Origin of the sequence: Methylobacterium currus, assembly GCF_003058325.1 — a bacterium.
GTDB lineage: Bacteria > Pseudomonadota > Alphaproteobacteria > Rhizobiales > Beijerinckiaceae > Methylobacterium > Methylobacterium currus.
In genome coordinates this window covers 826,539-882,276 of record NZ_CP028843.1, presented here as the reverse complement: position 1 = coordinate 882,276, position 55,738 = coordinate 826,539, and the positions used below count along the sequence as shown (strand labels likewise).

At 71.6% G+C, this 55,738-nt stretch carries 53 protein-coding genes and 1 pseudogene (2 of these 54 only partly in view); 27 read left to right on the top strand and 27 right to left on the bottom strand.

All coding sequences use genetic code 11. The features are described from left to right. From DA075_RS04015 to DA075_RS37360, 4 genes and pseudogenes are all read left to right on the top strand, one after another. Window positions 1-260 carry the 3' portion of a TspO/MBR family protein gene (locus tag DA075_RS04015; protein ID WP_099952110.1) on the top strand. Its footprint begins 229 nt before the window's first position, so only the last 260 of its 489 coding nucleotides appear in the window; the start codon falls outside the window, past its left edge; its stop codon occupies window positions 258-260. A gap of 245 nt (window positions 261-505) precedes the next feature. Further along, a complete protein-coding gene (locus DA075_RS04010; RefSeq protein WP_099952109.1) occupies window positions 506-775 on the top strand; it encodes a hypothetical protein in 270 nt (89 codons plus the stop codon). Window positions 776-931: 156 nt separating this feature from the next. After that, window positions 932-1,198, top strand: a pseudogene (locus tag DA075_RS38090) (c-type cytochrome); the annotation flags it as partial. A gap of 387 nt (window positions 1,199-1,585) precedes the next feature. Beyond that, window positions 1,586-2,353, top strand: coding sequence for a c-type cytochrome (locus DA075_RS37360; RefSeq protein WP_338068018.1), 768 nt, complete (start codon window positions 1,586-1,588; stop codon window positions 2,351-2,353). Window positions 2,354-2,628: 275 nt separating this feature from the next. On the opposite strand, the gene DA075_RS36380 is transcribed toward DA075_RS37360, so the two are convergent. The 13 genes from DA075_RS36380 to DA075_RS03945 all read right to left on the bottom strand — a co-directional run bounded on the left by DA075_RS36380 (window position 2,629) and on the right by DA075_RS03945 (window position 14,330). Then, window positions 2,629-2,805, bottom strand: coding sequence for a hypothetical protein (locus tag DA075_RS36380; RefSeq protein WP_164712202.1), 177 nt, complete (start codon window positions 2,803-2,805; stop codon window positions 2,629-2,631). Window positions 2,806-3,082: 277 nt separating this feature from the next. Continuing rightward, window positions 3,083-4,129 (bottom strand): photosynthetic reaction center cytochrome PufC, encoded by a 1,047-nt coding sequence (gene pufC / locus DA075_RS04000; protein WP_099952108.1) that lies wholly within the window; start codon window positions 4,127-4,129, stop codon window positions 3,083-3,085. Next, a complete protein-coding gene (pufM, locus tag DA075_RS03995) occupies window positions 4,126-5,106 on the bottom strand; it encodes a photosynthetic reaction center subunit M (RefSeq protein WP_099952107.1) in 981 nt (326 codons plus the stop codon). Before pufM ends, pufC begins: the two co-directional genes overlap by 4 nt. A 49-nt stretch (window positions 5,107-5,155) precedes the next feature. After that, complete coding sequence (pufL, locus tag DA075_RS03990; protein ID WP_099952106.1) at window positions 5,156-5,980, bottom strand: photosynthetic reaction center subunit L; 825 nt, start codon at window positions 5,978-5,980, stop codon at window positions 5,156-5,158. 103 nt (window positions 5,981-6,083) lie between these two features. Further along, entirely contained in the window at window positions 6,084-6,263 is a 180-nt protein-coding gene (gene pufA, locus DA075_RS03985; RefSeq protein ID WP_099952105.1) for a light-harvesting antenna LH1, alpha subunit, read from the bottom strand. A 16-nt stretch (window positions 6,264-6,279) separates the two neighbouring features. Further along, entirely contained in the window at window positions 6,280-6,510 is a 231-nt protein-coding gene (pufB, locus tag DA075_RS03980; RefSeq protein WP_093569676.1) for a light-harvesting antenna LH1, beta subunit, read from the bottom strand. 189 nt (window positions 6,511-6,699) lie between these two features. Then, window positions 6,700-6,924: a hypothetical protein gene (locus tag DA075_RS03975; RefSeq protein ID WP_232386358.1), complete on the bottom strand. Its 225-nt coding sequence runs from the start codon at window positions 6,922-6,924 to the stop codon at window positions 6,700-6,702. 87 nt (window positions 6,925-7,011) lie between these two features. Continuing rightward, a complete protein-coding gene (bchZ, locus tag DA075_RS03970; RefSeq protein WP_099952104.1) occupies window positions 7,012-8,472 on the bottom strand; it encodes a chlorophyllide a reductase subunit Z in 1,461 nt (486 codons plus the stop codon). Beyond that, entirely contained in the window at window positions 8,472-10,019 is a 1,548-nt protein-coding gene (gene bchY / locus DA075_RS03965) for a chlorophyllide a reductase subunit Y (RefSeq protein ID WP_099952103.1), read from the bottom strand. The genes bchZ and bchY overlap by 1 nt, the downstream gene beginning before the upstream one ends. 2 nt (window positions 10,020-10,021) lie before the next feature. Next, on the bottom strand, window positions 10,022-11,020 hold the full coding sequence (locus tag DA075_RS03960; RefSeq protein WP_099952102.1) for a chlorophyllide a reductase iron protein subunit X: 999 nt from the start codon (window positions 11,018-11,020) through the stop codon (window positions 10,022-10,024). Further along, window positions 11,017-11,952, bottom strand: coding sequence for a chlorophyll synthesis pathway protein BchC (gene bchC / locus DA075_RS03955; protein WP_099952101.1), 936 nt, complete (start codon window positions 11,950-11,952; stop codon window positions 11,017-11,019). The genes DA075_RS03960 and bchC overlap by 4 nt, the downstream gene beginning before the upstream one ends. A 114-nt stretch (window positions 11,953-12,066) precedes the next feature. Next, window positions 12,067-13,221 (bottom strand): methyltransferase, encoded by a 1,155-nt coding sequence (locus DA075_RS03950; RefSeq protein ID WP_099952100.1) that lies wholly within the window; start codon window positions 13,219-13,221, stop codon window positions 12,067-12,069. Between the two features lie 218 nt (window positions 13,222-13,439). Then, window positions 13,440-14,330, bottom strand: coding sequence for a polyprenyl synthetase family protein (locus tag DA075_RS03945; RefSeq protein WP_232386362.1), 891 nt, complete (start codon window positions 14,328-14,330; stop codon window positions 13,440-13,442). An 83-nt stretch (window positions 14,331-14,413) separates the two neighbouring features. Between DA075_RS03945 and crtD the strand changes: the two genes are divergently transcribed. From crtD to DA075_RS03930, 3 genes are all read left to right on the top strand, one after another. Beyond that, complete coding sequence (gene crtD / locus DA075_RS03940; RefSeq protein WP_099956389.1) at window positions 14,414-15,895, top strand: 1-hydroxycarotenoid 3,4-desaturase CrtD; 1,482 nt, start codon at window positions 14,414-14,416, stop codon at window positions 15,893-15,895. After that, window positions 15,892-16,791: a carotenoid 1,2-hydratase gene (locus DA075_RS03935; protein ID WP_099956390.1), complete on the top strand. Its 900-nt coding sequence runs from the start codon at window positions 15,892-15,894 to the stop codon at window positions 16,789-16,791. The genes crtD and DA075_RS03935 overlap by 4 nt, the downstream gene beginning before the upstream one ends. Before the next feature lie 63 nt (window positions 16,792-16,854). After that, window positions 16,855-17,382, top strand: coding sequence for a phosphate-starvation-inducible PsiE family protein (locus DA075_RS03930; RefSeq protein WP_232386364.1), 528 nt, complete (start codon window positions 16,855-16,857; stop codon window positions 17,380-17,382). A gap of 236 nt (window positions 17,383-17,618) precedes the next feature. Here the strand turns inward: DA075_RS03930 and DA075_RS03925 are convergent, their stop codons facing one another. After that, on the bottom strand, window positions 17,619-18,299 hold the full coding sequence (locus DA075_RS03925) for a hypothetical protein (protein WP_099952099.1): 681 nt from the start codon (window positions 18,297-18,299) through the stop codon (window positions 17,619-17,621). A 319-nt stretch (window positions 18,300-18,618) separates the two neighbouring features. Next, the gene (locus tag DA075_RS03920) at window positions 18,619-20,661 is read right to left on the bottom strand and encodes a Hint domain-containing protein (RefSeq protein WP_244936499.1); all 2,043 of its coding nucleotides are present in this window, start codon (window positions 20,659-20,661) and stop codon (window positions 18,619-18,621) included. Window positions 20,662-21,764: 1,103 nt separating this feature from the next. On the opposite strand from DA075_RS03920, the gene DA075_RS03915 reads away from it, so the two are divergent. The 5 genes from DA075_RS03915 to DA075_RS03895 all read left to right on the top strand — a co-directional run bounded on the left by DA075_RS03915 (window position 21,765) and on the right by DA075_RS03895 (window position 24,147). Beyond that, a complete protein-coding gene (locus DA075_RS03915) occupies window positions 21,765-22,451 on the top strand; it encodes a phage tail protein (RefSeq protein ID WP_099952098.1) in 687 nt (228 codons plus the stop codon). Then, window positions 22,448-22,774 (top strand): DUF6916 family protein, encoded by a 327-nt coding sequence (locus DA075_RS03910; protein ID WP_210207015.1) that lies wholly within the window; start codon window positions 22,448-22,450, stop codon window positions 22,772-22,774. The genes DA075_RS03915 and DA075_RS03910 overlap by 4 nt, the downstream gene beginning before the upstream one ends. 77 nt (window positions 22,775-22,851) lie before the next feature. Then, window positions 22,852-23,400 (top strand): GNAT family N-acetyltransferase, encoded by a 549-nt coding sequence (locus DA075_RS03905; RefSeq protein ID WP_099952097.1) that lies wholly within the window; start codon window positions 22,852-22,854, stop codon window positions 23,398-23,400. Window positions 23,401-23,500: 100 nt separating this feature from the next. After that, window positions 23,501-23,833 carry a hypothetical protein gene (locus DA075_RS03900; RefSeq protein ID WP_099952096.1) on the top strand — a complete coding sequence of 111 codons (333 nt, stop codon included), beginning with the start codon at window positions 23,501-23,503 and terminating at the stop codon, window positions 23,831-23,833. Further along, window positions 23,830-24,147 carry a cell wall-binding protein gene (locus DA075_RS03895; RefSeq protein WP_099952095.1) on the top strand — a complete coding sequence of 106 codons (318 nt, stop codon included), beginning with the start codon at window positions 23,830-23,832 and terminating at the stop codon, window positions 24,145-24,147. Before DA075_RS03900 ends, DA075_RS03895 begins: the two co-directional genes overlap by 4 nt. 165 nt (window positions 24,148-24,312) lie before the next feature. Here DA075_RS03895 and tpiA read toward each other — a convergent pair whose 3' ends face one another. Then, the gene (tpiA, locus tag DA075_RS03890; protein WP_099952094.1) at window positions 24,313-25,074 is read right to left on the bottom strand and encodes a triose-phosphate isomerase; all 762 of its coding nucleotides are present in this window, start codon (window positions 25,072-25,074) and stop codon (window positions 24,313-24,315) included. Between the two features lie 205 nt (window positions 25,075-25,279). On the opposite strand from tpiA, the gene DA075_RS03885 reads away from it, so the two are divergent. From DA075_RS03885 to DA075_RS03875, 3 genes are all read left to right on the top strand, one after another. Next, the gene (locus DA075_RS03885; protein WP_099952093.1) at window positions 25,280-27,184 is read left to right on the top strand and encodes a peptidylprolyl isomerase; all 1,905 of its coding nucleotides are present in this window, start codon (window positions 25,280-25,282) and stop codon (window positions 27,182-27,184) included. A 4-nt stretch (window positions 27,185-27,188) separates the two neighbouring features. Beyond that, window positions 27,189-28,703 (top strand): anthranilate synthase component I, encoded by a 1,515-nt coding sequence (trpE, locus tag DA075_RS03880; protein WP_099952092.1) that lies wholly within the window; start codon window positions 27,189-27,191, stop codon window positions 28,701-28,703. 413 nt (window positions 28,704-29,116) lie between these two features. Further along, window positions 29,117-29,785 (top strand): DJ-1/PfpI family protein, encoded by a 669-nt coding sequence (locus DA075_RS03875; protein ID WP_099952091.1) that lies wholly within the window; start codon window positions 29,117-29,119, stop codon window positions 29,783-29,785. Between the two features lie 445 nt (window positions 29,786-30,230). On the opposite strand, the gene DA075_RS03870 is transcribed toward DA075_RS03875, so the two are convergent. Next, window positions 30,231-30,410 carry a hypothetical protein gene (locus DA075_RS03870; protein WP_099901822.1) on the bottom strand — a complete coding sequence of 60 codons (180 nt, stop codon included), beginning with the start codon at window positions 30,408-30,410 and terminating at the stop codon, window positions 30,231-30,233. Window positions 30,411-30,549: 139 nt separating this feature from the next. On the opposite strand from DA075_RS03870, the gene DA075_RS03865 reads away from it, so the two are divergent. The 3 genes from DA075_RS03865 (at window position 30,550) to DA075_RS03855 (ending at window position 35,606) form a co-directional block, all read left to right on the top strand. Continuing rightward, complete coding sequence (locus DA075_RS03865; RefSeq protein ID WP_232386369.1) at window positions 30,550-31,215, top strand: TetR/AcrR family transcriptional regulator; 666 nt, start codon at window positions 30,550-30,552, stop codon at window positions 31,213-31,215. Continuing rightward, a complete protein-coding gene (locus DA075_RS03860) occupies window positions 31,212-32,432 on the top strand; it encodes an efflux RND transporter periplasmic adaptor subunit (RefSeq protein WP_099952089.1) in 1,221 nt (406 codons plus the stop codon). Before DA075_RS03865 ends, DA075_RS03860 begins: the two co-directional genes overlap by 4 nt. 72 nt (window positions 32,433-32,504) lie before the next feature. After that, on the top strand, window positions 32,505-35,606 hold the full coding sequence (locus DA075_RS03855) for an efflux RND transporter permease subunit (protein WP_099952088.1): 3,102 nt from the start codon (window positions 32,505-32,507) through the stop codon (window positions 35,604-35,606). A 264-nt stretch (window positions 35,607-35,870) separates the two neighbouring features. Here DA075_RS03855 and gluQRS read toward each other — a convergent pair whose 3' ends face one another. Then, entirely contained in the window at window positions 35,871-36,713 is an 843-nt protein-coding gene (gluQRS, locus tag DA075_RS03850) for a tRNA glutamyl-Q(34) synthetase GluQRS (RefSeq protein WP_099952087.1), read from the bottom strand. A gap of 6 nt (window positions 36,714-36,719) precedes the next feature. Between gluQRS and DA075_RS03845 the strand changes: the two genes are divergently transcribed. Both DA075_RS03845 and DA075_RS03840 read left to right on the top strand, forming a co-directional pair. Then, a complete protein-coding gene (locus DA075_RS03845) occupies window positions 36,720-37,421 on the top strand; it encodes a DNA-3-methyladenine glycosylase family protein (protein WP_099952086.1) in 702 nt (233 codons plus the stop codon). A 120-nt stretch (window positions 37,422-37,541) separates the two neighbouring features. Next, window positions 37,542-38,222, top strand: a complete 681-nt coding sequence (locus DA075_RS03840; protein WP_099952085.1) for an alpha/beta hydrolase — start codon at window positions 37,542-37,544, stop codon at window positions 38,220-38,222. A 17-nt stretch (window positions 38,223-38,239) separates the two neighbouring features. On the opposite strand, the gene DA075_RS03835 is transcribed toward DA075_RS03840, so the two are convergent. Continuing rightward, window positions 38,240-39,022 (bottom strand): HpcH/HpaI aldolase family protein, encoded by a 783-nt coding sequence (locus DA075_RS03835; protein WP_099956386.1) that lies wholly within the window; start codon window positions 39,020-39,022, stop codon window positions 38,240-38,242. Window positions 39,023-39,392: 370 nt separating this feature from the next. On the opposite strand from DA075_RS03835, the gene purC reads away from it, so the two are divergent. After that, window positions 39,393-40,187: a phosphoribosylaminoimidazolesuccinocarboxamide synthase gene (gene purC / locus DA075_RS03830; protein WP_063928401.1), complete on the top strand. Its 795-nt coding sequence runs from the start codon at window positions 39,393-39,395 to the stop codon at window positions 40,185-40,187. A 119-nt stretch (window positions 40,188-40,306) separates the two neighbouring features. On the opposite strand, the gene DA075_RS03825 is transcribed toward purC, so the two are convergent. From DA075_RS03825 to DA075_RS03810, 4 genes are read right to left on the bottom strand one after another with little or no spacing between them, the layout of a single operon-like run. Continuing rightward, on the bottom strand, window positions 40,307-41,929 hold the full coding sequence (locus tag DA075_RS03825; RefSeq protein ID WP_099952084.1) for a glycosyltransferase family 2 protein: 1,623 nt from the start codon (window positions 41,927-41,929) through the stop codon (window positions 40,307-40,309). Beyond that, window positions 41,926-43,896: a glycosyltransferase family 2 protein gene (locus DA075_RS03820; protein WP_099952083.1), complete on the bottom strand. Its 1,971-nt coding sequence runs from the start codon at window positions 43,894-43,896 to the stop codon at window positions 41,926-41,928. The genes DA075_RS03825 and DA075_RS03820 overlap by 4 nt, the downstream gene beginning before the upstream one ends. 8 nt (window positions 43,897-43,904) lie before the next feature. Then, the gene (locus DA075_RS03815; protein WP_174800053.1) at window positions 43,905-44,549 is read right to left on the bottom strand and encodes a hypothetical protein; all 645 of its coding nucleotides are present in this window, start codon (window positions 44,547-44,549) and stop codon (window positions 43,905-43,907) included. Window positions 44,550-44,569: 20 nt separating this feature from the next. After that, window positions 44,570-45,073, bottom strand: a complete 504-nt coding sequence (locus tag DA075_RS03810) for an invasion associated locus B family protein (protein ID WP_232388646.1) — start codon at window positions 45,071-45,073, stop codon at window positions 44,570-44,572. A gap of 267 nt (window positions 45,074-45,340) precedes the next feature. On the opposite strand from DA075_RS03810, the gene DA075_RS03805 reads away from it, so the two are divergent. Beyond that, window positions 45,341-45,718 carry a hypothetical protein gene (locus DA075_RS03805; protein ID WP_099952081.1) on the top strand — a complete coding sequence of 126 codons (378 nt, stop codon included), beginning with the start codon at window positions 45,341-45,343 and terminating at the stop codon, window positions 45,716-45,718. Between the two features lie 32 nt (window positions 45,719-45,750). On the opposite strand, the gene DA075_RS03800 is transcribed toward DA075_RS03805, so the two are convergent. Then, window positions 45,751-46,494, bottom strand: coding sequence for a M48 family metallopeptidase (locus tag DA075_RS03800; protein ID WP_099952080.1), 744 nt, complete (start codon window positions 46,492-46,494; stop codon window positions 45,751-45,753). 154 nt (window positions 46,495-46,648) lie between these two features. Then, complete coding sequence (locus DA075_RS03795; RefSeq protein ID WP_099952079.1) at window positions 46,649-47,920, bottom strand: polyhydroxyalkanoate depolymerase; 1,272 nt, start codon at window positions 47,918-47,920, stop codon at window positions 46,649-46,651. A 334-nt stretch (window positions 47,921-48,254) separates the two neighbouring features. Between DA075_RS03795 and DA075_RS03790 the strand changes: the two genes are divergently transcribed. The 3 genes from DA075_RS03790 to DA075_RS37075 all read left to right on the top strand — a co-directional run bounded on the left by DA075_RS03790 (window position 48,255) and on the right by DA075_RS37075 (window position 51,265). Next, the gene (locus DA075_RS03790; protein ID WP_099952078.1) at window positions 48,255-49,646 is read left to right on the top strand and encodes an ActS/PrrB/RegB family redox-sensitive histidine kinase; all 1,392 of its coding nucleotides are present in this window, start codon (window positions 48,255-48,257) and stop codon (window positions 49,644-49,646) included. 43 nt (window positions 49,647-49,689) lie between these two features. Beyond that, window positions 49,690-50,289, top strand: a complete 600-nt coding sequence (locus DA075_RS03785; RefSeq protein WP_099952077.1) for an ActR/PrrA/RegA family redox response regulator transcription factor — start codon at window positions 49,690-49,692, stop codon at window positions 50,287-50,289. A gap of 166 nt (window positions 50,290-50,455) precedes the next feature. After that, on the top strand, window positions 50,456-51,265 hold the full coding sequence (locus DA075_RS37075) for a class I SAM-dependent methyltransferase (protein WP_099952076.1): 810 nt from the start codon (window positions 50,456-50,458) through the stop codon (window positions 51,263-51,265). A gap of 1 nt (window position 51,266) precedes the next feature. Here the strand turns inward: DA075_RS37075 and DA075_RS03775 are convergent, their stop codons facing one another. Next, window positions 51,267-52,865, bottom strand: coding sequence for a gamma-glutamyltransferase family protein (locus DA075_RS03775; protein ID WP_099952075.1), 1,599 nt, complete (start codon window positions 52,863-52,865; stop codon window positions 51,267-51,269). A gap of 189 nt (window positions 52,866-53,054) precedes the next feature. On the opposite strand from DA075_RS03775, the gene DA075_RS03770 reads away from it, so the two are divergent. Continuing rightward, the gene (locus tag DA075_RS03770) at window positions 53,055-53,234 is read left to right on the top strand and encodes a hypothetical protein (protein WP_099956385.1); all 180 of its coding nucleotides are present in this window, start codon (window positions 53,055-53,057) and stop codon (window positions 53,232-53,234) included. A gap of 11 nt (window positions 53,235-53,245) precedes the next feature. Then, window positions 53,246-54,805, top strand: a complete 1,560-nt coding sequence (locus tag DA075_RS03765) for an OpgD/OpgG family glucan biosynthesis protein (protein ID WP_099952074.1) — start codon at window positions 53,246-53,248, stop codon at window positions 54,803-54,805. Window positions 54,806-55,078: 273 nt separating this feature from the next. Here DA075_RS03765 and DA075_RS03760 read toward each other — a convergent pair whose 3' ends face one another. Then, window positions 55,079-55,738, bottom strand: partial view of a glycogen/starch/alpha-glucan phosphorylase gene (locus tag DA075_RS03760; protein WP_174800051.1) — the end only. The gene runs 1,875 nt beyond the window's last position; the window shows 660 of its 2,535 coding nt (coding positions 1,876-2,535); the start codon falls outside the window, past its right edge; its stop codon occupies window positions 55,079-55,081.

The window sequence follows — 55,738 nt, the reverse complement described above, 5'->3', positions numbered from 1 at the left end:
CGGAACGATTCTGGCTGCTCGCCGCCTTCGCGGTGAACGGGGTCCTCAACATCGCCTGGAGCGGCGTGTTCTTCCGCCTGCAACGGCCGGACTGGGCGCTGATCGAGGTCGTGGCCCTGTGGCTCTCGGTGGCCTTGCTCATCCTGGCGGTCGGGCGGCATTCCGGTCTCGGAGCGCTGCTTCTCGCGCCGTATCTCGTCTGGGTCGGGACTGCGGCGATGCTCAACTGGTCGATCGTGCGGCTGAACGGGCCGTTCTGACCGGTCTCGCGCAGCATCCGCGGGCCCTGTTCAGGCGGATCACACCTGCTGTGATACTCACGTCTTGCCTCGCGAAAAATCGGATTGCCCGGGACCGGATCGACGCAGATGCGACATCGTGAACCGTGGGGCGATTTTGGCGAACGCCACCCTATGTCCCGAGTTTGCAGAGCTGGACTCTCACGTCTGTTAAGTGATCTCCCCGTTCGACTGTGCATCATCGATGCGATCAGGAGGATTGACGCGTGCCGGACCTCCTCGCCAGCAGCCACATCGTCGACGTCGCGCTGCTGATCGTTGCCGCGGAAGCCGCCCTGCTCGCCCTGTGGCGCCGCCGGGGCGGGCCGGGGCGGGGGCCGCTCCTCGTCAACCTCGCCTCGGGCGCCTGCCTGATGCTGGCCCTGCGAGCCGTGCTCGCGGGCGCGCCCGGATACTGGCTCGCCGCCGCGCTCGCGGGGGCGGGCGCCGCCCATGTCGCCGATCTCTGGCTGCGGCTTCGCTCCGCCGCCCCATAACCTCTTGGAGGAAGCCACATGCGTCGCAAGCCCGTCACCCGAGGACAGATCACGGCCCTGCTCGGCTCCAGCGCGCTCGCCCTCGCGGCCGGCACGGCGCTGGCGCAGCCGGCCACCTCCGACCTCGTCGAATAGGGCCGCTACCTCGCGACGGCCGGCGATTGCGTCGCCTGCCACACGGCGCCCGGCGGCAAGCCCTATGCGGGCGGGCTTTACATCACCTTCCCGGGCGGCATCGGCAAGCTCGCGACGCCGAACATCACTCCCGACAAGGAAACCGGCATCGGCAACTGGAGCGACGACGACTTCAGAAAGGCGATGCACCAGGGCATCACCAAGAACGGCAGCTATCTCTATCCGGCTTTTCCGTTCCCCTGGTACACCCGCCTGACCGACGACGACGTGCGGGCGGTCAAAGCCTACCTGTTCTCGCTCGAACCGGTGAACGCGCCGCGCAAGCCCGCCGACATCGCCTTCCCGTTCAGCATCCGCGACGGGCTGCTCGCCTGGCGCCTCGCCTTCTTCACGGAAGGGCGCTTCAAGCCCGATCCGAAGGCGAGCGAGGAGGTCAATCGCGGCGCCTACCTGGTCGAGGGGCCGGGCCATTGCGGCGCCTGCCACAACGGCAGCAAGCTCGTCGGGGCCTCGCAGTGGAGCGGCTATCTGGAGGGCGGCACCATCGACGGCTGGTACGCCCCGAACCTGTCGGGCGACGACAACCAGGGCCTCGGCAAGTGGAGCGAGGACCAGCTCTTCACCTATCTCAAGACCGGCGCCGCCCCGGGCCGCGCCGGCGTCGTCGCCGGGCCGATGCGCCAGGTGATCGAGGAGAGCCTGAGCAAGATGACCGACGGCGACGTGCGCGCCATCGCCGTCTATCTCAAGACGCTCGCACCCAAGCCGACCTACACGCCCGACGTGACGTCCGACTTCAAACAGGCCTCGACCGCGCCGGGCGCCGATACCTATCTCAACCGCTGCGTCGCCTGCCACCGGCCGGACGGCCAGGGCCAGCCCGGCGCGATCCCGCCCCTCGCCGGCAACGGCGCGGTGCTGGCCAAGGGCCCCGAGACGGTGATCCGGGTGATCCTCGGCGGCCTCGACGCCAAGGGCGAGTACGCCGCCATGCCGGCGGTCGGCGTCGGCATGTCCGATGCGGAGATCGCGGCGGTAACGAACTATGTCCGCCAGACCTTCGGCAACCAGGCCCCGCCGACCGCCGAGCCCGGACAGGTGGCGACGCTCAGGGCCGAGACGCAGACGATGCTCGCCGGCAACGCGCCCTGCGAGACGGTGAAGGACAGCACCTTGGCCGATGCGCTGAAAGCTGCGGATGCGGCGGGCCAGCTCAAGGACCTCAAGGCCGAGCAGATGCTGCCCCGCGTCGCCACCCTGCTCCCGGCCGTGCGCCAGGCCGCCCCGCAGGCCGACTCCGCCTCCCTCGTCAACGGGCTGACCGCCACCTACTGCCAGGCAGCCGACCGCAATGCGGCCGGGCTCGACTGGCCGACGGCGATCGGCACCTTCGCGGGCGTGGTCTATGGGCAGCTGAAAAATCCGAGCCGGGTGGAGAAGTAGGCTCCTACTCGAACCCTCCCCCACGGAACTCGGGCTCGCCCGAGTTCCGCATCTTTTTGCCCAAGTCGGGCAAGCCCGGCTCGGGATGGGGGAAGGTGCCCCACGGAGTGAGGCGGGAGAGGGGCAGCGCGACGCTGCTCCAGCCTGCACCCTTCATGACGCTCGCGATCTCTCCGGAAGCGGCGTCCCCTTTCCCGACCCCTGCCGACGCAGGGGCCACCCTCCCCCGCAGAGGGGGGAGGGCTTATGAGCGTCGATCGTCCATGAAATCACGACTACCGCGGATCCACCCCCTGGTGCGGCCGCGGTGCGCCGCCATGGTTGTCGGTGAAGCTCGAGCGCTCGCCGGTTTCCTTGGCGCGCTGGACGCGCATCCGCTGCCAGATCAGGAACAGGATGACCAGTGCGAAGGTCGTGAAGGCGAGCATGTAGATCAGACCGGAATCGCCCATGGCCGTTGCCTCCGGATTGCGCCCTCTTGGGGCAGGGTTGACGGGCGCACGGGCGGCGGACCGCTGTCGCACGTGTCAGTCCAACTCCCGAACCCCGGAATTCTACCGATGCGGCAAATCGTCGTGAGATGACGACAAGATCACGCCTGCCTCAGGGCGTCATGATTTGTTTTCGATCGCAGGCAATCGATTGGGCGTCATCGATCCTGGAGATGCGAGAAGGCCCCGGCTCCTCTCGGAGCCGGGGCCTTCCGCGTGACACTCCTGGAAGGCCGCCTCAGGGGGCCTTCGGCATCGGCCCTCCGGCGAGCTCGGGGTAGTCCTTGAGCATCTGGGCGCCGTTGAGGGGCTTCGCCAGGCCCTGGTGGCAGGTGGTGCAGTTGGCCTTCGGCGGGTCGCCCTCCGGCCCGAGCCGGGCCTCGGGCAGCACCGGCGTCAGCGGCTCGATGAAGTTGCCGTTGATGTCACGGACCATCCGGATGCCGTGCCAGGCGGTGACGCGTTTCGGGGTGCTCTCCTCCCAGGAGGAGAAGGCGCGGCTGTTGTGGCAGTAGGTGCAGTTGACCCCCAAGCCCTCCGACATGTGGATCATCAGGGCGTAGGTCCGCTCCGCAGTCTGGATCGGCTTCGAGGGGCTCGTCGGCAGGGCGGTACGGGCGGCGACCCGCACGGCGTTCTGGTCGATGTCCTTGTCGCCGAGCAGTTCCTTGTAGGGGTCGTAGTTGAGCGAGGTCAGGCCGGCCTCCGGCGCCGGGTGGTTCTGGCCACCGTCGCGGGCGGCGAAGCCTTGGGCGTGCGGCGGACCGGGATTGTTGTGCCAGACTGCCTGCGGCACCGGGTTGCCGCGGTGGCAGGTGTAGCAGGTCACGCCGGTCTCGCCGACATGGTTCTTCCAATCGGCGTTGATGTGCCGGACCATCCGGAGCATCGAGCGCGCCACCGTCTTCGCATAGACGCTGTCGTCGGCCATGTTCTCGACGTTGTGGCAATAGGCGCAGCCCTGCTCGGGCGCCACCCATTCGGTGATCGAGGCCATCACCCGGTTGAACTGGTCGGTCGAGAGGTCGGTCAGCACCTTGACGTTCTGGTAGGTCTGCGTCGCCGGCTCGCCCCCGGGCGGGGCGGGGTCCTGCGGCGCGGGCGCCGCGTTCTCCTCGAGCTTGGCCGCGAGGGTGCGGGGATTCTGCACCTGCACCATGCCGGTGCCGCGGAACCCCGTCTGCTCGGAGCGGACCGGGGGCCGGGTCCAGCCCGCGGTGCCGAACATCGCGCCGGTGAGCAGCACCGCCACCACGACGCCGAGAATCTGCAGGGCGAGCTTCATGGCGTGCCTCCCGGGTTGGCGAGCGGATCCACCACCGGGCCGTAGATCTGCGGATAATGCGGCGCGACGCCGTGCTTGACCGCCCAGAGGTACCAGTTGTCGACCACGGTGCCGGTCAGCAGGATGCCGATGCCGCCGGTCAGCGTCGTCAGGAACGCGAACCACCACAGCCAGCGATGGACCGATTCCATCGTGGCGTTGAAGCCCATCGTCCAGCGCCAGAACAGGGCGGCGCGCTCGGTCGCGGTGCCGCGATCGACGATCTGCTCGATCTCGCGCTCGCCGCCGTAGCGGCTCACCGCCAGGATGGTGGCGCCGTGCATGGCGAACAGCATCGTCGACCCGTACAGGAAGACGATCGAGAGCATGTGGAACGGGTTGTAGAACAGGTTGCCGTAGCGCAGCGAGAAGGCCGCGGTCCAGTCGAGATGCGGGAAGATGCCGAACGGCACCGCCTCGCTCCAGCTCCCCATCAGGATCGGCCGGATGAAGCCGAGCACCAGATAGAGCCAGATCGCCGAGGCGAAGGCCCAGGGCACGTGGTAGCCGAGTCGGAGCGCCCGGGCGCGGCGGAAGAGGCGGACCCACCACAGGATGATCGACGCGGTGAGGAAGAAGCCGGCGAGCAGCCACCAGCCGCCCTCGGCGAGCGGCGGCAGGATCGTGAGCCCGTATTCGGGTCGGGGCGGCTCGAGGGCGAGCCAGGGCAGCTGGCGGAGGAACTGGACCGGGTCCCAGTTCACCGAGGCCCACATGTTGAGGCCGATGATCTCGATGGCGATGAACCCACATGCCAGCGACATCGTGCCGAGGGTGCCGAGATAGATCGGTCCGATCTGGGCGTTGCCGACGAGGCCGGCCAGGTAGCTGAAGCCGCCCTTGCCGGCCCGGTTCTCGATGTCCGGGACCTCGACGCCGGCCTCCGGGTGGAGCGGGTGGACCTGAACCTGCGTGTAGATGTTCTGGTAATACCCCATGGCGGCGGATGCCTTCTGCAGGGTGACGACTCGCGAACGCGGGTGAGACTCAGCGCCAGACCGGCAGGCTCAGCCACCAGCCCCACCATTCGGGCCAGCCGCGGGTCCAGAATGGGCCGCTGATGACGATGCAGACCGCGCTCCAGAAACCCGCCGAGAGGGCGAGGAACAGGCCCAGGCGATGGATGCCGATCGTGCCGATCGAGTAGCCGATCGTGTCGCGGAAGTAGGTGTCCTCGTGCTCGGGCGTCTTCACCACCTCGCCCTTGCCGGGATTGGTCGAGGACAGGATCAGCGAGCCGTGCAGCGACAGCGCGAAGGTCGTCGTGAAGAAGAACGTCACGGCGAGCATGTGGGCCGGGTTGTAGTGGAAGTGGAGATACTGGTAGCCGACGTTCGAGACCCAGTCGAGGTGGCTGAGGATCCCGTACGGGAAGCCGTGACCCCAGGCCCCCATCAGCATCGGACGGACCACCACCAGGGTGACGTAGGCGAGGATCGCCACCGAGAAGGCGACCGGCACGTGGTAGCCGATGCCGAGCTTGCGGCAGATCTCGACCTCGCGCAGCGCCCAGGAGCCGAAGGACCCGACGGCGCAGAAGGTGATGATCTGCCACAGGCCGCCCTCTCGGAGCGGCGCAAGCGCCAGCCCGTATTTGAGGTCGGGCGGCGCGATGTTGATCTGCCAGACGTTCCAGGTCGGCCCCAGCGCCGCGCCCCAGACGATCAGGCCGGTGCCGAGCAGGGTGAAGAACAGGCCCGTGACCCCGAAGAAGCCGACGTAGAACGGCCCGACCCAGAAGTCGAACAGGTCGCCGCCGAGCAGAGTGCCGCCGCGGACCCGGTATTTGCGCTCAAAGTTCAGCATGGCCATGGCGCGGCCCTCCCCGTCCGCGAAAGCGTGGTGGCCGCGGGCGGGGCCTGATGCCCGTCCGCGGTGCGAGGGCGCCCCCGGAGGGGCGCGGTCCGCCGGCCGGTCAGGTCGGGAGGACGAGGCTGTGCGCGATCTCCGCCTTCTTCGCCGCCGGTCCCTCCAGCCAGTTGAACCGGTTGGTGCTGAGCAGGATGAAGTGGATGATCAGCGCGAGGACGAACAGGAAGGTGAAGAGCGCCACGAGCGTGCGGCGCGGGTCGAAGAGAAGCCAGACCTTGTGCATGGCGGGGAGTCCTTGCCTACGAGATGAAGGGCAGGATGCCGTGGGCGGCGACCTTCACGCCGTCCTCCAGCGCCGAATAGCCGTTCGGCCCCGGCAGCCACGGCCGCCACAGCCAGACGAGGAAGTGCGCGACGACCGCGATCGCCGTGAAGATGATGAAGCTGGTGACGAAGATGCCGTGGAACTCCTTCGCCTCCTCTTCGGTGAGTCCTGACAGTACGCTGGGTTTGTCCATGCCGTTGGCCATTGCCGAACCTCCGGATGCGGATCCGCGCGGGGGCCCCCGCGCGGGGTTGCCCGGCCGTGACGGTCGGGCGGTCTCTCCGCCGCCGGGGACGGCAGCGGAAACTCGGGCCCGAAGGGCCTCTGCCCGGGGAAGTCAGCCCGAGGGGCCTCACCCCGAAGGACTCGACCCAAGCGGCTCACCCCAAGCGGCTCACCCCATGAAGGCGAAGGGGATCGCCGAGAGCGCCATCGCCCGCGCCTCGCCGAAGACCGATCGCCGGGGCCCGAGGGCGGCGGGACCGGGGCGCAGGCGCTGGAGCAATGCGGCGACCAGGAAGACCGGGTAGGTCGCCGCCAGGATGGCCCGGAACTGGACCGCTTCCGAACGGGACCGCGAAACCGTGACGAACGGGCGGGACATGGTCTCGGCTCTCATGATCTCGGCTCTCCTCCCTGCCGCGGGATACCGCGCGGCGTCTCGATGACCGGCGCGGCGGTGGCCGCGCCGGATGGCTCTCGGCCGTCAGGCCGCGGCGAGCGCGGCGCGGGCGCGCTCGACGTCACGCTCGGTCACGCGCTCCGACCCGCCTCTCGTCGCCTCGCGCTCGGCGGCGTCGCGCAGGCGCTTGGCGAAGGAGATCCGCACCAGGACAGGGCTCGCCTCCACCGAGGCGTCGAGGCGCCGACGGGCCTCGTCGTCCCAGGGCAAGTCGCGGTGGGCGCGGGCCGGCGTCGCCTCGACGGCATCGAGGTCGCGCGACAGCGGCAGGATGTGGAAGAGCGCGTCGAACAGCGCGTTGCAGACCTCCTGCACCAGGTAGGTCGCGCCCGAGTAGCCCATGAACGGCGTTCCGGTATGGCGCCGCACCACGGCCCCGGGGAACGAGGCCGGGATGAACACCGCCCTCCCCCCGCTCTCGGCGAGATACAGGCGCTCGTTGTAGGAACCGAACAGGACGAGCGGCGGCGTCTCGCGGATGGCCTGTCGGACGGCCGCGTTGTCGGGCTTGGCGCCGGCCTTGCGCGAGACTGCGAACCGGCAGGGCAGGCCCATCTCGTCCTCGAGGAAGTGGCGCAGGCCCCGCGCATAAGTGTCGGTCGCCACCACCCCGAAGCTCGCCGAGGCGAAGAAGTCCTGCGTCACCGAGCGCCAGAGGTCCCAGAGAGGCTTCAGCGTCGTGTGCTTCTCGCGCTCGATGAACGGCTCGGGATCGAGGCTCAGGATCTCGCCGAGGGTGCGGAGGAACTTGGTCGTGCTGTGCACGCCGATCGGCGCCTGGAGGTAGGGCCGGTCGAGGGCTTCGCAGAGCAGCCGCCCGAACTCGCGGTAGAGACAGATATTGGCGTCGGCCTCGACGAGGCGCGGGATGTCGGCGAGGTGGGTGCCGAGCGGGAAGACCAGGTTCACCTCGGCGCCGATGCCCTCGACGAGGCGCCGGATCTCGGCGAGGTCGGAAGGCATGTTGAAGGTGCCGTAGGCCGGGCCGATCAGGTTGACCCGCGGCTTGACGCCGGGCGCGCGCTCCGGCCGCGGCGGGATCACGCCCTTCTTCGCGGCTCGCTTGGCGCCGTATTCGTGCCAGAGCCAGGACAGGGCGCGGTCGGCGGCCTGCCACTGATCCTCGTCGATGGTGCGAGGCAGGAAGCGCTGGAGGTTGGTGCCCTCGGGCGTGACGCCGCCGCCGATCATCTCGGCGATCGAGCCGGTGACGACGACGCTGGGCTGGGCCGGATCGAGCGTCGCATGGGCGCGGCGCATCGCCCCCTCGGTGCCGTGGCGGCCGAGCTCTTCCTCCGCCAGCCCCGTGACGACGATCGGCAGCTCGTGCGGCGGCAGCGCGTCGGTGTAGTGCAGCACCGAGGTCACCGGCAGGTTCTCGCAGCCCACCGGGCCGTCGATGACGACCTGGAGCCCCTTCACCGCGGTGAAGACGTAGACGGCGCCCCAGTAGCCACCGGCGCGGTCGTGATCGAGGACGAGCATCAGACCGTCTCCCCGATCGGCTTCTCGGGCGCAGGACGCCTCGGAGCGGCGCGCTTCTGCGGCACCTCCTCCCAGATTCCGGCGGCATGGCCGGTGCCGATTCCGGCGAAGAACGACCGCATCGCGTCGAACCGCTCGCGCTGCGCCATGGCGCCGTTCACCACCTGGGCCAGCGAGCCGGCGCCGGCGACGCCCATCAGCGGGCGGGCCGAGATCAGGTTGGTGAAGTAGAGCGCCGGGATCGCCCGCTCCTTGGCCTTCTGCACCACCGGGGTGGTGCCGATGGCGAGGTCCGGCCGGACCTCCTCGACCGCGGCGAGGTCCTGCTCCAGGGAGGCGCGGAACTGCACGTGGCAGCCACGCGCCTGGAGCCAGTCGCGGTCGGCCTCGGAATGCGGCGTGCGCGGGCAGGCGGTGCCGACGTAAGGAACCTCGGCGCCGCTCTCGACGAGGAGGCGGGCCACGAGCAGTTCCGAGCCCTCGTAACCGGTGAGCGTGATCCGCCCGCGGATCGGGTTGGCGTCGAGCGCGCCGCGGATCGCCGGCAGGAACCGGTTCTTGGCCGCCTCGACGGAGGCGCGGGCGACGCCGCAGGTGTCTCCCACCGCATCGAGCCAGGCGGCGGTGCCGTCGTGACCGACCGGTGCGGAACCGATCGCCGGCCGGCCCGCCGCCTCGAACTCGCGTAAGGACGCGGTGTAGAACGGGTGGATCGCCGCCACCGCCGCGCAATCGAGCGCTGCGTAGAGCTCGCGCCATTCCCGCGTCGGCACCACCGGCCCGGCACCGAGGCCGAGCGGTGCGAGGAGCGCGCCGATCTGGACCGGGTCGGCCGGGAACATCTCGCCGAGGAGCGCGACGGTCGGGCGCCCGTCGCGCCCTTGACGAGGCGCCGCGACGGGGCCCTGCTCCGCCTCGGCCCGCGCGACCTTCAGCATCGCGCCGGCGAGCACGTCCTTGGCCTCGGCATGGGTCGGCACGCCGAAGCCCGGAACGTCGATGCCGATGATCCGCACCCCGTCGATCTCCCGCGGCAGGAGCCGGAGCGGCACGCCGGAGGCGGTGGGCACGCAGAGGTTGATGACCACGACCGCATCGTGGAGCGCCGGATCGGCGGTGGCGTGCACCGCGTCGCGGATGTCCTCGAACAGCTTGCCGGTGACCAGGGTCTCGGAATTGAACGGGACGTAGCCGACGGTCCGCCGCGCGCCGTAGAAATGCGAGGTGAAGGTGAGGCCGTAGACGCAGCAGGCCGAGCCCGACAGGATCGTGGCGGTGCGGCGCATCCTGAGGCCCACCCGCAGCGAGCCGAAGGCCGGGCACATGCTCTGCGGCTGGTCGTGCGGGCCGACAGGATAGTCGCGCTTCAACGATTCCAGGGTCTCGCCCAGGCCGGCCGCCGCGGCGGCCTGGCGCATCGTCTCCTTGCCGGAGTGGCAGCCGAGGCCGTCCTGGCGCGTCGCCGCGAGGTTGACCGGCGCGTCGACCGGTTGGATGTCCGGGGGGGTTCTTGCCCGCAGGGCCGCGAGATCGAGGGAGGCGCCCATGGTCAGACCGCCTCGTAGACGACTTCGAGGGAGGGTTTCTGCACGACCGGGCGGCCGCGCATGTCGGCGTCGCTCGCCGGATCGAGCACCACGCCGCGCCCGACCGCCTCGCCCTTGAACAGGCCGAGCAGCGCGTCCTGCGAGAGCGGCGCCGGCCGGTGCGGCAGGGCACCCGCGACGTTCTCGGCGAGCTCGGCGAAGAGCGGGCCCCAGCGCCCGTCCGGCCGGCCGATGATCTCGTAATTCGCGCTCTTCCGGCGGATGTCGTCGTCGGCCGGGATCGAGGCGAGGATCGGGATGCCGGCGGCCTTGGCGAAGGCCTGCGCCTCGCCGGTGCCGTCATCCTTGTTGATGACGAGGCCGCCAACGCCGACATTGCCGCCGAGCTTGCGGAAATACTCCACCGCCGAGCAGACGTTGTTGGCGACGTAGAGCGATTGCAGGTCGTTCGAGCCGACGACGATGACCTTCTGGCACATGTCGCGGGCGATCGGCAGGCCGAAGCCGCCGCAGACCACGTCGCCGAGGAAGTCGAGCAGGACGTAGTCGAAGCCCCATTCGTGGAAGCCGAGCTTTTCCAACAGCTCGAAGCCGTGGATGATGCCGCGTCCGCCGCAGCCGCGGCCGACTTCCGGCCCGCCGAGCTCCATGGCGAAGACGCCGTCGCGCTTGAAGCAGACGTCGCCGATCGCCACCGGCTCGCCGGCGAGCTTGCGCTTGGTCGAGGTCTCGATGATCGTCGGACAGGCCCGGCCGCCGAACAGCAGCGAGGTGGTGTCGCTCTTCGGGTCGCAGCCGATCAGCAGCACCCGCTTGCCCTGCTGCGCCAGCATGTAGGACAGGTTGGCGAGGGTGAAGCTCTTGCCGATGCCGCCCTTGCCGTAGATCGCGATGATCTGCGTCTCGCGGGTCGCGGCGGTGGAAACGGGATCCGGCGGGATCGCGGCTTCGGCGCGCAGGATCGAGGCCTGGAGGGCGGCGCCGGTCAGTGAGGCGTTCATGGCTGGGCTCTCCAGTCGAGGACCATCTTGAGGCAGGCGGGTTCGCCGAAGGCGGTGCGGTAGGCTTGCGCCGCCTCCGCGGCCGGGCGGCGGTGTGTGACGAGGCCGGCGAGGGACAGGACGCCGCTCCCGGCGAGCGCCGCCACCGCGTCGAGGTCGCCGGGCTGCCACTGCGCCGCGACGCGGATCCGCGCCTCGCGCAGGAAGGCGGGCGGGAAGGCGAAGGAGAGCGGCGCCTCGTAGAAGCCCGCCAGCACCACCTCGCCGCCGGGCACGAGCCGGGCGATCAGGGTATCGAGGAGGCCGGCATCGCCGCTCGCGTCGAGGATGCGGGCGTATCGCGTCTCGTCCTGGGCCGGATCGACCACCGGGTAGTCCTCGGCGCCCTGGCGGCGGGCGGGGTCGCGCTCCCACACCACCGGATCGAGGCCGTCGATCCGCGCGAGGCGGGCCAGCAGCCGCCCGAGGGTACCGTGGCCGACGATGAGCTGGCGCCCGGATGCCGTGCTGCCGGCCAGCGCGTGCCGGGCGGTCGCGGCCAGGGCCAGCAGGATGCCCTGCTCACCGAGCGTCTCGGGGATCGGCCGCAGCCGGCTGCCGGCGGCGACGAGGTGCGAGGCCGCGCCGCCGAACAGCCCGCGGACCGGCCCGAAGCAGCGCGCGCCCGGCACGAACACCGTCTCGCCGACGCGGCGGCCGGATTCGGGGCCGGCCTCGACCACCCGGCCGACGGATTCGTAGCCCGGCACCAGCGGGTAGCCCATGCCGGGGAAGTCCGGCATCCGGCCTGACCAGAGCAGGCGCTCGGTGCCGGTGCTGATCCCGCTCCACGCGACCTCCACGGTCGCGTCGGCGGGGCCGGGTGCGTCGAGAGCGAGCCGGGCGAGGCCGAGCCGTTCGGGACGGTCGAGGATCACGGCCTGCGCGTGCATGCGGTACGGCCCCCCGCCTGTTGCGGAAAACTGCCGCTTCGAGCGGCATTCGTCATCTTAATTGGACATCGACGTGTGTCAACTTTGCTTTACACTTTTGACACGGATGATCGTTCACGGCGCGGTGGCGACGAGCAGGCGGACCAGCATCGGGCGACGGGTCCGGTGCTCGCGCACCCGTGCGAAGCCGGCCTCCGTCAGCATCGCGGACAGCTCCGTGGCCGTCCTCGGCCGGCCGCTGCCCATGGCGAGGAGGTAGAAGCCGAAATACGCGTCGCCGATCGGCTCGGCGCCGGGAGTGCCGGCCATCGGTTCGGCGAGCAGCAGCGTGCCGCCGGGGGGCAGGGCCGCGCGGGCCGCCCTCAGGAGGGCGAGGGCGGGACGATCGTCGTGATCGTGCACCACCCGCACCAGCGACACCGCGTCGGCCCCGGGCGGCAGTCCGTCGTGAAAGCTGCCGCCGCTTGCCGTGGCGCGTCCCGCCAACCCTTCCGCGGCGAAGCGGCGCTCGGCGCGGGCCGCCACCGGCGGCAGGTCGAAGAGCGTGACGTGCAAGCGCGGGGCGCTCCGTGCCGCCTCGACCGCGAAGGCGCCCTCGCCGCCGCCGACATCGAGGAGATGGGCGTGGCGGGCGAGCGGATAGGCGTCGAGGATGTCGCGGGCGACCAGCGCCTGCGAGGCGCCCATCAGGGCGCCGTAGGGCGCCACCGCGGCCTCGTCGACGGTGGCCGGATCGGCCGCGCCCGCATAGGCCCAATAGCCCGAGAGCCGTGTCGGCGTGAGCGTGCCGCGCAGGAGCGCCACGGGGTCGCGCAGGTCGTCGTAGAGCATGGCGTGGTGGGCCACCATCGCGGCGACGGAGGGGTTGCCGAGCAACGCCGCGCCGAGATCGCCGAGGGCGAAGCGCCCGTCCGGCAAGGCGGTCAGGAGGCCCAGGGAGGCGGCGGCGCGCAGCAGGCAGAGCGCCCGGTCCGGCGGCAGGTCGAGGCGGCGGGCGAGCTCCTCCGGGGCGAGCGGGCCGTCAGCGAGGATCCGGAACAGGTCGAGCCGCAAGGACGCGGCGAGCACCTGCGCGTAGACGAAGCCGGCGCAGAGATCGAACAAAGCCCGCGCGTTGCGGCGCGCGATGCCGCGGGTGGGCGGGAAGGCGGCGGCGAAGCGCTGGAAGGGCGGGCTGGCGATCAGGCGGTGGCGCCAGGCGAGGAGGCGGTCGCGCCAGGGAGGGGGAGCGACAGGGGTCGCCGGAAGGGCCTGCGGGCCGGGCTTCATGACCCTCCCCCCCCCTGCGGGGGAGGGTGGCCTGCGAAGCAGGCCGGGAGAGGGGACGCCGCGTCCGGAGGGATCGCGCGCGCGATGAAGGGCGCTACCTGGATCAGCGTCGCGCTGCCCCTCTCCCGCCCCGCGCACGAGTGCTTCGCACTCGCCGCGGGGCACCCTCCTCCGCAGAGGGGGGAGGGTTCGGGAGCGAGCCACCCCGGCCATCGCCTTCACGCCACCACCAGGCTCTGCGCCAGCCGCGCCGGCAGGAAGAGCCGGGTCTGGGCCAGGATCTCCTCGCGCAACGCCGCGACGCCGGGGCAGTCGGGGATCACCGCCATCGCCTCGTGGGCGAGGTCGGAGAGGCGGCGCAGGGCCCCGTCCATGCCAAGCAGCGCCGCCGCGTTGGGCCGCCCGAGGGTGACGTCGCGCCCGACCGGCTTGCCGATCTCCTCCTGCCGGCAGGCGACGTCGCGCAGGTCGTCGGCGACCTGGTAGGCCTCGCCGAGATACTCGCCGAGGAGCCGCCAGCCCATCGGCTCGACCCCGGCGGCGGCCGCGCCCGTCACGGTGGCGGCGGCGAAGAGGGCGCCGGTCTTGGCCTGCTGGTAGACCGAGAGCCCGACCTGCGGCTCGGATTCCCAGGCCTGCCCCGCCACGATTCCGGCGGGCGAGCCCACCGCCCGGGCCACCAGCCCGACGAGGGCGGCAAGCCGCGTCGGGGTCCTGGCCGCGCCGCGGGCGAGGGTCTCGAAGGCCAGCACGATCAGGGCGTCTCCGGTCAGGAGCGCCACCGGCTCGCCATAGGCGACGTGGACCGTCGGCTTCTGGCGCCGAAGCGCCGCGTCGTCGAAGCAGGGCAGGTCGTCATGGACCAGCGAGGCGCAGTGCAGCAGCTCGATGGCGGCCGCCGCGGCGTCGGCCGCCGCCGGGTCGTCGTCGCCGCAGGCGCGGGCGACCGCGAGGCAGAGCCGCGGCCGGATCCGGTGGCCGCCCGGGAAGACCGCGTAGCGAATCGCCTCGGCGAGGCGCGGCGGCGCACCCGGCGCCTCCGCGTAGGACACCGCCACGTCCAGCGCCTGCTCGATGCGCCGCCCGTCGTCCCTGGTTCCCACCATCATGACGCCTCTCCCGGATGTCATTTCGTTTGAACATCTCAGACTGTCAATTTAGATTGACACTGTTCAGGCTGGAGATCAACGGCGTGGCGGACGAGCACGTGGTGGTGATCGGGGCGGGAATCGGCGGGCTCGTCGCCACGCTGAAACTCGCCGCCGCCGGCCAGCCGGTGACGCTGGTCGAGAAGGCCGGCGCCCCGGGCGGCAAGATGCGCCGGGTCGCGGCGGGGCCGCTCGCGGTCGAGGCCGGGCCGACGGTCTTCACCATGCGCTGGGTCTTCGAGGAGATTTTTTCCGAGTGCGGCGCCGATCTCGCCTCCCGCGTCGCCCTCACCCCGGCGGCGGTGCTGGCCCGCCACGCCTGGAGCGGAACCGAGCGGCTCGATCTCTTCGCCGATCCCGCCCGGTCCGAGGCCGCCATCGCGGACTTCGCCGGCCCGCGCGAGGCGGAGGGGTTTCGCCGGTTCCGCACCCGGGCGGCGGAGATCTACCGCGCCCTCGAAGGCCCCTTCATCCGCGGCCAGCGGCCGAGCCCCGTCGACCTCGCGGTGCGGGCCGGGCCCTGGGGCTTGGGCGGGCTGATGCGGATCCAGCCCTTCACCACCCTGTGGACCGCGCTCTGCGAGCATTTTCGCGATCCGCGCCTGCGCCAGCTCTTCGGCCGCTACGCCACCTATTGCGGCTCCTCGCCCTTTTCCGCCCCCGCGACGCTGATGCTCGTCGCCCATGTCGAGATGGAGGGGGTCTGGACCGTCGCGGGCGGACTGTCGCGGCTCGCCGCCGCCGTCGCGGAGCTGGCCGCCGAGCACGGCGCTGTCTTACGCTACGGCGTGGCGGCGACGGACATCGTCGTCGCGGGCGGGCGCGTCACCGCCGTCACGCTCGACACCGGCGAGCGGCTGCCGGCGACCCGGGTGGTGGCCAATGCCGATGCGGCGGCCCTCGCCGACGGGCTGTTCGGCAAGGAACCCGCCCGGGCGGTCGATCCGGTGCCGGCGGGCGAGCGCTCGCTCTCGGCCGTCACCTTCGCGGTGGCGGGCCTCCCCAAGGGCTTCGACCTCGTGCGCCACAACGTGTTCTTCTCGCCCGACTCCGCGGCCGAGTTCGCCGACCTGACCCGGGCCGGCCGCCTGCCGCGGGATCCCACCGTCTATGTCTGCGCGCAGGACCGGCACGACGATGGGGTGCCGGCGCAGTCTCCGGAAGCCCTGCTCTGCCTCGTCAACGCGCCCGCCCGCGGCGCCGCCTTCCCCTCCGAGGAGATCGCCCGATGCCACGACACGATGATCCGGCGGCTCTCCGCCTGCGGCCTGACGATCAGCGAGACGGCGCGGAACGTGACGACGCCGGCGGAGTTCGAGGCGCTGTTCCCGGCGACGGGCGGGGCGCTCTACGGCCGGGCCTCGCACGGCTGGATGGCGTCGTTCCGCCGGCCGGGGGCGCGCACGCGGCTGCCGGGCCTCTACCTCGCGGGGGGCAGCGTCCATCCGGGGCCGGGCGTGCCGATGGCGGCGCAATCGGGCCGGCTCGCGGCGGCGAGCGTGCTCCGGGACCTCGGTTCGACCTGACCGTTCCGCCCGGCGGCTATGCCTGGTGGTACGTCGACGGCGTCAGCGACGACGGGCGGCACGGGATCACGGTCATCGCGTTCCTCGGCAGCGTGTTCTCGCCCTACTACGCCTGGAGCGGGCGCAAGGACCCGATCGACCACTCGGCCGTCAACGTGGTGCTCTATGGCCGGCCCAAGGCCTGGGCGATGACCGAGCGCCGCCGCGGCAGCGTCGCCCGCGACGCGACCTCCCTCGCCATCGGGCCGAGCGCGCTGCACTGGGACGGCACCGTGCTGACCATCCGGGTCGACGAGGTGACGAGCCCCCTGCCCTCGCGGCTCTCCGGCACCATCCGGGTGCGGCCGGCCGGGATCACACCCGGCCCCTTCACCCTCGACGCGGAGGGGCGCCACCGCTGGTGGCCGCTCGCGCCCTCCTCGCGGATCGAGGTGGCGCTCGACCGGCCGTCCCTGCGCTGGAACGGCCACGCCTATTTCGACACCAACGACGGCGACGTGCCGCTCGAGGACTCGTTCCGGAGCTGGACCTGGTCGCGCTCGACGCTCTCGCACGGCGCGGCGATCCTCTACGACGTGCTCCGCCGCGACGGCAGCCGCCAGAATTTGTCCCTGCGCTTCGACCCGGACGGCACGCCGCGCGCGATCGAGCCGCCCGGTCCGGCCGCCCTGCCGCCGACGCTCTGGCGCCTGCCCCGGGCCACCCGCAGCGACGACGGTCGAGCCTCGGTGGTGCGCCGGTTCGAGGACGCGCCGTTCTATTCCCGCTCGCTGCTCTCGGCGCGGATCTGCGGCGAGGCGGTGCAGCCGGTCCACGAGGCCCTCGACCTCGACCGGTTCACGAACCCGCTGGTGCGCCTGATGCTGCCGTTCCGCATGCCCAGGACGCTGCGTTGACCTCTCCCTGCGCTGGCCCCCCCGCGCTGACCCCGACCGACCCGCCACGCCCCGGAGACAGCCATGGTCGAGCCCGCGAAACTGGAGAAGGCCGAGGAGGAAGGCGGGCGCCTGACGCGGCTCTCCGCCTTCGTCTTCCTGCACACCGAGCACGCGATCTACGCCGCGCTCGGGGTGCTCCTGGCGCTCACCGCCGTGATGGCGCTGGTCGATGCCGCCGGCATGACGGTCAAGGCGATCTCGTCGGTGGGCGCCGCCGCGCAGCTCCTCGACGTGGTCGACCGGCTGCTGTTCCTGCTGATGCTGGTCGAGATCCTGCACACCGTGCGGGTGTCGATGCGCTCGGGGCGGCTGACCTGCGAGCCGTTCCTCATCGTCGGGCTGATCGCCTCGATCCGGCGCGTCCTCGTCCTCACCCTGCAGACCGCCGAGCAGATGCACGAAGCGGCCTGGACTCCGCAGAAGGAGGCGCTGTTCCGTGCCTCGATGATCGAGCTCGGCGTCCTCGCCGGGCTGATCCTGGTGATGGTGGTGTCGATCTTCCTGCTCCACCGCGCCCGGGACACTGACGAGCCGGCCGGGGCCGAGTAGGCCGCGGTTCTCGTCGCGCACCGGCGTGCAACCCCCGCCGGCCGCGCGGCATTGATGGGGTTGAACGTGGCACACCCGAAAGGAGGCTCGTGATGGGCTTGCTGTTCTTCCTGGTCTTCGTCTGTCCGTGGATCGCGGTGGCGTTCCTCTCCAGCCGCGGCACGCTGGTGAAGCCGAAGCCCTATTGAGGCACGACTGGGCGGGACGCCGGCCGGCTCCCGGCCGGCGTCCCGCAATCAGCCGTTGCGCAGGAGCCGCCGCCACCAGGCGGGCCGTCCCGCGGCCTGACGCTGGGCGTGTTCGTCTTCGGCCTCCCGCTTGAGGCGGTGGATCAGGGGGTTGCACGCCTCCTGGTCGGCGATGAGGGCCGAGGCGGGCGCCGACGGGATCCGGTGCCGCGCCCGATAGGCCCCGGCGTCGAAGTTGGGCGACGCATCCAGGTCCCGCCGCGCGCCGTGGCGGAGGAGATGCGCGAAGGCGTCGCGGTTGGGGCCGATCTCGGCGCCGTAGCGCTCCAGGTAGAACGCGATGTCGAACAGCGCGTTCGGCGCGTAAAGCTGGCTGCGGCGATGGGTGAGGTAGTGCCGCAACGCCGAGGTGCCGGGCGCCAGGCCATAGGTGCGGGCGTACCAGGCCGGATCGAAGGTGCAGGCCGGCCGGAAGCCTGCCCGCTCGCCGATCCGGATGTAGTGGCAGACCGGGTTCACGCCCTCGGGATTCCCGCCGAGATAGAGCGCCGCGTACCAGGCCGGATCGAGGTAGAGATTCGGGCGCCGGCCCTCGCGGGCGCCGAACCGGCAGAAATGCACCAGCGGATCACACCCATCCGCCACGACGTCGGGCGATTCGAGCAGGTAGTAATTGACGTCGAACAGGCCCGAGCCTGCGATGAGCGTGTGGTCGCGGGACTGGGTCATGGCGGGGGCGCGGGGCGGGATCGTCTCTGCCGGAGGGGCTGACGGGTTCGAACGACGGGGGCATCCCCGATGGCGGGCGCAGGGATGTCGGGGAAAGAAGAGGCTCGGGTTCCGCAACGACCCAGAACCGTCGAGCTGCGCAGCTCGCCATCGGTGCTTTATCCTGAGGCCGAGCCACCCTCACCCCTCCCCCTCCCCCACACGGGAGAGGGGATCTCGCGCTTGATTCAAAAAGGAATTTTTCTTTGGACAGACCTGCGCCCGCGGCGCGCCGGGGTGGGGCGCCGCAGGCCGGGTTCGTCGGGGCGGCCGGCGCGGCTCAGGCCCGCCGCAGGAAACGCGCGAGGAGCGAGCGCTCCGGCTTTGCCGCGGCCTGGACCTGGGACTCCGCCGGGGATTTGGCCTCGGCCCGGGACTCGGCCTCCTGCGTGGCGAGCCGCGCCCGGACGCGGTCGAGGACCGGGCCGTGGAGGACGACCGGCGCACAGGCCAGTTCCAGGTTCAGCGCCACCGCCACGAAGTCCGGATGCAGGCTGACCGGGCCGTCATGGTTGGCGAAGGTCGCCCGGTTGCCGCAGTCCAGGTAGCTCTCGGCGGGCAGGCCCTCCGCCACCAGCACGTCGTGCACCGGTAGCTCGACATGGTGGTAGACGATCTCCGGCAGGGCGAGCGGCGCGATCGAGGTGCCGTTGACGAGGGCGCTCGCCGGGATCAGCACGCCGTCCAGAAAGAGGGCGTGGCCGGGCGAGACGACGAGGTCGCGGCGCGGCAGGCCCGGGCCGAAGGCACTGGCGGCGATCCGGACCGGCCGGGCCCGCTCGGGCCGCGGGTGACGGCGCAGGTCCACCGGCCGGTGGCCGACCCAGCGGATGCGCACCGTCTCCCCGGAGGCCGTGAGCACGGCGTCGCCGGGCTGCAGGGTCTCGACCGGGCGTTCTCCTTGCGGCGTCAGGATCAGCGTTCCTGCCGCGAAGCAGTCGATCGTCCCCGTCGCGCCGGTCGGACCGGTCGGGCCCATGGCGCCGGTCGGGCCCATGGCGCCGGTCGGGCCCATGGCGCCGGTCGGGCCCATGGCGCCGGTCGGGCCCGTGGCTCCTCCCGGACCGACCGGGCCCGTCGCGCCTGTTGCGCCGACGGAACCCGTCGCGCCGGCGGGGCCGGTCGCCCCCGTGGAACCGGCAGCTCCGGTCGCCCCCGGAGCGCCGGTCGCACCTGCAGCACCCGTGCCGCCGGCAGCGCCCGTGGCACCAGCAGCGCCGGTCGCACCCGTGGCACCTGCCGCACCCGTCGCGCCGGCGGCCCCGGTTGCGCCCGTGGCACCTGCCGCACCCGTCGCGCCGGCGGCACCCGTCGCCCCGGCGGCGCCGGTGGCACCAGCAGCGCCGGTCGCACCCGTGGCACCTGCCGCACCCGTGGCACCGGCCGCCCCGGTGGCGCCCGTGGCACCGGCCGCCCCGGTGGCGCCCGTGGCACCAGCAGCTCCGGTGGCGCCCGTGGCACCAGCAGCTCCGGTGGCGCCCGTGGCACCAGCAGCTCCGGTGGCGCCCGTCTCGCCAGCGCCGGTCGCACCCGTGGCACCGGTCGCGCCGGCCGCCCCCGTCGCGCCCGTGCCGCCGACAGCACCGGTGGCGCCCGTCGCGCCCGTGGCACCGGCTCCGGTCGCACCCGTAGCACCGGTCGCGCCGACCGCCCCCGTCGCGCCCGTGGCGCCCTCTGCACCGGTGGCACCCGTGGCGCCGGCCCCGGTCGCCCCCGTGGCGCCGGTCGCCCCTGTCGCCCCTGTGGCGCCGGTCGCACCCGTAGCACCTGTCGCGCCGGCGCCGGTCGCGCCTGTCGCGCCGGTGGACCCCGTCGCACCGGTGGCACCTGTCGCACCGGTCGCGCCTGTCGTGCCGGTGGCACCCGTCGCGCCAGCGCCGGTGGCACCTGTCGCGCCGGTGGCACCTGTCGCACCGGTGGCGCCGGTCGCTCCCGTGGCACCCGTCGCGCCGGCCCCGGTCGCACCCGTGGCACCCGTCTCACCTGTTGCGCCGGTCGCGCCTGTCGTGCCGGTGGCACCCGTCGCGCCGGCACCGGTCGCGCCCGTGGCGCCTGTCTCACCGGTCGCGCCGGTGGCGCCCGTGGCACCCGTCGCGCCGGCCCCGGTCGCACCCGTGGCGCCCGTCTCACCGGTCGCGCCGGTGGCGCCCGTGGCACCCGTCGCGCCGGCCCCGGTCGCACCCGTGGCGCCCGTCGCGCCGGTGGCACCCGTGGCGCCGGTGGCGCCCGTCTCACCGGCCCCGGTCGCGCCGGTGGCGCCGGTCGCGCCCGTGGCACCGGTCGGACCGGCGGGACCGGTCGCGCCCATCGGGCCGGTCGTCACGTCCGTAACGTTGGCGTCGAGCGTGTTGGATCCCGTGGTCGTTGCGCCGGATCCGACTGCGTCGGTGAATGTGGTGTTGTTCCCGCCTTCAGCAGCTGTGAAATTGGATGACGTCACCGCGGGATTGTTCTCATCCGCAAGATAATTGAAACTAAACGAATAAGATGGACCGCCTCCAGAAGCCTGTCCATACGTCGTTCCAATATATTTCGTCGAATCTACTGATAATCCATAGTAAAAATCGATGGGATTAGCAGATCCAGTAGTAGATCCTGTCAGTGTCAGAAGTTTCAACGCCATGGCCTTGCCTCGAAATACGAATGGGGCGGACCATCGCCGCTGACGCAGATGGCGTAGCCCAGTCATGCCTATCGGAGGCCAAAATGCCGACAGGGCGCACATTGCGATAGGGGAAAATGTCTTCTCTATCAGGAATAATCCGCAAATTTCCGGAACGGTGTCATTTTTGCACTGCGTTCGTCCTCATGATATAACAATTGTGAGCTGTCTTCTTCAATGCAAATACAATAAAAATGACTTTTATTACTGTTTTTATTTATTTATCTAGGTAATGTACATAATATTTGTCATTTGCGATCGGTATAATTGCGATTATGTCGCGAATTTCAGGATGGCGCCCGAAATCCCCAGACCAACGACTTCCCGAGCGGCCGAGCCATCTCGCCTGGGCGCGGCTGCGAGGGGGCACCGACGAAGCTCGGCGCGAGAGAGATTAACGGGGGCATCCGGACATCCATCCGCGGGGTGTTTTGGTGCCCCCGGGCCTCATCGAAGGCACGGGCCCCGGCGCCGCCCCGTCAGGGATCATCGTATAGGCCGGTCAACCGCGCCGGTTCATCACGATCAAGCGGCGCTCCATGTCCCTGAGTTTTTCGTTAGTTTTTTGTCATATCGTAATCTGACGCATCGCACAGGTTCTAGCGCGAACAGAAATACCGTGAAAATCTCATTTTCAAATTCCACCTTGCATGATCGAGGCACTTCCGACTATTGCTTGAAGCGCCAGACGAATCGATCATCGAGTGATGATCGATATTTTTCGTCATTTATGGCCGTCGTAACCCGTCGAAGGATCCTGCATCATGGAACCAATGCTCGGTATGATCTTCATGATTCCCTTCGAATGGGCGCCTGTAGGCTACATGAAGTGCCAAGGTCAGGTCGTAGAAACCCGCCAATACCAAGCGCTGCTCTCACTCATCGGCAATCTCTACGGCGGCGACCAAAGCCAGGGAACGTTCGGCCTGCCGAACCTGTCCGGCCGCACCGCGATCGGGACCGGCAAATCCACGTTGAGCAGCACCGTCTACAATCTGGCGAGGCAGTACGGGACCGAGAGCACCGTGCTCAACGTGGCCAACCTGCCGCTCCACACCCATACGGCGACGTTCACGGCGACGACGGGGCCCCTGCCGGTCACCATCCCGGGGACGACCGGCGACCTGGCGGTCAAGGTGAACGCCTCGACCGTGGCCGGGACGGCGGGCGCGCCGTCGACGACCACCATGCTGGCCGCGGGAACCGGTGCTGCGGTCAAGAACTACGGCACCGTCCCCCCCGCCGCGAACATCACCGCGCTCGCCACCGAGTCGGTCACGGTGACCGGCACGCCCACGATCCCGCAGAAGGACGTGACCATCAACACGGTGACGGGCGGCAGCGTGACGATCGCCGCGTCGGGCGGCGGCACGGGGTTCCCCAGCTTCCAGCCCTCGCTCGCCCTCACCTTCCTGATCGCCGTGACGGGCATCTACCCGGACCGCCCGTGACCGCGGCCCTCGACACCCTGTCCGCCGCGCTCTTCGCCCCTGTCCAGGGCGAGGCGTTCACGCTGCACGGCGCGGACGGGCCGGTCGTGGCCACGATCCTGGCGCGCTGCGACGAGCATCCCCGCACCACCATGCCGGGAAGCGACCGCACGGCGTTCAGCCTCGTCTTCTCCTGCCCCGCGGAGGCCGTCGGCGCCTTCGCGGGCGGCCACTGCCTGGTCTCGCACCCGGCCCTCGGCACGGTCGGGCCGCTCTATCTCGAGCGCATCCTGCCCACCGGGCTGCCGCCGGGCCACGCCGCCTTCCAGGCGGTGTTCAACTGACGGCGGCGGGCGGCCCGCGCCTCCCCGCAGGCGCGGGCCGCCTTCCTCGCCGCCCGCTTCGACAGGACATCCGCCGCATGGCCGCCCCTTCCGGTTCCCTCCCGCTCTTCGGCGGACTGGGCTTGCGCCCGCCCCGCCCGTCCGACCAGGCCTTCCTGCTCCAGCTCTTCGTGGAATCGCGACCCTGGCTCTCCCTGGCGGGGGACGACCGCGACATGCTCCAGGCGCTCTACGAGCAGCAATACGCGGCTCTGCGGGCGGGGCTGGAGACGGCGTATCCCGAGCATCTCGACTTCATCCTCGAGCGGACCGGGCAGGCGGTCGGCCGCGTCGTCATCGATCTCGGCCGGGCCGATTGGCGCCTCTCCGAGCTTCAGGTCGCGGCCGCGGCCCGCGGCAAGGGCATCGGCACCGATCTCGTCCGCAGCCTGCAGGCGGCGGCCGAACGGGTGCGCCTGCCGATCACCCTGTCCACCCCGATGGTCGGCGCCACGGACGGGCGGGCCCTGTACGAGCGCCTGGGCTTCCGGGTCACGGCGGTGCGCCCGCCGCATTACGCGATGGCGTGGTCCCCGCCGGGCGTGCCCCTGCCGCCCGCCGCCGGGGCGGGCCTCGTCGCCGGGTGAGGCGCCAGGGATTGCGCGGCTGCGCCGGCGCGGGACCTTGACATCGCCCCCGGGCCGCCGATGCTCCCGGGTGCGAGACATCGGGGAGGCGGGACTCAGAATGGACTGGGCAGCGGCGGCCTATCGGGCGCGCCGGCAGATCCGGGTCCGGGCGCGGGTGGTCCCGGAGAATCGCTCCCTCGCGCTGATCGATGCCTTCGCGGCGCAGGGCACGATGAGTCCGGCCGCGCTGCGGGCGCACGGCCCGGCGGATGGTCCCGCGACCATCCTGAGCCTCGTGACGATCGCCGTCCACGGACGAGGCCACCTGCCGGCGGTGAACGGCTGGTACCGGCGGGAGGGGGTGGATTTCGTCGTCCATCCGGGCTTCGCCGTGGCCTGGGCGGCGGCACGGTCCTGCGACGCGCCGCTCGCCGCGGGCGCCGGCGGATGAGCCTGCGCGACCGCTACGAGGCCGCGGTGCGTGGCCTGGCCGAGCGCGCCGCCGCCCTGAGGCGCGAGGGCCTGTCGCCCGAAGCCATCGCCCGGGACGTGCACGCCGAGAGGCGGCGCCTCGCCGTCCATTACAAGAGCCTGACGCCGGAGCCGTACCGCAGCCGCATCGCCGCGCGGACGATCCGGGTCTACGGCAACCCGGACGGCCCCTCGATCGACTTCCTGCGGGCCCGGGGCAAGACCTGGGAGGCGATCATCGCGGGCGCCACCCGCCCGGGTCCCCCGGTCGGCCTGGAGGCGGAGGAGAGCTGACGATCCCGCTCAGGCGCTCCCCGGGGATGTGGCCGGGGGCCTTGTCAGATCGCGACGGGACCGGGCGGCGCCCTCGGCAGGCTTGCCACAACGCAGGCCTGCCGAAGTTCTTGCCTTGTCGCGGACTTGCATCGCGAACCCGGCAACCGCCTTGGCGAAATCGGCTTAGCGATACGCCGCCGCGATGCCGAGGAAATCCTCGGCCTTCAGGCTCGCCCCGCCGACCAGCGCCCCGTCGACATTGGCGACGCCCATCAGCTCGGCGGCGTTCGACGGCTTCACCGAACCGCCATAGAGGATCCGCACCTTGGCCCCCTCGGCACCGAGCCGGCTCGCGAGCTCCTGCCGGATCAGGGCGTGCACCGCGGCGACGTCGTCCACCGTCGGGGTCAGCCCGGTGCCGATCGCCCAGACCGGCTCGTAGGCGATCACCGTGTCGGCCGCGGTGGCGCCGTCGGGCAGCGAGCCGGCGAGCTGGCCGCGCACGACCTCCAGGGTCCGGCCGGCCTCGCGCTCCGCGCGGGTCTCGCCGACGCAGATGATCGCCTTCAGCCCGGCGCGGCGGGCGGCGAGCGCCTTGGCACGGATCTCGGCGTCGCTCTCGTGGTGACGGGCCCGGCGCTCGGAATGGCCGACGATCGTGTAGGTGGCGCCGAGATCGGCCAGCATCTCGGCCGAGACGTCGCCCGTATAGGCGCCGCTGGCCTCGTCATGCACGTCCTGGCCGCCGACCTGCACGGCCGAGCCCTTCAGCGCCGCGGCCGCCGCGCCGACCAGGGTCGCGGGCGGGCAGACCAGCACGTCGATCCGCTGCGCCAACCCCGCATCGAGGCCGTCGCGGACGGCCTCGGCCACCGCCAGCGAGGCCCGGAGGCCGTTCATCTTCCAGTTGCCCGCCACCAGCGGGCGCGGCCGTTCGGTCGTCATGTGTCTCCCCCGATCTTGAACAAGCGATCCCGGACAGGCGATCTCGGACAAGCGTTGCCGGGTAACAGGTCCGCCACCGGGCGGCAAACGGCGGGGGCGCCGCTCTTTGCCTTGCGGCGCTTATGCGGTATCGCGGCCGGATCCGGGCGTCCCCCCGCGGGAGGCGCCCGCAGGATGTCTTAGACGGGTTTCTTCGAGGATCGCGATGCTCCAGGGGTTCCGCGCCGCCAGCCAGAGCTGGCTCGGCAAGATCGTGGTCACGGTGGTGTTCGGCCTCCTGATCGCGGGCCTCGCCATCTTCGGCATTGGCGACATCTTCCGCGGGGGCGGCAGCAACGCGGTCGCGACCGTCGGCAGCACGCAGATCCCGGCCGAAGCCCTGCGCACCGCCTACCAGAACCAGCTCCAGCGCCTGTCGCGCCAGAGCCGCCGGCCGATCACGCCGGACCAGGCCCGGGCGCTCGGCCTCGACCGGCAGGTGCTCGCCCAGCTCATCACCGAGGCCTCCCTCGACCAGAAGACGAAGGACCTCGGGCTTCGCATCCCCGATTCCGCGGTGGTGCGGCTGATCCAGGAGGAGCCGGCCTTCAAGGGCCCGAACGGCGCCTTCGACGTCGCCACCTTCCGCGATACGCTGCGCCAGGCCGGCCTGACCGAGCAGGGCTTCGTGCAGGAGCAGCGCGCGGTGGCCGCCCGCCTCCAGCTCGCCGACGCGATCACCGCCGAATTGCCGGTGCCGCTCGCCGCCCGCGAGGCGATCCACCGCTACACCGCCGAGCGCCGGGCCGCGTCCTACTTCACCCTGCCGGATTCGGCCGCGGGCGAGATCCCGGCCCCGACCGACGAGGAGGTGAACACCTTCTACACCGAGCGCAAGAGCGCGTTCCGGGCCCCCGAATATCGCAGCGTCAACCTGCTCGTCCTCGATCCGGCGACGCTGGCCAAGCCCGACGCCGTGCCGGAAGCCGAGGCCCGCGCCCGCTACGAATCCGAGAGGAGCCGCTTCGGCACGCCCGAGAAGCGGTCGATCCAGCAGATCGTCTTCCCGAACGACGCCGATGCGGCGGCGGCCCTCGCCCGCATCCGCAGCAACGAGGTCACCTTCGACCAGGTCGCCACGGAGCGCGGCCTCGACGCCAAGGCGCTCGATCTCGGCACCTTCGCCAAGTCCGAGCTGTTCGACCCGGCCGTCGCGGAGGCCGCCTTCGCGGCCGAGCCGAACGCGGTGAGCGAGCCGGTCAAGGGCCGGTTCGGCACGGTGCTCCTGCGGGTGACCGCCGTGCAGCCCGGCGCCCGCAAGCCGTTCGAGGAGGTGGCGGGCGAGGTCCGGTCCGAGGTCGCCCTCGACAAGGCCCGGGACGGGCTGGAGAAGGTCCACGACGCGATCGAGGACCAGCGCGCCGGCGCCAAGCCGCTGGCCGACATCGCCCGCGAGCAGGGCCTCGCCCTCGTCACGGTGCCGGCCGTCGACGCGCAGGGCCGCGACCCGCAGGGCAAGCCGGTCGACGCGATCCCCGACAAGGACGCGACCCTCGCGGCGATCGTCCGCAGCGACATGGGCGCCGACAACGAGGCCCTGCGCACCCGCTCCGGCGGCTATGTCTGGTACGACGTGACCAAGATCGACCCGGCCCACGACAAGCCGCTGGCGGAGGTCCGCGACGCCGTGGTGGCGCAGTGGAAGGCCGACGAGGTCTCGCGCCGGCTCGCCGCCAAGGCCCGCGAGGCGACCGAGCGGCTCGACAAGGGCGAGGCGATCGAGGATGTGGCGAAGTCCCTCGGCCAGGAGGCCAGGACCGCGACCGACATCGCCCGCGGCCGTGGCCGCGATGGCCTCACCACCGAGAGCGTCGCCCGCCTGTTCGCGACGCCGGTCGCCAAGTCGGGCACGGCCTCGGGCGAGGGGACGGCCCGGGTGGTGTTCCGGGTGACGAGCGCCACGGTGCCGGCCTTCGTGCCGACCGCCCAGGGCGCGGTCGCCGTGGAGGGGCAGTACCGCACGGCGCTCGCCGACGACATCCTGGCCCAGTACATCGCCGACGTGCAGAAGCAGGCCGGCGTCTCGGTCAACGAGGGCGCCTTCCGCCGCGCCATCGGCGGCGAGTACTGATCCCGTGCTGGTCGCCCCCTCCCCGGAGGCCGCCGCCGCGGCCTACGAGGCCGGCCGCCCGGTCCTCCTGCGCGCCACCCTGGTGGCCGATCTCGAGACGCCGGTCGCCGCCTTCCTGAAGCTGAAGGCGGGGCGCGAGGGCGCCGCCTTCCTGCTCGAATCGGTCGAGGGCGGCGCCGTGCGTGGCCGCTACTCGATGATCGGGCTCGATCCCGACCTGATCTGGCGCTGCACCCAGGGCCGGGCCGAGCGCGCGGGCGCGCCCGACCTCACGCGCTTCTCAGCCGAAGAGTCGGCGCCCCTCGACAGCCTGCGGGCGCTGATCGCCGAGAGCGCGATCCCGCCCGAGCCCGGCCTGCCCCCGATGGCGGCCGGCCTGTTCGGCTATCTCGGCTACGACATGGTGCGGGAGATGGAGCGGCTCGACGCGCCCCATCCCGATCCGATCGGGGTGCCGGACGCGATCCTGGTCCGCCCGACCGTGATGGTGATCTTCGACGCGGTGCGCGACGAGATCGCCCTCGTGGCGCCGATCCGCCCCGTCGCCGGTGTGCCGGCGCGCGCCGCCTACGAGGCCGCGCTGGCGCGGCTCGAGCGCGCCGCCGACGCGCTGGAGGGCCCGCTGCCGGTCGAGGCGCGGCAGAACCCGACCGAGATTCCCGCCCCCGCCCCGGTCTCGAACATCGCGCCCGACGACTTCCTCGGCATGGTCGCCCGGGCCAAGGAGTACATCGCCGCCGGCGACATCTTCCAGGTGGTGCTGTCGCAGCGCTTCGAGGCGCCGTTCACCTTGAGCCCGCTGGCGCTCTACCGATCCCTGCGCCGGGTCAACCCGGCGCCGTTCCTGTGCTACCTCGATTTCGGCGACTTCCAGATCGTCTGCTCCTCGCCCGAGATCCTGGTGCGGGTGCGCGACGGCGCGGTGACGATCCGGCCGATCGCCGGCACCCGCCGCCGCGGCGCGACGCCGGAGGAGGACCGGGCGCTCGCCGAGGAGCTGCTGGCCGACCCGAAGGAGCGCTCCGAGCACCTGATGCTGCTCGATCTCGGCCGCAACGATGTCGGCCGCGTCGCCGAGATCGGCAGCGTGCAGGTGACGGATTCGTTCTTCCTCGAGTTCTACAGCCAGGTCATGCACATCGTGTCGAACGTTGAGGGCCGCCTCGATCCCCGGCACGACGCCCTCTCGGCGCTCGCCGCGGGCTTCCCCGCCGGCACGGTCTCGGGCGCCCCGAAGGTGCGGGCGATGCAGATCATCGACGAGCTGGAGCGCGAGAAGCGCGGGCCCTACGGCGGCTGCATCGGCTATTTCGGCGCCGACGGCCAGATGGACACCTGCATCGTCCTGCGCACCGCCATCGTCAAGGACGGCCGCATGCACGTCCAGGCCGGCGCCGGCATCGTGCACGATTCCGACCCGGCCTCCGAGCAGCAGGAATGCGTCAACAAGGCCAAGGCGTTGTTCCGGGCGGCGGAGGAGGCGGTGCGGTTCGCCGCGCAGGCGCGGCGGGGGCAGTAGGCGCGGGTAGGCCGCTGGACCAGATCGAGGCTCCGCTCGAAGCAGCCGTCCTCGATCCGCGTGAACGGCGACCCGCACAGTCGGGCGCATTCCTCCTCTCCGGGGTGTAAGGGGGAGAAACACGCTCTCTCGTGCTCCGCACGGATCAAGCGGGAAGCGCAGGAGACCCTGGAGGATCGATCGCGCCGCCCGCATGCCGGCCGAGGCGGCCCCTTGCGGAGGAGGGCGGGGCCGCGCGGGAGGGTGATCCCGGCCGGGACGGTCGCAAGCTGCGACGGCGATGACCGCATCCGGGCCGGGAAAGAGGGCGAGCGCCGCGTCCTCCCGCGATGTCCATCGGCGGCCCTCCATCCGCCCCCTTGCACCCTACCCCTCGGCGTACGATCCTGCCGCCCACACGGGAGGCCCGCATCGTGTCGCTCAGCTTCGGTATCCTCGTCTTCCCGCAGGTCCAGCAGCTCGACCTCACCGGTCCCTACGAGGTCTTCGCCTCTGTGCCGGACAGCGCGGTTCACCTGATCTGGAAGGATGGCGAGCCCTTGCGCTCGGCGACCGGGCTGCCCTTCGTGCCGACCGCGACCTTCGAGACCTGCCCTCCCCTCGACGTGCTCTGCATTCCCGGCGGCAGCGGGGTCAACGCGCTGCTCGAGGACGAGGAGGTGCTGGACTTCGTGCGCGCCCGCGCGGCGGAGGCCCGCTACCTCACCTCGGTCTGTACCGGGGCCCTGGTGCTCGGCGCGGCCGGGCTGCTCACCGGACGGCGGGCCACCACCCACTGGTACGCGCACGACTTCCTCGCCCGCTTCGGCGCCGTGCCGGTCCAGGACCGCGTGGTGCGCGACGGCAACCTGATCACCGCCGGGGGCGTGACCTCGGGCATCGATTTCGGGCTCGCGGTGGTGGCCGAACTCCTCGGCCGCGAGGAGGCGGAGACGGTTCAGCTCGCCCTCGAATATGCGCCCGCCCCGCCCTTCGGCGCCGGGACTCCGGCCGAGGCTCCGCCGGCGGTGCTGGAGCGCGCGAAGAAGCGGCTCTCCGGCTCGCGGGCCGCCCGGGAGGCGATCATTGGGCGGATTACTTGAAAGTCCGCTCGTCGGCAGCAATCAATCAGTCGGCCCCCATGCGGGCCTGTCTTCCGTGGACCCTGGGCTCGCCGAAAGGCGAGAGCCCAGGGTCCATGACCGTCGCCATATGGAGAACAAGACGGATCGCGCGCCGGGTTTATCCTGCACCATCAGCGGTCACGGATCCCGGGTTCCGCGGTGCGGCCTCGGAATGCCACTGAGACGAAGGTGGTGAGCTGACGCGAATCCGCACGACCGTCCCGGCGCATGCCGGAGACGGGAATCCGGGTCGAGTCCCGTGACGTGATCGCCATCGAACGGGCCGCGAATTCGCCCGAAACACCGGCGAGAAACCCGGGAAACTATTCCTTAACCATTCCGCACGACCCTTGTTCGCGCATGAAAAAAGCCGGGACGCGAATCCCGGCTTCTCATCGGTGACCGATCGGGCGCGTGTCCCGGCTCACCCGAGGTTCAGGCGGTCTACCTTGGTGCCGGCCCCGCGCAACGATTCCGGAATCGCCGAGAAATCGGCGTAGCCCGCCTCGCGTGCCATCGCGTCGAGGGCCTGCTGCTCGTTCTCGGCGCCGCCGGTCCAGAGGATGGCACCGGTCGCGGCCTGCCTGACCTGGAAGATGGCCATGAAAACTGTCCTCCCGCTGAAGACTGATATCCTGACCGTTAACGCCTGCCGATCGGAGGAGGTTGCACAGGATCGAACGTTGCAGGAACGGACCCTTTGGGTGTAGAGAATGAACGTTCATTCTCAGGGTCTCCCCCGCGTGCCATCCCAACCGAACCCCGCCCGCCTCGATTCGGTCGAGGAGCGCCGCAGCCGCATCCTCGATGCGGCCGAGGCCTGCTTCGTGCGCCACGGCTTCCACCGCGCCACGATGAACGACGTGGCGGCGGAGGCCGGCATGAGCCCGGGCAACCTCTACCGCTACTTCCCGTCGAAGGATGCGATCGTGGCCGGCCTCGCCGAGCGCGACCGCGCGGCGGTGGCTGAGGACTTTTCGGGCATCGAGGCGCATCCGGAGATGATGCAGGCCTTCGCCGACCTTGCCCGCCGCCACCTCGCCGAGGCGCCGGCCGAGAAGGCCGTTTTGTGCCTGGAGATGTGGGCCGAGGCGACCCGCAACCCGGCCATGGCGGCGATCTGCCGGGACTTCGAGCGCGAGATGTCCGCTCGCCTGTCCGACCTCTACCGCCAGTTCCAGGAGCGCGCCGCGCCGCGCGCGCCCGGCGCCGACCCGGAGGCCGTGGCCCGCCTCGCCCTGGTGATGGCCGACGGGATCATGGTCCGCCGCGCCCTTTCCCCCGATTTCGCCCCCGGCCCGATCATCGACGCCATGCTGACCCTGATCGGGGCGGCGCTCGAGGGCCGCTTCGATCCGACCGGCACCGTGCCGTCCACTCTGCCGTCCCATCCGGAACCCGCCCGATGACCCGCCCCCGTCGCCACGCCGGCGTCCCGGCCGCCCTCGTCGCCCTCCTCATCGCCGTCCCTGCGGGGGCCGCCGAGACCCCGCCCGCGGCCGGTCCCGTCGCCACGACCGCGCCTGCGCCCGCCGTCACGGTGGCGGTGGCCGCCGAGCGCGAGATCGTCGAGCGCGCCGTCGTCACCGGCACCCTGGTGCCGCGGGACGAGATCCTGGTCTCGCCGGAGATCGAGGGCTGCCGCATCACCGAATTGCTGGTGGAGGAGGGAGACCGGGTCGCCAAGGGCGCGGTGCTGGCGCGGCTCTCGCGCGAGATGATCGACACCCAGCTCGCCCAGAACGCCGCCGCCATCGCGCGGGCGGAAGGCGCGGTGGCGCAGGCGCGCAGCACCATCGTGCAGGCCGAGGCCGCACAGGTCGAGGCGGCGCTCTCCCTGGAGCGCGCCCAGTCGCTGATGAAGACCGGCAACGCCACCGCGGCGGTGATGGAGCAGCGCGAATCGGCCGCGAAGGCCGCCGAGGGCCGGCTCTCGGCCGCCCGCAACGGGCTTGCCATCGCGCAGGCCGACCTCGCCCAGGCGCGGGCGCAGCGCAGCGAGCTCGACCTGAAGCTCGCCCGCACCGAGATCCGCGCGCCGGAGGGCGGCATCGTCAGCCGCCGCACCGCCCGGGTCGGCGCCACGGCGAGCGCCTCCGCCGAGCCGCTCTTTCGCCTGATCGCCCGCGGCGAGATCGAGCTCGAGGGCGAGGTGCCGGAGACCGGCCTCGCACGGCTCCGCGCCAGCGCGCCCGCGAGCCTCGACCTCGACACGACGGACGGGCCGGTGGCGGTCTCCGGCAAGGTCCGGGTGGTCTATCCGGAGATCGACCGGGCGACGCGGCTCGGCAAGGTCCGGATCAAGCTCGATGCCGATCCGCGCCTGCGCATCGGCGCCTTCGCCCGCGGAGCGGTCGAGGCGGCGCGGCGCACCGGCGTCGCGGTGCCGCTCGCCTCGGTGGTCTACGGGCCGTCGGGCCCGACCGTGCTGGTGGTGTCCGGCGAGCGGGTCGAGGCGAGAGCGATCCGCACCGGCCTCTCGGCCGAGGGCTTCATCGAGGCCCGCGACGGGGTCAAGGCCGGCGAGGCCGTGGTGGCCCGGGCCGGCAGCTTCCTGCGCGACGGCGACCGGGTGCGCCCGATCTATCCCGCCCTGCCCGCCACCGCCGAGGCCGGGCGTCCCTGACGCCCGGCTCCAGACAGATTCCGGGCGTCCCTGACGCCCGGCTCCCGATAGAATCCTGACCGGGCCCGAACGATGCGCCTGAACATTTCCGCCTGGGCGATCCGCAAGCCGATCCCCTCGATCGTGCTCTTCCTGGTGCTCGGGCTTCTCGGCCTCGTGAGCTTCCGCAGCCTGCCGATCACCCGCTTCCCCAATATCGACGTGCCGATCGTCTCGGTGACGGTGACGCAGGCCGGCGCCGCGCCGAGCGAATTGCAGACCCAGGTCACCAAATGGGTCGAGGACGCGGTGGCCGGGGTGAAGGGCGTCAAGCACATCACCTCGGCGATCACCGAGGGCACCTCGGCCACGACGATCGAGTTCCGCCTGGAGGTCAACACCGACCGGGCGGTCAACGACGTCAAGGACGCGATCTCCAAGATCCGGATGAACCTGCCCCGGACGATCGACGAGCCGATCATCAACCGGGTCGAGATCGCCGGCCTGCCGATCATGGTCTACGGCGCCTCGGCGCCCGCGATGACGCCAGAGGACCTGTCCTGGTTCGTCGACGACGTGGTGGCGCGCCAGATCCAGGGCCTGCGCGGCGTCGGCGGCGTCGAGCGCCTCGGCGGCGTCGCCCGCGAGGTGCGGGTGACCCTCAAGCCCGACCGTCTCCTGGCGCTCGGCATCACCGCCGCCGACGTGAACCGGCAATTGCGCCTGACCTCGGCCGACATGGCCGGGGGCCGGGCCGAGGTCGGCGGCCAGGAACAGTCGATCCGCACGCTGGCCGCCTCCTCGACCCTGGAGACGCTCGCCGCGACCTCGATCGTGCTGCCGGGCGGGCGCAAGGTGCGCCTCGACGACCTCGCGACCCTGAATGACGGGGCCGAGGAGCCCCGCACCTTCGCCCGTCTCAACGGCGAGCCGGTCGTCGCCTTCGCGATCTCGCGGGCGAGCGGCGCCAGCGACGCCTCGGTCGGCGAGGTGGTGGCCAAGAAGATCGAGGAGTTCGCCAAGGAGTATCCGGGCGTCCGCTTCGACCGGATCGATTCCTCGGTCACCAACACCATCGGCAATTACGAATCCGCCATGCACAGCCTGATGGAGGGTGCGGCGCTGGCGGTGCTCGTGGTGTTCCTGTTCCTGCGCGACTGGCGCGCGACGCTGATCGCCGCGGTGGCCCTGCCGCTCTCGGTCTTCCCGACCTTCTGGGCGATGAGCGCGATGGGCTTCTCGCTCAATGCGGTGAGCCTGCTCGCCATCACCCTCGTCACCGGCATCCTGGTCGACGACGCGATCGTGGAGATCGAGAACATCGTCCGCCACGTCCGGCTCGGCAAGTCGCCCTATCGCGCGGCGATCGAGGGCGCCGACGAGATCGGGCTCGCGGTCATCGCCATCACCGCGACCCTGATCGCGATCTTCGCCCCCGTCTCGTTCATGGGCGGCATCGCCGGGCAGTACTTCAAGCAGTTCGGCCTCACCATCGCGGCCGCGGTGTTCATGTCGCTGCTCGTCGCCCGTCTCATCACCCCGATGATGGCGGCCTATTTCCTGCGCGACCACGGCCACCACGAGGAGCGCGAGGGTCCGGTGATGCGGACCTACAACCGGGTCGTGCTGTGGTCGGTGCGGCACAAATACGTGACCCTGGTGGTCGGTCTCGCGCTGTTCACGGCCTCCATCCTGTCCACCAGCCTGCTGCCCGCCGGCTTCCTGCCCAAGGAGGACGCGGCCCGCACCCTGATGGTGGTCGAGCTGCCTCCGGGCGCACGGCTGGAGGACACGATCGCGGTCACCGACCGGGTCGCCCAGCGCATCCGCACCCTGCCGGAGGTCAAGTCCGTCTTCGTCGATGGCGGCCGCCAGCTGCCGGGCAAGAAGGAGGTGCGGCTCGCCACCCTCACCATCAACCTGACGCCGAAGAACGCCCGGGTGCGCAAGCAGGCCGACGTGGAAGCGGCGATCATGGACCTGATGCGCGACGAGCCGGACGTGCGCTACTGGTCCCTGCGCGAGGGCGGCCAGCGAGACTTCACGCTCATCGTCGCCGGCGGCGACACCGCCCAGGTGACCGAGGTGGCGGAGAGGATGCAGCGCGAGGTCGCGGCCCTGCCCAACCTCGTCAACGTGATGTCGACCGCGCCCCTCGACCGGACCGAGGTCCGCATCCGTCCGAAGCCCGGCGTCGCCGCCGATCTCGGCGTCTCGACCGACACCATCGCCGAGACGGTGCGGGTCGGCACGATCGGCGACATCGGCCAGAATCTCGCCAAGTTCAACGCCACCGACCGGCAGATCCCGATCCGGGTGCAGCTTCCGGTGTCGTTGCGCGGCGACCTCGCGGCGCTGGAGAGCCTGAAGGTGCCGGCGAAGAACGGCGCCTCCGTGCCGCTCTCGGCCGTGGCCGATATCAGCCTCGGCCGCGGGCCGACCGCCATCGACCGCTACGACCGCGCCGTGCGCGTGGCGCTGGAGGCCAACATGCAGGGCTCGGACGCGCTCGGCGAGCAGATCAAGCTCGCGATGGGCACCCCCACCGCCCGCAACCTGCCGCCCGGCATCTCCTTGCGCCAGACCGGCGACGCCGAGGTGATGGGCGAGGTGTTCGAAGGCTTCGCGATGGCGATGGGCGCCGGCCTGATGATGGTGCTGGGCGTCCTGATCCTGCTCTTCGCCTCGTTCTTCCAGCCGCTCACCATCCTGTTCTCGCTGCCGCTCTCGATCGGCGGCGCGATCCTCGGGCTCCTGATCTTCAACCGGCCGATCTCGATGCCGGTGGTGATCGGCATCCTGATGCTGATGGGCGTGGTGACCAAGAACGCGATCATGCTGGTCGATTTCGCCGTCGAGGAGATGGCCCGCGGCGTCGACCGCGTCACCGCCATCACCCAGGCCGGCGCCAAGCGCGCCCGGCCGATCGTGATGACGACCATCGCCATGGCGGCCGGCATGGTGCCGAGCGCGATGGCCTTCGGCATCGGCGGCGAGTTCCGCTCGCCGATGGCGATCGCGGTGATCTCGGGGTTGATCGTCTCGACCCTGCTGTCGCTGGTCTTCGTGCCGGCGATCTTCCTCCTGATGGACGACCTGTCGCGGCTGATGGGACGGCTGTTCGGCCGGTTCGTGGGCGCGGTGGACGAGCCGCCGGAGCACGAGGCGGCGCATCGGCCGGCGCCGGCGGAATAGGGGCGGATCGAGGCTCCGCACCCATTCCCCGGCGATGGATGGCCGGCCCGCCTCGGGACCGGTTCCGGATCGGACGCTCGCGCCACGGCGCGGCGTCACAGGTCGGGACGAGCGCAACGAAGCCTATAGGGTCAGAGGCGGGCGGGCCGCTGACGCCGGCTGAGCCAGGCGTCGTTCTGCCCCTCCTCGAATCCGCGCAAGTCTCCCTTCAGCGAAGCCGAGATCAGCGTCGCGAAAGCGATCCGACGGCATCGCCCGTAGCGTTCAACCGGACATCGTCCGATCGCCGAAGCCGAGCCGGGCCCGCACCTCCCCCGCGCTCACGCCCTGCTCCCGCAACGCCGCCAGCGCCTCCGAGCGCAGGCTCTTCGACAGCTTCTCCCCTGCCTCGTCCCGGATCAGCCCGTGATGGTGATAGCGCGGGGTCGGCAGGCCCAGCAGACGCTGGAGCAGGACGTGGAGGTCGGTGGCGGCTTCGAGGTCCTGGCCGCGGACCACGTGGGTGATTCCTTGGGCGGCGTCGTCGAGGACCACGGCGAGGTGGTAACTCGTCGGCACGTCCTTGCGGCCGAGCACCGCGTCGCCCCAGCGCGCCGGGTGAGCGACGCGAACCGCGTCGGGCGCGCCCGGCGCGAAGGCCGTGTAGGAGAAGGGGCCCGGGCAGAGCGCCAGGGCCCGCTTCATGTCGAGGCGCCAGGCATGCGGGGCGTCCGGCACGGGCCTGCCGCGGCAGGTGCCGGGATAGAGCGACGCCCCGTCCGGGTCGCGGGTGTGGCCTGCGGCGGCCTGGATCTCCCGGCGGGTGCAGGTGCAGGGATAGATCAGTCCTCGCGCCCACAAGCCGTCGAGGGCAGCGCGGTAGGTGGACATCCGTGCCGACTGGCGCCAGACCGGGTCCGGGTAGGTGAGACCGAGCCAGGCGAGGTCGGCGATCAGTGCCTCGGTCAGGTCCGGCCGGCAGCGGACCGGGTCGATGTCCTCGATGCGCAGCAGCACCTCGCCGTGCAGCGCCCGCGCGATCTCCGCGTTGAGGAGGGCCGAGTAGGCATGGCCGAGATGCAGGCGCCCGTTCGGGCTCGGGGCGAAACGCAGGCGGGGAGACGGCACGGCGGGATGCGGACGCGAAGAACTCCCCAAGCCATAAGCCCGCCGGCTCCCGGCGTCACGGGCAAGCTGCTCGATTCCGAGGCCGCCTTGCAGGAAGGCGTGGCGGCCCTGGCGGTCCTCGACCCGGCGATGGCGCGCCTGGTGGCCGAGGGCGCTCGGCCCCCCTTGCGCAAGCGTCCGCCGGGCTTCGAGGGACTGGCCGGCATCGTGGTGTCGCAGCAGATCTCGACCGCGAGCGCCGCGGCGATCTGGGGCCGGTTGAAGGCCGCCCTGCCGGACCTCACCGCCGAGGCCCTGGCGGCGGCGCCGGACGAGCTTTTGCGCGGGGCGGGGCTGTCGGCGCCGAAGATCCGCACCCTGCGGGCCGCGGCCGCCGCGATCGTGGCGGGCGTCCTCCCGCTCGACGCCTTGCCCACGCTCCCGGCCGACGAGGCCCACCGCCTGATGGTGGCCGTGCACGGCATCGGACCCTGGACGGCCGATGTCTACCTGCTGTTCTGCCTCGGCCACCCGGACGCCTTCCCGGCCGGAGACCTCGCCCTCCAGGAGGCGGCACGCCTCGCCGACGGGCTGGAGATCCGGCCGAGTGCCGCCGCCCTGAATGTGAGGGCCGAGGCCTGGCGGCCCTGGCGCGGGGTCGCCGCCAAGGTGCTGTGGGCCTATTACCGGGTGGCCAAGGCGCGCGACGGCGCGCCTCTTTCACCTTGAGAAGGCGCGCGACGGCGCGCCTCTTTCATCTTGGGATTGCGCGACGGCGCACCTCCCTCATCGTGAGGGCGCGCGACGGCGCGCCCCTGCCTTCCTGAGCCGAACGGAGCCCGAGACCCGATGCCGATCCTCACCGGCCCGCGCCTGATGCCCCGCTCGGGCGCAAGACCGCGCCAGCTCGTCGTCCTGCTGCACGGCTTCGGCGCCGACGGCAACGACCTGATCGACCTCGCGCAGGAATGGCAGCCGCTCCTGCCCGATGCCGCCTTCGTGGCGCCGCACGCGCCCGAGCCCTGCATCCAGGGCTTCGGCCGGCAATGGTTCCCCCTCACCTTCCGCGATCCGCACGAGCGCTGGCGCGGGGTGAACCGGGCCGGGCCGACGCTCGACGCCTTCCTGGATGCGGAGCTCGAGGCTCACGGAATCGGACCGCACCAGCTCGCGCTCGTCGGCTTCAGCCAGGGCTGCATGATGGCCCTGCACGTCGCCCTGCGGCGTCCCGCCCCGGTGGCGGCGGTCGTCGGCCTGTCGGGCATGCTGGTGATGGAGGACGGTCAGGGGCCCGAGAGCCTGAAGCCGCAGGTCCGGTCGGTGCCCCCGATCCTCCTCGCCCACGGCGACCAGGACGAGGTGATCCCGGTCGACGCGCTGTTCCTGTCGGCGGAGGCGCTCGCGGCGGCGGACGTGCCGGCGGAGTGGCACCTCTCCGCCGGGATCGGCCACGGCATCGACGACGGCGCCCTGCACCATGGCGGGCACTTCCTCGCCGCCGGCTTCGCCCGGGCCGCGCGGCGGGGCTAGCCCCGCCGGCGTTTGGTTCAGCCCCGCGCTTCCCTCAGCGCGGCCGCGGCGCCCGCCCGCAGCAGGGCGGAATCGCCCGAGAGCGCGATCAGGTCGAAGCCCTGGCCGATCAGCTCGCGGGTGCGCGGACCGGACAGGGAGTAGATGCCAATCCGCTTGCCCGCTGCCCGTGTGCGCGCCATGGCGTGCTTGAGCGCGTCGCGCACCGCCGCGCCGTCGGGATCGAGGCCGGCGCCGTTCGACAGGGCGATCGACAGGTCGGAGGGGCCGATGAAGATGCCGTCGATCCCGTCCACCGCCAGGATGTCGTCCAAGGCGGCCAAGGCTTCCCTGGTCTCGATCATCGCCAGCGTCTGGCAGAAGCCGTTGGCCTCCTTGAGATAGGTCTCGGGGGACAAGCCCGACAGCATCAGGGCCGGGCCCGGGCCCCAGCTGCGCTCGCCGAGCGGCGGGTACTTGGCCATCGCGGCGAAACGCCTGGCATCCTCCACCGTGTTGACCATCGGGGCGATGATCCCGGAGATGCCGGCATCGAGCAGGCGCGACACGGTCGAGAAGCCGCCGACCGGCACCCGCGCCAGGGTCGGCTTGCCGCGGGCCGCCACCAGGGCGACGGTGCGGCTGATGCTGTCGAAGTCGTGGGCGCCGTGCTGCATGTCGAGCGTCACGGTGTCGAACGCCTCGGCGGCGAGCAAACCCGCGACCGAAGGCTCGGGGATGCCGCACCAGGCCGTGATCAGCGGCTTGCCCTCGCGGAATCGCGCCGCCAGCGCGGCCACCGCGCCGCCGCGTTCCGCCATCGCCCGTTCCGCCATTGGGGTCCCTCCCGGATCGGCCGCCGACTCGTGCGCGGCTCGTCGCGCGAGCTTAGGTCAGGCGAAAGGCCGCCGTCGAGGCGCCGATCCCCTCGCCCGCGACATGCCGCCCCCTCCTGCCACGCTTGCAACATCGCTGCTCGATGCGCATATCGGCGCGACCAACGACCGCAATCCATCGCAGCGGCGTCCGGGCCTCCCCCGGCGCACCGGCTAACGCGTTGTGCTGCCTTCGCGGTTCGGGTAATTTGCCCCCGGCCGCCGGGACGCCCGGAGCGACGCGTCCCCCGGCCCGACCTCCTCCTCAGAGGTCGCCGCGCCGCGGGTCCCACACGTCGTCAGGAGCCTCGGCCCCATGGACTTCCTCAAACCACGGTACACGCCTATGAACCGCCGCCGTCGCATCTACGAGGGCAAGGCGAAGGTCCTCTACGAGGGTCCCGAGCCCGGCACGCTCATCCAGCATTTCAAGGACGACGCGACCGCCTTCAACGCCAAGAAGCACGAGGTGATCGACGGCAAGGGCGTGCTGAACAACCGGATCTCCGAGTTCGTGTTCCAGCACCTCAACGACATCGGCGTGCCGACGCACTTCATCCGCCGGCTCAACATGCGCGAGCAGCTGATCCGCGAGGTCGAGATCATCCCGCTCGAGGTGGTGGTGCGCAACGTGGCGGCGGGCTCGCTGGCGACGCGGCTGGGCCTGGAGGAGGGCACCCAGCTTCCGCGCTCGATCATCGAGTTCTACTACAAGAACGACCAGCTCAACGACCCGATGGTGTCGGAGGAGCACATCACCGCCTTCGGCTGGGCGACGCCGCAGGAGATCGACGACATCATGGCGCTGGCCATCCGGGTCAACGACTTCATGTCGGGTCTCTTCCTCGGCGTCGGCATCCGCCTGGTCGACTTCAAGATGGAGACCGGCCGGCTCTGGGAGGGCGACATGATGCGCATCGTCGTCGCCGACGAGATCTCTCCGGATTCCTGCCGCCTCTGGGACATCAAGAGCCAGGACAAGCTCGACAAGGACCGATTCCGCAAGGATCTCGGCGGCCTGATCGAGGCCTATACCGAGGTGGCCCGCCGCCTCGGCATCCTGGGCGAGAACGAGAAGGTGCAGACCGGCGGGCCGCGCCTGGTGCAGTGACGCGGGCCGGCTGAGTCCGGATCGGGATGAGGGCGGGGCCGCTTCCGGAGGGAGGCGGCCCCGTCGTCGTTACGGCTGACCGTCTTGGGATGATCGAAGACGTTTCGAGAGCAGCGATCCTACCGCGAAACCGCCCCCTTCCACGCCCGCAGCCGCACATAGGTGCCCGCCCGCGGATCGAAGTCCGGATGATACCAGGGATCGGCCTCCAGCCGCGGACCCCAGCGCGCCCGCAACGCCGCCACCTCCGCCTCGTGGCGGAGGCGGGCCTCCGGGTTCCAGCGCCGGCTCGCCGCCTCGTGGTGGGAGAGCACCGCGCCGGGCACCATCATCGTCCGGTAGCCCGCCGCCTCCAGGCGCAGGCAGAGGTCGACGTCGTTGAAATCGACCGCGAAGGCCGCCTCGTCGAAGCCGCCCACTGCCCGGAATTTGCTCGCCTGCACCGCGAGGCACGCCGCCGTCACAGCCGAGACCCGATGCGTCGCCCGCAAAGAGGCGAGGTAGCCGGTGGCCGTGCCGGGGAAGTGGCGGTGGGCGTGGGTGACGAGCCCGCCGGTGCCGAGCACGATGCCGCCGTGCTGGATCCGCTCCCGCACGTCGAGGAGCTTCGCCCCGACCGCGCCGACCTCCGGCCGCAGGGCCTCCTCGGCCATACGCCGCAGCCAGTCGCTCCGTCGCGCCACCACGTCGTTGTTGACGAAGACCAGTAGCGCGCCGCGCGCCTCCGCGGCGGCGCGGTTGTTCATCGCCGCGAAGTTGAACGGGCCGGGGCAGGGCAGCACCCGGATCCCCTCCCCCGCCAGCCGCTGGAGATAGGCGAGCGTGCGCGGCTGGCGGCTGTCGTTGTCGCAGACGATGATCTCGAAGGCGGGCCAGTCGGTATGGGCGCGCAGGCTCTCGATGCAGGCCCGCAGCAGCTCGATCCGGTCGCGGGTCGGGATGATGAGGGTGGCGAGCGGTGGCGCGGGCAGGTCGCGGCGCAGGGTCAGGATGCCGCCCGCCGCCTCGACATGGCCGGCCCCGGCGAGATGGCGCTCGGCCAGCGTCCGGCGCGACGGCGCCCAGCCCTCGGGCGGGGCGGCCCCGAAGGGCGACCAGGTCGAGAGCCGGCGCGGCAGGTGGCGGACCGCGGTCGGGTCCTCGGCCGCGAGCCGCAGCAGCAGGTCGGCGGCCTCGGCGCCCGGCAGCGAGGGATCGAGCCCGAACCGGTCCAGCACCGCACGGCGGAACGCGACGACCGGGCCGATATAGTCCGCGGCGAGCAGGTAGTCGGGATCGAAGGCCGGGCGCAGCACCGGCAGTATCGGTTTGCCTCCGGGCCCGAGCAGCACGGCGTCGCCGTAGACGGCCCCGAGGCCGGGATCGGCCGCGAAGGTTTGTTCGAGGGCGGTGGCCGCCCCCTGCACGAGGGAGTGGCCGGACGCCGTCAGCACGACGATCTCGCTCGGACCGATGCCGCCGGACAGGATCTCGGCCGGCGTCGCGACGCGCAGGCTCAGGCCCGCCTCGGCCTCGCCCGACGGCAGCGGCGGCGGCGTCAGGGCATGGCGGGCGCCCCACAGGATCGTGGCGCGGTCGCGCGCCCGCACCCGCTTGCCGGCGAGGGCCGCCCGGGCGACCGCCCAGGCCTCGCCCGGGCGCTTCAACGCCAGGAGCAGCCGGACGACCCATCGCCCGACGGGACCGGGCTGTTCCTCCACGAAGCGAAGAAGGTCGAGGCCCGGATGAGGCGGCAGCCTCATTCCAGCTCCTCCCCGAAGGTCGTGACCGAGAAGGCCGGGTGGTAGTACGGGTCGTCCCGGATCACCGCCCGCCAGCGCGCGGCGAAGCGGTCCCCTTCGGCCTCGAACCGGTCCCGGGCCGGGCCGATGCTGGGGCCGCGGCTGACCGATTCGTGGTGGGCCAGCACGGCCCGCGGGGTCCAGACCGATTTCCAGCCCCGGGCGCCGAGGCGCAGGCAGAAATCGATGTCGTTGAAATCGACCGGGAACGCCTCGGCATCGAGCCCGCCGACCGCCTCGAACTTGTGGCGCGCCACCGCCAGGCAGGCGGCGGTGACGCCCGAGACCTCGTGCGCGACGGTAAGCCGGCCGAGATGGCCCGGCGTGTCGGACGGGCGGTTGCGCAGGATGTGCCCGGCCCGGCCGCCGAGCCCGACCACCACGCCGGCATGCTGGATCCGGCCGTTGCCGAACAGCAGCTTGGCCCCGACGGCACCGACCTCCGGACGCAGGGCCTGGCGCACCAGGGCGGCGAGCCAGTCGGGGTGCAGCACCTCGACGTCGTTGTTGAGGAGCACCAGGACCTCGCCGCGGCTCGCCGCGGCGCCATCGTTGACGAGGCGCGAGAAATTGAACGGGCCCGGCCGGTCGAGGCGGCGCACCCGCGGGTCCGATGCCCATTCGGCATAGAGGGCGGCGACAGTCGGATCGGTCGAGCCGTTATCGACGATGACGAGCTCCAGCGACGCATAGGCGGTGTCGTGCAGCACGCCCCGGACCGCCATCCGCAGCAGGTCCGGCCGGTCGCGGGTCGGGATGATGACCGAGACCAGGGGCGGCGGATCGGGCAAAGGCCAGTCGAGATCGAGGATGTCGCCGGTCCGCACCATCGCGGCGGGGCTGCTGGCCTGGCGCAGGGCGCGCGTCAGGTCGTCAGCGTGGCCGCCGGGGTCCGGCGCCTCCGGCGCGATGCGGCAGAGGATGCGCGGGATGCGGCGGACCCGCTTGGGTCGCGCTAGGGTCGCGGCGAGGAGGAGCGCGCGGGCTCCCTGCCCCGGAGCCCAGCCGCTGCGCGCGACCACATCACTCGCCACCAGGAACGGCCGACCGGGATAGAGCGTGGTCAGGGCGAGGTCCGGGCTCCAGCCCGGCTTGAGCTGGGGACGCAGGCCGTCAGGTGTTTCGGCCTCGCTGTCGGCGTAGGCGAGGTCGGCGGGCGCCGGCCCCGCGAAGGCGGCGGCGAGATGGCTGAGCGCATCGGGCGCGAGGGCGTCGCCGGGGCGCAGGTACCCGATCGCGACCCCGGCGGGCAGGACGTCGGCGGAGATCCGGGGATCGCCGGGAAGGCCGGCGGGCGCCGGGCCTTGCCAGTGCAGGACGAGGCGCCAGTCACGATGGGCCTGCGCCAGCAGGGTCGCGAGGGTGCGTCGCACCGCCTCCCCCTCCCCCGGCACCGCCTCCAGGATCAGGCCGAGGCGCGGCAGATCAGGGGGGATCCGATCGAAGGCGGGCTCGAAGGGCCGCGCGCGCTCGGCCTTCCACAGGGGATAGTGCGCGAGCGGGCGTATGCCGGCGGCGATGCGCAGGGTGTTGCGCAGGCGGCGCGCATCGCGGCGCAGCCATTGGTAGAGCGCAATCGGCAGCCTGTCCGGCCGGCGGCGGGCGCAGAGGGCGAGCAAGGCCGTGCGGGACAGGAGCCGCGCCGCCTCGATCCGAAAGCCGTCCGCCGGAGCGGCGAGCCGGATCTCCTCCGTGCCGGGCGGCACCGGCCCGAGCCAGGAGGCGCGGCCGAGCACCGGGCCCGGCAGCAGCGCGTCTTCGTGGGAGCCGTCGGCGCGGGCGAAGCGCAGGAGCGGCCGCACCGGCGCAGCGTAACGGTCGAGGGCGTAATCGAGGGCGAGCCAGCGCCCGGCCGGTCGCCGTTCGAAGACCAGCGCGCGGGAGAAATCCGGATCGTCCGAGCGGGGGGCGATGCGCCAGGGCGCCACCCTCGCGGTCAACCGTCGGCCGGCGGCGCGGCGGCGGGCTTGCGCCGCGGCGCCCGCGCAGGTTTCGACGCGCCACCGAGGCCGACTTCGATCTCGAAGTCCCGCGCGAGGCCGGCCGGCACGGAAATCCCATCCTCCACCACCGTGAAGGTGCCGTTGGCCGAGCCTGCGGGGATCATCGCGGCCGCCTGGCGGCTGCGCCGGGCGATGACCTGGGTGCCGTTCTTTACCGTGATGGTGACGGGGGCGGCGAAACGGCCGGGGGCGCCGCCGGGCCCGAGCAGGACGACGCCCTGCACGCCGACCGTGACGACCGTGCTGCCGTTCGGCCCGGGCTGGCAGGAGCGGCTGAGCTGGCCCAGGCGGATCTGCGTGCGCACCGTGCCGCCCGCCAGGGTCTGGAGCGAGGACCCGCCCTCGCTGATGTCGATGATCGGGCAGTAGACGTCGTCGGGGTTGGGCGGGGCCTCGGGAGGCTTGGTGGTGCCGCCATACTTGAAGATGTTGAGGAGGGGGTTGCCCTCCTCCTGCGGCGCGGCCGTCTGCGCCTGCGCCTGCGCCGGGGCGGCGAGCACGCCCAGCGCCAAGGCGATGCCGACGGTTCCGAGGGCCAGGGCGCCGCGGCCGAGGGTGCGGGGACAACGAGCCGTCACGGTCCTCTCCCGATCGTCGATCACTTCAGGCTGTCGAAGCCTTCCTTGAACCCCTTGAGGGACAGGGGGATGCCCACTCCCTCTTCGGGCGTCTGGAAGACGATGAAGGTGGCCTGCTGGCCGCCCTTGAGCTGGCCGATGAGCTTGTCGTCCATGACCACCTCGGCGACGCAGCCGGTGGAGAGGCAGCGCACGAACGAGGTGCGGCCGATCTCCGCCTGGTCGACCTTCAGGCCGAGGCCGGAGGGCAGCAGCACGCCGAGGGGCGCCACCACCCGCAAAAGCGTGCCGCGGTTGTCGGCGGTCTTCAGCACGATCACCACCAGGGACAGGTTCGGCCGGTCCTCGGCGGCGACGTACTGCACCAGGGCGCATTGCTCGGCCTTGGCGCCGGCGGGCGTCTCGCAGCGCAGCTGCCAGTCGTCGAAGCTTTGCTTGACCGCGCCCTGCGCCAGGGCGGCCCCGGCCGGCAGGCCCGTCGCGAGCGCGAGTCCTAGGGTGGCGGCCCGCACCCGGCGTCCGATCCGTCGCAAGCTGTCTCCCACGCCGCTCACCGCTCCGCTGCCCCGGCCATCCGACGGCCTGGGGGCGTTCCGACCACGGGGCCGGGATGCTGTCAAGCCGAGGAGCGGTTCCGACAGGGAACCGGTGCGAGCGAACGGGCTTAGCTGTAGGATCAAGCCGGGCTGCGTCCGTTGCGGTTCGCCGTTAGTGGTTGTGCACCGTTTCCGGTTCATATCGGATCGGATGAACCGACCCGGATCCGCCACACCCTTCTCGCGAGAGCCCCGATGAGACTCGCTGCCCCCTCCCTCGCCCTCCTGGTCCTGGTCGCCGGTCACGTGTCCGGTCCGGCGGCGGCCCAGTCGCTGCCGGTCGACGAGACCACCTATGTCGAGCGCTCGCTCAACCGGGACGCGACGCTGACGATCGAGCACCCGCCGGTGCCGCGCAACCCGCGCGGGCGCCGGGCCTCGCGATCGGCCGAGATCGCCGGATTCTGCCGCGACGGCGGGGTGATCCGACGCCGGGGCGAGCACGGCGAGATCATCCTGCGCCAGCGCGAGACCTGCGACAGCATCGCGCCCCGCACCCTTGCTCCGGGCTATGTCGATCCCCGCCCGGCCTGGCCGGCGGAGCGCGTGGTGGTGGTGCGCACCAAGGGTTGAATCGTCGGACTCGAGCCTTCGGGCGCGAGTCGTCAACCGTAGCGGTGCAGCTCGGTGCCGTGCCGCTTCAGCCAAGCCTCGGGCTCGCCGTAGCCCGGGGAAAGCCTCTCGACGACGCGCCAGAACCGGACCGAGTGGTTCATCTCGGCGAGATGCGCGACCTCGTGCGCCGCCAGGTAGTCGAGCACGGACGGCGGCGCCATGATCAGGCGCCAGGAGAAGTTCAGCTGGCCCGCGGCCGTGCACGAGCCCCAGCGGCTGCGGGTGTCGCGCACGGTCAGGCGCTTCGGCGTGCGGCCGAGCGCGCCGGCATGGCGGGCCACCGCCGCGGCGAGGTCGCGGCGCGCCTCGGCCTCCAGGAAGTCGCGCACCCGCCGCGCCACGTGAGGCAGCCCGCAGGAGACCGCGATCACGGGCGCGCCGTCCGGGTCCGTGATGGCCATGGTCGGGCCCGACGTGGTCGACCAGTGCAGGATGCGGTGAGGGACGCCGCGCAGCGGCACGACCGCGCCGGGCACGAAGGCGACGCGTTCGGGGAGCTTCGCCACCCGGGTGGCGATCCAGGCGCCGTGCGAATCGGCGAAACGCTGGGCGGCGGCGAGGTCGGTGCGCTCCGGCAGGGTCAGGACGATCTCGCCTGTGGCGCTCGACACCCGCAGGGTGATGCGGCGGGCGGCAGCGCGGCGGCGCACGGTGACCGGATAGCAGATGCCGGCGTGGATGACGGTGACATGGGTGGGTTCGGGCGCCGAACGGCGAAGGAGCGCGACTCGCATGCCACCCTTGTACCCGGGAGACCCGGCGCCTGTCAGCGTCCCGGTTGGCCGCGCACGGCCCATGAGGCGCGAGAGCCAGATGCGCAGGCGGCGAGCCGGTGACATCGTCGGGGAGGAAAGGCCGGCGCCGCCGCGGCGGCGCCGGATGGGGCGATCAGGAGGCCTCGCGCAGGTCTTCGAGGGTCTGCGTGCCCTGCATCGCGTGCATGAAGGCGGAGATGCGCGGCGCGATGTTGGCGCGGAAGCGCGAGCCGTTGAAGACGCCGTAATGGCCGACGCCCTTCTGCAGGTGGTAGAGCTTGCGCTCAGGGGCCAGGTTCGGCGTCAGGTCGTGGGCCGCCAGGGTCTGGCCGACGCCGGAAATGTCGTCGTTCTCGCCTTCCACCGCCATGATGGCGCAGTGGCGGATCGCCGCCGGGTCGACCAGCTCGCCGTGGTGGCGCATCTCGCCCTTCGGCAGGGCGTGCTCGACGAACACGGTGTTGACCGTCTGGAGGTAGAACTCCGCCGTCAGGTCCATCACCGACAGGTACTCGTCGTAGAAGTCGCGGTGCTTCTCGGCCGAATCGCCGTCGTTGCGCACCAGGTGCTTGAACATGTCCCAATGCGCCGTCAGGTGACGGTCGAGGTTCATGCCCATGAAGCCGGAGAGCTGGAAGAAGCCCGGATAGACCTCGCGCCAGGTGCCGGGATAGCCCGGCGGCACCACGGTGATGCAGTTGCGCTTGAACCAGTCCGAGCCGCGCTCGGCGGCGAGGCAGTTCACGGCGGTCGGCGAGCGGCGGGTGTCGATCGGGCCGCCCATCAGGGTCATCGAGGTCGGCACGCCGGGCAGCCCGTCGGCCTCCATCCGGGCGACGGCGGCGAAGACCGGCACCGAGGGCTGGCAGACCGCGATCACGTGGAGGTCGGGCCCGAAGGCCTGGAACATCTCGATCAGGTAGTCGATGTAGGTGTCGAGGTCGAAGCGGCCGGCCTCGAGCGGCACCATGCGGGCGTCGATCCAGTCGGTGATCATCACCTCGTGGGCCGGCAGCAGCGCCTCGACCGTGCCGCGCAGGAGCGTGGCGTAGTGGCCCGACATCGGTGCCACCACCAGCACCTTCGGCTGGGCCTGGCTCGTCGGACGCTTCAGGGCGCGGTCGAACTTGATCACCTGGCAGAACGGCTTCGACCACACCACCCGCTCGGTCACCTCCGTCACCATGCCCTCGACGACGGTGCGGGGCAGGTTGAAGGCCGGCTTGCCGTAGCGGCGCGTCGTGCGCTCGAACATCTCGCAGGCCGCCGACACGGTCCGGCCATAGGGCGTGTAGGTGATCGGATTGACGGGATTCTTGAACACGAGCTGCGTGGCGTCGGCGGCCGCACGGGCAGGCGTCAACATCCAGTGCGCTGCTTCATACCAGAAATACGAGAGATCCATGACGCCACCGTCCACGATTGACCCAACGGCGCGCGCACCGCCGCCAGGAGACGCCTGACCCGACTGGGAGCCAGGACAATAGAGTACCGATATTGAAGGGCAACATCTGCGGAAATCCAAGGTGTCAAAAGGTGGAACTGTGCCTTTTTTACCTCAATTCGCGGATGCGCATTGTGCATTGCGGCAGCCGGTTCCGGGCCGCCTTGGGGCCGGTCCTGAACCCGGCGAATTCACCGTCGGGGATAACGCACTGGGGGGCGAAGGGTTTCCGGCCAGTTGCCCTGGCCGGCGGGCGGCGGCGCACTATGGTTTCGCCCACGTTCGAGACCTTTCCATGTTCGAGACCCTGCAGACCGACCTGGTGCGCGACGCCCGCCACCTGCGCCTCGATACCCTGGTGCGGCTGCGCTGGCTCGCGGTCGCCGGCCAGGGCGCGGCGGTGGCCGGAGCCCATCTGGGGCTCGGCCTGCCCCTGCCCTTCGGCTGGTGCTTCCTCGTCATCGCCGCCTCGTCCTGGCTCAACCTCACCCTGCGGATCCGCTACCCGGCGAGCCACCGGCTCAGCGACGACGCCGCGGTGCTGCTGCTCGCCTTCGACATCATCCAGCTCGCCGCCCTGCTCTTCCTGACCGGCGGCCTGCAAAATCCCTTCGCCCTCCTGTTCCTCGCCCCCGTGCTGATCTCGGCCACCGCCCTCCCCCCGGCCCGGACCCTGGCGCTCGGCCTCCTGGCGGTCGGCCTCTCGACGCTGCTCGCCCTCGTCTACCGGCCGCTGCCGTGGTTCGCCGGGGAGAAGCTCGAGTTGCCGTTCCTGTACGTGTCGGGCGTCTGGACCGCGATCCTGCTCGGAACCGCTTTCACGGGAGTTTACGCCTGGCGCGTCGCCGAGGAGGCGCGCCAGCTCGCCCAGGCGCTGGCGGCGACCGAGCTGGTGCTCGCCCGGGAGCAGCACCTGTCGCAGCTCGACGGGCTGGCGGCGGCCGCCGCCCACGAGCTCGGCACGCCGCTCGCCACCATCACGGTGGTGGCCAAGGAGCTGGACCGCCAGCTCGGGCCCACCGCCTCCCCGAGCGTGGCCGAGGATCTGGCGCTGCTGCGCGACCAGGTCGAGCGCTGCCGCGGCATCCTCGCCAAGCTCACCTCGCTCGATGCCGACCAGGGCGGCTTCATCGAGACGATCTCGCTCAGCCACCTCGTCGAGGAACTGGTGGCGCCGCAGCGGGCGCTCGGCATCGTGCTCGACGTGGCGACGAAGGGCGACGGGCCGGAGCCGGCCTGCCGGCGCAACCCGGGCGTGATGTTCGGCCTCGGCAACATCGTCGACAACGCGGTCGATTTCGCCGAGAGCTGCGTGGCGATCGAGGCGCGCTGGACCCCGGACCGGGTCTCGCTGGAGATCCGCGACGACGGGCCGGGCTTCGCTCCCGAGGTGTTGCTCCGGGTGGGCGAGCCCTATGTCAGCACCCGCAGCGCGGCGAAAGCCGGGCAGGAGAGGATCGGTCCCGAGGGCGGGACCGGCCTCGGCCTCGGCCTGTTCATCGCCAAGACGCTGATCGAGCGCTCCGGCGCGCAGCTGAGCCTCGCCAACGCGGTCGATCCCTCGACCGGCGCCGTGGTGCGGATCGTCTGGCCCCGTCACGTTTTCGAGAGGGAGGCCAAAGGTCGCCGAAACCCGGGCACGGGCGGCGCCGCACCCCTGACGCAGGCGCGCGACGTTCCTATATAACGCTCTGAATAGACTGATTGAAATTCGCGAGGAGCGTCGCCTGATGACGCAGTACGGAACACTGAGCCCGGAGGCCACGGCCGGTACGATCCCGGAGGGCGACGCCCTCCTTAACCACACCGACCGCAGCCTTCTGATCGTTGACGACGACAAACCGTTCTCGACCCGTCTCGCCCGGGCCATGGAGGCGCGCGGCTACCGGGTGCACGTGGCGGAAAGCGTCGCCGAGGGTGTCTCGGCGGTCGACGCGCAGCCGCCGGCTTTCGCCGTCATCGACATGCGGCTCGGCGACGGCAACGGCCTCGACGTAATCGCCCGCCTCAAGGAGCGCCGGCCCGAGGCCCGCGGCGTGATCCTGACCGGCTACGGCAACATCGCCACCGCCGTGACCGCGGTGAAGCTCGGCGCCTTCGACTACCTGGCGAAGCCCGCCGACGCCGACGAGATCCACGGCACCCTGATGGCCGAGCCCGGCGAGCGGGCCGACCCGCCCGAGAACCCGATGTCGGCCGACCGGGTGCGCTGGGAGCACATCCAGCGCGTCTACGAATTGTGCGGCCGCAACGTCTCGGAGACGGCGCGCCGGCTCAACATGCACCGGCGTACGCTGCAGCGCATCCTGGCCAAGCGCGCGCCGCGCTGAAGGACGAGATCGTGCGGATTGGAGAAGGGCTCGATGCCGCGAGGCGTCGAGCCCTTCTCACGTCCTACGGCTGCGGCAGCACAGGTCACCGCCTGTAACGTCCTGACGTCTCTGCCCCGCCTTATTGGACAGATACTCTCCAATGCAGGGTGGAGAGGACGACGCGATGAGCGAAGGCCTTCGGCGCGATTTCGGCGGCGCGATTCCGGATTTCTACGAACGCGGAATGGCGCCGGTGATGTTCGGGCCGGCCGCCGCGGTGACGGCGGCCCGAGTCGCCGCCCTCGCTCCGACGCGTCTGCTCGAGACCGCCGCCGGCACCGGGCAGGTGACCCGGCTCCTCGCGGCGTCCCTGCCGGCCGGGACCGCGATCACCGCCACCGACCTCGCCCCGGCGATGCTGGCCCTCGCCGCCGAGCGCCTGCCTGCCGGCACGGCTGTCGACCTGCGCCCGGCCGATGCCCAGGCGCTGCCCTTCGCGGAGGCCGCCTTCGACCTCGTCCTCTGCCAGTTCGGCGTGATGTTCTTCCCCGACCGTGCCGGTGCGATGCGGGAGGCGGCGCGGGTGCTCCGCCCCGGCGGGCGGTTCCTGTTCACCACCTGGGATGTGCGGGAGGCCAACCCCTACGCGCGGGTCGCGGCCGATCTCGTCGTCGAGGCGACCGGCGAAACCGGGGTCTTCGGCCTCGCCTACGGCATGACGAGCCTCGACGAGGTCCGGGCGCTGGCGGAGGCGGCCGGTTTCTCGGGCTTTCGCGCCGAGGCGATCCGCCTCGACGCGCCGGTGCCGGATGTCGGGCTGTTCGCCGCCGGCCTGCTGCGCGGCAACCCGACCGCCGTGCTCCTGCGCGAGCGCGGGATCGAACCGGAACCGCTGGTCTCGGAGTTGGAGCGCCGGCTTCGCGGGACGCTCGGCGCCCCCGCGACGGCCAGGTTGCAGATGCTGTCCTTCGAGGCGGTGAAGCCCCGGAACTGAGCTAGATCCCAGCCGCCCCGCCATCCGAGCGTGGATCATGCGTCGCCTCGACCCGCCCGTTGCCCGGGTGGCGCACCAGGAGGCCGGCGTGACCCAGCGAGTCGCTATAGGCGCCACCCAGCTCCTCGACCTCGTGCCCCATCCGCGAGAGCGCCGCGATGCAGGACGAGTCGAACCGATCCTCGACCTTCACGGTCATCGACTCGGCGCCCCAGGTGCGGCCGAACAGGAAGCGCGGGGCGTCCACCGCCTCGGCGACGCCCATCCCGTAGGTGGCGTAGCGGGTGAACACCTGGGCCTGGAATTGCGGCTGCCCGTCGCCGCCCATGCTGCCATAGGACATCACCCGCCCGTCGGCGAGGACGGCAAGGGCCGGGTTGAGGGTGTGGAACGGCCGCCGCCCCGGCTCCAGCGGGTTGACCACCTTCGGATCGAGGGAGAAGGCGAGGCCGCGATTCTGCCAGGTGATGCCGGTGCCCGGCAGGACGAGGCCGGAGCCGAACTCCCAGTAGACCGACTGGATGTAGGAGACCGCGACGCCGTTCTGGTCGATCGCCCCCATCCACACCGTGTCGCCGTCGCCGACCGGGCGCACCGGGTACGGCGAGGCCCGGTCCATGCGGATCGCCGCGGCCTCCGCCTCCAGGCGCTCCGGCGCGAGGAAGCTCGCGGGGTCGTGGCGCAGGCGGTCGAAATCGGTCACGACCGCGTCGCGGACCCGGAAGGCGCGCTTCGTCGCCTCGATCAGGCCATGGGAGTGGGCCGCCGTCTCGGGGCGGATCTGCCCCAGCCGCTCGTAGAGGCCGAGAATCATCAGGGCGGCGAGGCCCTGGCTCGGCGGCGGACAATTGTAGACCGTGGCGCCCGACAGCTTCAGCGCGAGCGGCGCCCGCGACACCGCCCGGAAGCGCTCCATGTCGCCGCGGGTGACCGGGCTGCCGGCCCGTTCGAGATCGGCGGCGACCTCGCGGCCGACATCGCCGCGGTAGAAATCCTCCAGCCCGGCATGGCCGAGCTGCTCCAGGGTGGCGGCCAGAGCCGGCAGCGCCCGCTTCGTCCCGGCCTTCGGCGGCTTGCCGTCGACGAGGAAGGTCTCGCGGAAACCCGGCTGGTCGTGGAGCGTGTCGAGTTCCTTCGGAACGTAGCGCGCCTCGGACGGAGACACCGGGACGCCCTCGCGGCCGTGCCGGACCGCGTCGGAGAGGAGCAGGGCGAGGGGCAGGCGCCCGCCGAGGTCGCGGGCGATGCCGTGGGCGAGCGCCCAGCCGCCGATGGCGCCGGCCACCGTCAGGGCGGCGTCGGGCCCGCGCTCCGGGATCGCCTCGAAGCCCTTGTCGCGGTAGCGCCGGATCGTCGCCAGGCTGCCGGCCGGGCCGCAGGCCTCGATCGTCCGCACCACGCCGTTCGGGCCGCGGATCAGCCAGAAGCCGTCGCCGCCGATGCCGTTCATGTGGGGGTAGACCACCGCGATGGTCGCCGCCATGGCGAGCATCGCCTCGACGGCGTTGCCGCCCTCTTCGAGGATCGCCCGGCCGGCCTCGGCGGCGAGGTGGTGGGGAGCCGCGCAGGCGGCGCGGGAGAAGACGGGAGTCTCGGGCATCTCACCAAGGGATGATGGGGCGGAACGGGCCCGCGCGGTTGCGCCGGCCCTCCGGTTCAGGCTAGTCCCCGCAGCCATGAAACGATAGGCGCCCTGTCGCCCGTCGCCCCGCCATCAGGACAAGGATCAGGCCGCGTGCCCGCATCAGGTTCCCTCAAGACCCGCAGCCTCGTCACCATCCTCAGCATCATGGTGCTGGTCGGCGTCGAGGTGTTCGCGGTGGCGATCGCGGCGGGCTGGGCCCTGGCCGGCATCTTCGAGCTCGGCGACACGATCGGCCACGTGCTGATGGTGCTGTTCAGCCTCTGCGCTCTGTACATCATGGTCCAGCTCTGGCGCCGGGCCACCAGCATCGAGCCGATCCGCTAAGGGCGCCTGCGATGATCGACCGCCGTACGCTGCTTGCCGGCGCCGCGCTCCTGCTCGGCTCCGGCCCCGAGGTGCTGTCCGCCGAGCTGCCATTGGGCAGGCCCGAGGCCTTCGGCTTCGATGCCCTCAAGGCCCGGGTGCGGGAGCTGGCCGGCCGCGCTTACGCCCCGCCGGCGATCCCCGACCGCGACGTGCTCCAGGCGATCGACTACGACGCCCACGGCAAGCTGAAATACAAGCCCGACCACGCGCTGTGGGCCGAGGGCCCGAGCGCCTTCCCGGTCACCTTCTTCCATCTCGGCCGCTACTTCCAGAAGCCGGTGCGGATGCACGTGGTCGAGGGCGGGCAGGCGCGCGAGATCATCTACGATCCGGCGGCCTTCGAGATGCCGGCGGACTCGCCGGCCCGGCGCCTGCCGCCGAATCCGGGCTTCGCGGGGTTCCGCTTCCAGGAAAGCCGCGGCGGCCCGCTCGACTGGCGCCGCAACGACTGGGTGGCGTTCCTCGGCGCCTCGTATTTCCGGGCGATCGGCGAGCTGTACCAATACGGCCTGTCGGCCCGCGGGCTCGCCCTCGACACGGTGATGCCGGACCGGCCGGAGGAATTCCCGGACTTCACCCATGTCTGGTTCGAGACCCCGGCGCCGGATTCCGACACCGTCACGGTGCTGGCGCTCCTCGACGGCCCCTCGGCGGCCGGCGCCTACCGGTTCCGCATGCGCCGCACCAAGTCGGTGGTGATGGACATCGAGGCGAGCCTGCACATGCGCAAGGATGTCGGCCGCTTCGGCCTGGCGCCCCTGACCTCGATGTACTGGTTCTCCGAAACCGCCAAGCCGACGGCGACCGACTGGCGTCCGGAGGTGCACGATTCCGACGGCCTCGCGCTCTGGACCGGCACCGGCGAGCGGATTTGGCGCCCTCTGCGCAACCCGCCCCGCACCATGGTCTCGGCCTTCTCCGACGAGCGCCCGCGCGGCTTCGGGCTGATGCAGCGCGACCGGCTGTTCGACCACTACCAGGACGGCGTCTACTACGACCGCCGGCCCTCGCTCTGGGTCGAGCCGCTCGGCGACTGGGGCAAGGGCAGCGTGCAGCTGGTCGAGAACGCCACCGACGACGAGATCCACGACAACGTGGTGGCGATGTGGGTGCCGGCCGAACCGGCCCGCGCCGGATCCTCGCACGACCTCGCCTATCGCCTGCATTGGGTTGCGGACGAGCCCTATCCGAGCAACCTCGCGCGCTGCGTCGCCACCCGGGAGGGCAATGGCGGCCAGGCCGGCACCGACCGGCCGAAGGGCGTGCGCAAGTTCGTGGTGGAATTCCTCGGCGAGCCCCTGGGCCGGCTGCCTGCCGGGGTGAAGCCCGAGCCGGTGCTGACCGCGTCCCGCGGCACCTTCCCGCTCGCCCGCACCGAGGCGGTGCCGGACGACGTGCCGGGCCACTGGCGGGCCGAGTTCGACCTCGCGGTAACGGGCGCGGAGCCGGTGGAGCTGCGGCTGTTCCTGCGCCGGGGCGACGAGACCCTGAGCGAGACCTGGACGTATCAGTATATTCCGGCGGCGTGATCGAGCGCTGGTGTCCCCGACGCTTTTTCCACTCGTCCCATCTGGGACCTCGCCCTGAGATGTCAGTCGATCAGAGATCGGCTGACCTCGAAGAAGACTTCCAGATCTGTCAGAGAGTACGGGAGCCCTCCTTCGAGGCTCATTGCGGTGCGATCTTCGATCGCCCGCACCTCAGGATGAGGTTGTCGACTGGACGATATCATTGTCCTCTGACGAGAAAGCCCCGCGGCTCGCACCGCGGGGCTTTGTTTTCCATCACACGGTCGGGCGTTCTCAGCCCACCCGCACCCGCCAGATCTCCTCGGCGTAGTCCCGCATCGTCCGGTCCGACGAGAACCACGCCGTGCGGGCGGTGTTGAGGATCGCCGCGCGCCACCAAGTCCGGGGCCGGCGCCAGGCCGCGTCGACCTCGCGCTGGGCGCGCCAGTAATCGTCGAAATCGGCGGTGAGCAGGAAGCGGTCGCCGTGGGTCAGCTCGTCGACGAGGGGCCGGAAGCGGCCCGGCTCCTCGGGCGAGAAGCCGCCCGCGGCGATCAGGTCGAGGGCGCCGCGCAGGCGGGGCGAGGCCGCGATGGCCCGGCCCGCGTAGCCCGGCTCGGCCTTCACCCGCTGCACGCCCGCCGCGTCGAGGCCGAAGATGAAGATGTTCTCCGCTCCGACATGATCCTTGATCTCGATATTGGCGCCGTCGAGCGTGCCGATGGTGAGCGCGCCGTTCAGCGCCAGCTTCATGTTGCCGGTGCCCGAGGCTTCGAGGCCGGCGGTCGAGATCTGCTCCGACAGGTCGGCGGCCGGGATGATCGATTCGGCCAGGCTCACCGAGTAGTTCGGCACGAAGGCGACGGTCAGGCGGCCGGCCACGTCCGGATCGGCGTTGACGCGCTTCGCCACGTCGCTGGCGAGCCGGATGATCAGCTTGGCCTGGTGGTAGCT

What these genes read in the sequence shown, in the direction of transcription:
- DA075_RS03945 (WP_232386362.1), bottom strand. Translation starts at nt 14,330, where the DNA reads ATGATGGTGGGAACCAGGGACGACGGGCGGCGCATCGAGCAGGCGCTG.
- DA075_RS03915 (WP_099952098.1), top strand. Translation starts at nt 21,765, where the DNA reads ATGGAACCAATGCTCGGTATGATCTTCATGATTCCCTTCGAATGGGCG.
- DA075_RS03770 (WP_099956385.1), top strand. Translation starts at nt 53,055, where the DNA reads ATGGTGCTGGTCGGCGTCGAGGTGTTCGCGGTGGCGATCGCGGCGGGC.
- DA075_RS03775 (WP_099952075.1), bottom strand. Translation starts at nt 52,865, where the DNA reads ATGCCCGAGACTCCCGTCTTCTCCCGCGCCGCCTGCGCGGCTCCCCAC.
- bchZ (WP_099952104.1), bottom strand. Translation starts at nt 8,472, where the DNA reads ATGCTCGTCCTCGATCACGACCGCGCCGGTGGCTACTGGGGCGCCGTC.
- DA075_RS03870 (WP_099901822.1), bottom strand. Translation starts at nt 30,410, where the DNA reads ATGGCCATCTTCCAGGTCAGGCAGGCCGCGACCGGTGCCATCCTCTGG.
- DA075_RS03790 (WP_099952078.1), top strand. Translation starts at nt 48,255, where the DNA reads ATGTTCGAGACCCTGCAGACCGACCTGGTGCGCGACGCCCGCCACCTG.
- DA075_RS03800 (WP_099952080.1), bottom strand. Translation starts at nt 46,494, where the DNA reads ATGCGAGTCGCGCTCCTTCGCCGTTCGGCGCCCGAACCCACCCATGTC.
- DA075_RS03795 (WP_099952079.1), bottom strand. Translation starts at nt 47,920, where the DNA reads ATGGATCTCTCGTATTTCTGGTATGAAGCAGCGCACTGGATGTTGACG.
- DA075_RS37360 (WP_338068018.1), top strand. Translation starts at nt 1,586, where the DNA reads ATGCGCCAGGTGATCGAGGAGAGCCTGAGCAAGATGACCGACGGCGAC.
- DA075_RS03805 (WP_099952081.1), top strand. Translation starts at nt 45,341, where the DNA reads ATGAGACTCGCTGCCCCCTCCCTCGCCCTCCTGGTCCTGGTCGCCGGT.
- purC (WP_063928401.1), top strand. Translation starts at nt 39,393, where the DNA reads ATGGACTTCCTCAAACCACGGTACACGCCTATGAACCGCCGCCGTCGC.
- DA075_RS03950 (WP_099952100.1), bottom strand. Translation starts at nt 13,221, where the DNA reads ATGAAGCCCGGCCCGCAGGCCCTTCCGGCGACCCCTGTCGCTCCCCCT.
- DA075_RS03930 (WP_232386364.1), top strand. Translation starts at nt 16,855, where the DNA reads ATGGTCGAGCCCGCGAAACTGGAGAAGGCCGAGGAGGAAGGCGGGCGC.
- DA075_RS03925 (WP_099952099.1), bottom strand. Translation starts at nt 18,299, where the DNA reads ATGACCCAGTCCCGCGACCACACGCTCATCGCAGGCTCGGGCCTGTTC.
- DA075_RS03845 (WP_099952086.1), top strand. Translation starts at nt 36,720, where the DNA reads ATGCGGACGCGAAGAACTCCCCAAGCCATAAGCCCGCCGGCTCCCGGC.
- DA075_RS37075 (WP_099952076.1), top strand. Translation starts at nt 50,456, where the DNA reads ATGAGCGAAGGCCTTCGGCGCGATTTCGGCGGCGCGATTCCGGATTTC.
- DA075_RS03835 (WP_099956386.1), bottom strand. Translation starts at nt 39,022, where the DNA reads ATGGCGGAACGCGGCGGCGCGGTGGCCGCGCTGGCGGCGCGATTCCGC.
- DA075_RS03900 (WP_099952096.1), top strand. Translation starts at nt 23,501, where the DNA reads ATGGACTGGGCAGCGGCGGCCTATCGGGCGCGCCGGCAGATCCGGGTC.
- DA075_RS03960 (WP_099952102.1), bottom strand. Translation starts at nt 11,020, where the DNA reads ATGAACGCCTCACTGACCGGCGCCGCCCTCCAGGCCTCGATCCTGCGC.
- bchC (WP_099952101.1), bottom strand. Translation starts at nt 11,952, where the DNA reads ATGCACGCGCAGGCCGTGATCCTCGACCGTCCCGAACGGCTCGGCCTC.
- DA075_RS03975 (WP_232386358.1), bottom strand. Translation starts at nt 6,924, where the DNA reads ATGAGAGCCGAGACCATGTCCCGCCCGTTCGTCACGGTTTCGCGGTCC.
- pufB (WP_093569676.1), bottom strand. Translation starts at nt 6,510, where the DNA reads ATGGCCAACGGCATGGACAAACCCAGCGTACTGTCAGGACTCACCGAA.
- DA075_RS03785 (WP_099952077.1), top strand. Translation starts at nt 49,690, where the DNA reads ATGACGCAGTACGGAACACTGAGCCCGGAGGCCACGGCCGGTACGATC.
- DA075_RS36380 (WP_164712202.1), bottom strand. Translation starts at nt 2,805, where the DNA reads ATGGGCGATTCCGGTCTGATCTACATGCTCGCCTTCACGACCTTCGCA.
- DA075_RS03840 (WP_099952085.1), top strand. Translation starts at nt 37,542, where the DNA reads ATGCCGATCCTCACCGGCCCGCGCCTGATGCCCCGCTCGGGCGCAAGA.
- pufC (WP_099952108.1), bottom strand. Translation starts at nt 4,129, where the DNA reads ATGAAGCTCGCCCTGCAGATTCTCGGCGTCGTGGTGGCGGTGCTGCTC.
- tpiA (WP_099952094.1), bottom strand. Translation starts at nt 25,074, where the DNA reads ATGACGACCGAACGGCCGCGCCCGCTGGTGGCGGGCAACTGGAAGATG.
- DA075_RS03825 (WP_099952084.1), bottom strand. Translation starts at nt 41,929, where the DNA reads ATGAGGCTGCCGCCTCATCCGGGCCTCGACCTTCTTCGCTTCGTGGAG.
- DA075_RS03905 (WP_099952097.1), top strand. Translation starts at nt 22,852, where the DNA reads ATGGCCGCCCCTTCCGGTTCCCTCCCGCTCTTCGGCGGACTGGGCTTG.
- pufA (WP_099952105.1), bottom strand. Translation starts at nt 6,263, where the DNA reads ATGCACAAGGTCTGGCTTCTCTTCGACCCGCGCCGCACGCTCGTGGCG.
- DA075_RS03765 (WP_099952074.1), top strand. Translation starts at nt 53,246, where the DNA reads ATGATCGACCGCCGTACGCTGCTTGCCGGCGCCGCGCTCCTGCTCGGC.
- pufM (WP_099952107.1), bottom strand. Translation starts at nt 5,106, where the DNA reads ATGGGGTATTACCAGAACATCTACACGCAGGTTCAGGTCCACCCGCTC.
- DA075_RS03885 (WP_099952093.1), top strand. Translation starts at nt 25,280, where the DNA reads ATGCTCCAGGGGTTCCGCGCCGCCAGCCAGAGCTGGCTCGGCAAGATC.
- bchY (WP_099952103.1), bottom strand. Translation starts at nt 10,019, where the DNA reads ATGGGCGCCTCCCTCGATCTCGCGGCCCTGCGGGCAAGAACCCCCCCG.
- pufL (WP_099952106.1), bottom strand. Translation starts at nt 5,980, where the DNA reads ATGGCCATGCTGAACTTTGAGCGCAAATACCGGGTCCGCGGCGGCACT.
- DA075_RS03895 (WP_099952095.1), top strand. Translation starts at nt 23,830, where the DNA reads ATGAGCCTGCGCGACCGCTACGAGGCCGCGGTGCGTGGCCTGGCCGAG.
- DA075_RS03860 (WP_099952089.1), top strand. Translation starts at nt 31,212, where the DNA reads ATGACCCGCCCCCGTCGCCACGCCGGCGTCCCGGCCGCCCTCGTCGCC.
- DA075_RS03855 (WP_099952088.1), top strand. Translation starts at nt 32,505, where the DNA reads ATGCGCCTGAACATTTCCGCCTGGGCGATCCGCAAGCCGATCCCCTCG.